Source organism: Chitinophaga filiformis (genome assembly GCF_021646545.1).
Classification (GTDB): domain Bacteria; phylum Bacteroidota; class Bacteroidia; order Chitinophagales; family Chitinophagaceae; genus Chitinophaga; species Chitinophaga filiformis_A.
This window is the reverse complement of sequence record NZ_JAKIRP010000026.1, coordinates 1-57,671: the sequence shown is the minus strand read 5'-3', so window position 1 is coordinate 57,671 and position 57,671 is coordinate 1. Positions and strand designations below refer to the sequence as shown.

Genomic DNA, 57,671 nt, shown 5'->3' with positions numbered 1-57,671 from the left:
TCCCAGCTCCTGCAATGTCATCTGGAAACAACCATCTCCGATCACTGCTACTACTTCTTTTTCTGGTGTACCTACTTTTGCCCCCATCGCTGCCGGCAATGCAAAACCCATGGTTCCCATACCACCGGAAGTGATATTGGTGTTAGGATCTTTAAAGCGATAGTAGCGGGAAGCGATCATCTGGTGCTGTCCTACGTCTGTTACAAGTACAGCTTTACCTTCTGTTCTTTCTGAGATGAGACGTACTACTTCAGCCATTTTTAAACCGCCTTCAGTAGGATACAATTCTTTCTGGCTTACCTTCTCTTCTTCTTTCTTATCTGCTTCACGGAAGCCCTTTACCCACTCGTCATGCTTCATAGGTTCTACCAGCTTTATCAAAGCCTCCAGCGTTGTTTTCGCATCTGCATGTACAGCTACATCAGCTTTGATGATCTTGTTGATCTCAGCTGCATCAATTTCGATGTGGATCACCTTTGCCTGCTTCACAAATTGAGAAACATCTCCGGTGATACGGTCGTCGAAACGCATGCCCACAGCTATCAGCACATCACATTCATTTGTCATGATGTTCGGTGCGTAGTTACCGTGCATACCCAGATATCCTACATACAACGGATGATCTACAGGTACTGCTGACAGACCAAGCAAGGTAGAAGCGATTGGTATACCTGCCTTTTCTGCCAGTGCGATCAGTTCTTTTTCGGCACCTGCCAACAATACGCCATGACCACAGAAGATATATGGTTTCTTTGCGCTGTTGATCAAAGCCGCTGCGGCTTTCACCGCTTCCGGATCCATTTCCGGTACAGGGCGGTAACTGCGGATATAATCACATTTCTTGTATTCAAAATCGAATTTCGCTACCTGCGCATTCCTGGTGATATCTACCAGTACAGGTCCCGGACGACCGCTACCTGCTATATAAAATGCTTTTGCGATAGCTCCCGGAATGTCTTCCGGACGTGTTACCTGGATGTTCCATTTTGTAATCGGCATGGTGATACCAATTACATCCGTTTCCTGGAAAGCATCTGTTCCCAGCAGGTGTGCTGCCACCTGACCGGTGATGCAGACCATCGGCGTAGAATCCATGTAAGCATCTGCCAGCCCTGTTACCAGGTTGGTAGCACCGGGACCGGATGTAGCGAAGACCACACCGGTTTTACCGGAAGTGCGAGCATAGCCCTGTGCGGCATGCGTAGCACCTTGTTCATGACGGACCAATATATGATGGACTTTATCCTGAAAATCGTACAGGGCATCATAAATGGGCATAATAGCGCCTCCCGGATAGCCGAAAATGGTTTCTACACCTTCTGCAATCAGCGAGCGGATCACTGCCTCAGAGCCAGTGATATTGAGCGGAGCAGCTGTTGCTGCCCTCTTTTCAGCCGGCTCAGGCTTCATCGGTAACACATCCTTCTGTTGCATTTGAAACGAGTTTTGCGTATTTTAATAATATACCGTTGTTAACCTTCAATGCAGGCCTTACCCACTGTGCCCTGCGGGCCGCCAGTTCTTCCGCACTCAGTTCCACATTGATCGTGTTCTTTTCGGCATCTATTTCAATAATATCATTGTCTTTTACCAGTGCGATGGTACCGCCTTCATAGGCTTCCGGCGTGATATGCCCTACCACAAAACCGTGCGTACCACCGGAAAAACGTCCGTCTGTGATCAGTGCTACGCTTTTACCGAGTCCCACACCCATGATAGCGGATGTTGGCTTCAGCATTTCAGGCATACCAGGCGCTCCTTTAGGACCTACCTGCCTGATCACCACCACATCTCCTTTCTGCACGCGGCCGCTCTGGATACCTGCTATCAGTTCAAACTCACCGTCAAACACACGTGCAGGTCCACGGAAGCTAAGGCCTTCCTTACCGGTTATTTTCGCTACAGAACCCTGTTCTGCCAGGTTACCATACAGCATCTGTATGTGACCGGTAGCTTTCAGCGGCTTGTCTGTAGGAACGATGATGTTCTGTGAATCGAAATCCAGATCGGGAACACTTTCCAGGTTCTCTGCCAGGGTCTTGCCGGTTACGGTCAGGCAATGTCCGTGCAGATAACCTTTCTTCAGTAAATACTTCATTACCAGTGGAACACCGCCAATGTTGTGCAGGTCTTCCATCAGGTATTTACCACTTGGTTTCAGGTCAGCGATCAGCGGTGTTTTGTCACTGATACGCTGGAAATCCTGCAAAGTGAATTTCACACCTACTGATTTTGCTATGGCGATGAAGTGCAATACCGCATTGGTACTACCGCCCAGCGCCATCACAACCGTAGCGGCATTTTCAAACGCCTCGAAGGTCATGATATCGGTAGGTTTAATATCTTTTTCCAGCAGCAGGCGGATATATTTACCTGCTTCCAGACATTCTTTTTGTTTTTCCTTGCTCAAAGCAGGGCTGGAAGAACTGTAGGGAAGGCTCATTCCCAGTGCCTCAATGGCTGAGGACATGGTATTAGCCGTATACATACCGCCACAGGCGCCGGCGCCAGGGCAGGAATGCTGTACAATTCCTTTAAAATCCTCTTCATTCAGCTGGCCTGCCATCTTCTGGCCCAGTGCTTCAAAAGCGGAGATAATGTTGAGGTCCTGTCCTTTGTACTTACCGGGAGCAATTGTACCACCGTATACCATGATAGAAGGGCGATTCAGACGGCCCATCGCCATCAGGGAGCCAGGCATGTTCTTATCGCAGCCTGGTACAGTGATCAGCGCATCATAATATTGTGCACCACAAACAGTTTCGATGGAATCAGCGATCAGATCGCGGCTGACCAGCGAATAACGCATACCTGGCGTACCATTACTCATACCGTCGCTGACGCCGATGGTATGGAAAGTGAGTCCGACGAGATCATTAGCCCAGACGCCTTTTTTGACCTGCTGAGCGAGATCATTGAGGTGCATGTTGCAGGTATTGCCATCGTAGCCCATACTGGCCACGCCTACCTGTGCTTTTTTCAGGTCTTCTTCTGTCAAACCTATTCCATACAGCTGCGCCTGCGCTGCTGGCTGTGTAGGGTCCTGGGTGAGCGTCTTGCTATATTTATTTAATTCCATCTGTTTGTTAATATTTCCGGTTGCTATTTAAAGTAGGTACAAAATAGCAGTGATAAAAGCCAAGTTCCAAACCAATTACTGCCCGGTTAGCCGGTATTCAAATCTCTTCGTTTTATGTCCAAACCCGCTATGGTACTGGATATCGTACCGCTAAAAATCCAAATTCCAACTTATTAAAAATACCTGGCGGGAGGAAACGGGAAGCCTGTACGAAGTGTTTATAAAGAGCATCCCGCTTTGTTTATGTGGTACAAAGCGGGATGCTTTGCGTAGCTATCTGATTGAGTCAGACACAATACTATCAGTTTAGAATAATAATGTATCATTCCAGGTATCATGATATGGGAAAATACCTGAATCAGCACGAGTTTTCATGAATATCTGTACACTGAGTTCAGGCGCTTAGGCGACTGGCACAGCGGCGCGATCGAATTGTTTTTCCAGTACTCTGGCTTTATAGGCCTGTTGCAGCAGTTTACCCAGGGATGAAGCCCATGGTTTTGCAAAGCCCTGGCCATCAAGAGAATCCCATCCTACTACTTCTGCAGCGGTACCGCAATAGAATACGCAATCAGCAGTTTTCAGTTCATCTACTGTGAAAAGCTTCTCTTCCAGCGGAATTCCCAGTTCATGGCATAGTTCAATAACTGTAGCACGGGTAATTCCTGGCAGAATGTTGCCTGGCGGCGGTGTGAAGATCTTACCATTTTTCTCGAAGAACAGGTTGGCGCCCGGACCTTCGGCTACATTGCCGTTCATGTCCAGCAACAGCGCTTCGTCGTAACCGTTTTCCTTTGCTTCCTGTGAAGCCAGGATCGAGTTTACATACAGACCTGCAGTCTTTGATTCGATCTTGAATGCTTTTGGATTTGGACGCTGGTATGATGAGGTCATTACACGCAGCAGTTTTTCACCTAAATAAGCACCCCACTCCCATGCACAGATCAGTACATGTGTTTCGCTGGCTGCTTTCAGGGTCATGTTCGGAGGGCAGAAAGCGAGCGGACGAATGTACGCCTCTTCCATATTGTTCAGTTCCAGCACCTTATAACACGCTGCGATCAACTCATCGTTGTTGAACGGATAAGGCATGTGAATCAGTTCGCAGGAACGTTTGAATCTGTCAAAGTGTTCTTTCGCTTTGAATATCTTCACTTTTCCATCAGCTGTTTTGTAAGCACGGATACCTTCAAATACTGCATATCCGTAATGCAAAGACTGACCATAAAGGTCGATAGTGGCCGCGGTGGCTTTCTTATACTCCCCGTTAACGTAAAGAATGGTGTTCTCGTTGTAATAGCTATACATAATTCAGATATTAGAAATCGATTTTGGATACTTCTTTTATGGGCGTAAAAAAACGCCTTCCTCTTGTGGAGGAAGGCGTTGTTATTTTTAGTGATTGTGCACGATTACCTATCCTCCATATTGGTGGCTAATAATGACAACGACAACCACGACTAGCGTGATAGCCCAGTTCAGCTGAGCTACGATGTGATTGATCTTATTGTTGTCTTTATTTACCCACATGGAGGTACCTTTTTTATTTTGCTTCTACAAATGTATTGGTCGTTAAACTAAAAAACAATACAATCCAAAAGATTTAGTCATTTCGCAAACAAACCCTTACTTTTTGAAGATATTTAAATGAAAGGCTGTTTGTTTAGTTAAAATCCACACAAATAGCAAAAATATTATAATTCTTCAGGCCTATTTCCAGAGGTTGTCCGGATATTCCCCACTTTCTACCAGTGCGGAGAGGCTTTCCTGTACGCCCGGAGCATCTTCCTTATAGGTTACGCCAAACCACTGAGCGGCGGTTGGAATGACATTTACCACGCCCAGTTTGTTTTTGATGAAGTGATCCACCACGATAGGAATAAAGAATTCTGATTTCGGCTTGTCACCATCTTTCTTTAAGAAATCTTTGAAGAGGTTCTGACTCAGGTCGAATACTGACGGATGGAAACCCCAGAAGTTCATAGAAACCGGCGTTTCAGGAGCCATCGCATGTTTGCTGCCATCGGCTTCTTCATACACGATCTGAGCTCCGTCTTTGTAAACCTTGGTCCTTTCGTTGATGGCAGCCAGGTTGCTCTTGTCGTCAGCAGCACATACACCGCGCGAAACGGAACCATGCTCACTGATAGTTTTGCTCAACTGGTAGCCGATCACGCTGTACACATCAGGCTTTGCGTCATTCTTCAGGAAAGCGGCTGCTTTCTCAAAAGAATCCCGACCATAGAAATCATCCGCATTGATTACTGCAAAAGGCTCCTTGATGGCATCTTTCGCACATAATACTGCATGCGCTGTTCCCCATGGCTTGGCGCGGTCAGCCGGCATCGGATAACCGTTCAGATATGCACCCATTTCCTGGTATACATAATCCGTAGCTACGCGTCCCTTCAGTTTTGGTTCAAAGATCTCTTTGAATTCTTTTTCAAAATCCTTGCGGATAATGAACACTATCTTGCCGAAACCAGCACGGATAGCATCGTAGATGGAGTAATCAACAATTGTTTCACCGCTGGGGCCGAACTGCTGTATCTGTTTTAAGCTACCATAACGGCTAGCCATTCCTGCAGCAAGGATCAATAAAGTTGGTTGCATTTATAGACTTGTTTTTTGTGTTTTCATATATTGGATGAATTTCCTGGCGATAAATTTAATCATTAAAACTATTTTCACGCCTTCTTTTTGTTACCATACTGTTACGCCTAAAGGGCCATCATGATAACAAATCCCGTACCAATCGGGGAAACCAGCTTATTACTTATTTAATTCGTAAACATTTAATGAAACGATTCTTACTATCAGCCGTTCTGACACTTTCACTATTCCAGTCCACCAAGGCCCAGCAACACATTCAGCCAGCAGCTATTCAGGACAAAATGCAGTGGTTTGCCGACGCAAAACTGGGCATTTTCATCCATTGGGGTATCTATTCTGTACTTGGGGTGGATGAATCATGGTCATTTTACAACAAAAAGATCGCTTATCCCGACTACATGCAGCAGCTGAAAGGCTTTACAGCCAAACATTACCGTCCCGAAGAATGGGCTGCCCTGATCAAAGAATCCGGCGCCCGCTACGCTGTTGTCACTACCAAACACCACGATGGCGTAGCCTTATGGGATACTAAATTCAGTAAGCTCGATATGCCAGGCAGCACTCCCGCCAAACGCGATGTACTCACTCCCCTATATACGGCATTACGGCAACAAGGGATTAAATCCGGCGCTTATTTTTCTTTGATCGACTGGAGTTACCCCGATTATCCACAGTTTCTGAAAGATAGCAGCCGCTATAATGCTAAAAATGACCCTGCCCGCTGGCAGCGCTTCCTCCATTACTACCAGGGACAACTAAAAGAAGTAATGCAGCAGTATAATCCCGATCTGTGGTGGTTTGATGGCGACTGGGAGCATAGTGCGGAAGAATGGGAAGCCGTAAAAATAAGGAAAATGCTCACAGACCATAATCCCAACACCATCATCAATGGCCGCCTGCAGGGTTATGGCGACTACGATACCCCCGAACAGAACTTCCCTGTTTCCAGGCCGAACTTCAAATGGTGGGAGCTTTGTATGACCATCAACAACAACTGGGGCTACCATCCCGACGATACCAATTACAAGACGCCCTATGAAGTCATTACCATCTTTGCAGACGCTATCAGCAATGGCGGCAATATGCTGCTGGATATCGGTCCGGCAGAAGATGGAACAATTCCTGCAGAGCAGTTGACGGTATTGAAAGAACTGGGCGCCTGGAATAAAAAACATGCCCCTGCCGTCTTCAATACTGTGGCGGGTATTCCGGCAGGACATTTCTACGGGCCTACCACTTTATCAAAAGATTCTACTACCTTATATCTCTTCCTGTCCGGCAATGTAAGCGGCCAGGTAATGGTTAAAGGGCTGATCAATAACATTAAAAAGATCAGCGTAGTGGGTAACGGGCAGGCACTTACACACAAGATTGTGGGTAAAATATCCTGGAGTACAGTACCCGGACTGGTGTACATTGACGTTCCTGCTGCCGTGCAGGATAAATACATGACCGTACTGGCGGTAGAACTGGAAGGCCCGGTAAAATTGTATCGGGGAAAAGGTGGATTTCTGACGAATGAATAAGGATCAATCATACTAAGACTATGCATATGAAGAAATTATTCTTGTCAACTCTCGCAGCACTCTGCTTCCTTAATGGAATGGCACAGCTGAAAACAGGCGATATCACTATCATTCCTGAGCCCGTGCTGCTGCATTCCATGCCCGGAAGTTTTGTGCTGAACGAAAGAGCGGAAATACATTACAGCAGCCAGGCTGCCGGCAAAGTAGCTGGTTTCCTGAATGATTTCCTGCAACGCAATTATAATTTTAAACTGCCTGCAAGCGGGTATTCCCGGAAGCCCGCGGCGGCTGCTCATCCTATGATCGTACTGGTGGAAGCTAGCACTGGCAAACCAGATGGCTATATATTGGAAGTGAATACCGGTCGCGTGTACCTGCAGGGTGATGCCAATGGATTGTTGTATGGCTTACAGACCTTGCTGCAGCTATTTCCATTGAATAAGCTGATTGCATCATATCCTTCCCGCAACAAGACACAGGATTCCGTAAAATTGCGGCAGTCATATGCTTTTGATCAACATGCTGCTATCCACCTACCTGGTGTTAAGATCCAGGACTATCCACGTTTTGCCTATCGTGGTATGATGCTGGATGTGGGACGTCACTTCTTCCCTCCTGCTGCTGTTAAACAGTTCATCGATATGCTGATGCTGTATAAATTCAACCGCTTTCACTGGCACCTGACTGAAGACCAGGGCTGGCGTATCGAGATAAAAAAATATCCGCGCCTGCAGGAAATTGCCGCTGTCAGAAAGGAAACGATCGTAGGGCATCATCGCCGCAGTACTACTTATGATGGTAAGCGTTATGGTGGTTATTACACGCAGGATGAAGTACGCGACATTGTGAAATATGCAGCTGAAAGGAATATTACTATCATTCCTGAAATAGAAATGCCGGGGCATTCACAGGCGGTACTGGCGGCCTATCCGCAATTTGGTAATACCGGCGGTCCTTATGAAGTGCGCACTACCTGGGGTATTTCCAAAGATGTGTTAAATCCTGCGAATGACTCAGTGTTCACTTTCCTGCAGGATGTACTGACAGAAGTAATGGATCTTTTTCCTTCGCAATACATTCACATCGGCGGTGATGAATGTCTGAAAGACCGCTGGAAAGAATCTGCCGAAGTGCAGCAGCTTATTAAGAAACTTGGATTGAAAGATGAACATGCATTGCAGAGTTATTTCATCAATCGCATGGAGAAATTTGTAAATAGCAAAGGCAGGAGTATCATTGGCTGGGATGAGATACTGGAAGGTGGTCTTGCGCCGAATGCGACGGTCATGAGCTGGCGTGGTGAAGAAGGTGGTATTGCTGCGGCTAAGCAAAATCATGATGTTATCATGACGCCGAATACCTATCTCTACTTCGATTATACACAGGGGCAACCTGCTACCGAGCCACTCAACGCTGCGGCGTATCTTCCGCTCAAAACTGTCTACAACTACGAGCCTTTACCGGGCTCACTCACTCCTGCTGAAAGGCAATATATTAAAGGCGTACAGGGAAATATCTGGACAGAGTTCATTCCCGATCAACAGATGCTGGACTACATGGTGTGGCCGCGGGCATTAGCTTTGTCGGAAATTGCATGGTCGCAGCCAGGAAAGAAGAACTACCTTCGCTTTATGCGGAAGCTACCGTTAGAGCTGGCGCGACTAAATAATGCCGGGGTTAACTTCCGTATTCCGGAGCCGGTAGGATTAGAGAGTAAAGTCGTAACAACTCCTACTGTGACGGTAACTTTGAAGCCGCCGGTGAAGGGTAGTTTCATTTATTATACTACTGATGGGAGTCAGCCGGGCAAACAGAGCAAGCCTTATACACAGCCATTTGTACTTGCTGTTCCTGCAAATGGTAGTGCACTTGTGCAGTGCATCGTAGTTTTACCTTCAGGGCGTATCAGTCCTTTGTATAGCGCTACTTACGTGCGCAAGCCTTATCTTCCTGCGTTGGCTGTAAATCCGGGGAAGAAAGGTGTGCGGTTCTCTCTTGTTAATAACAGTTTTGATAATGCACGACAGTTGCCGGTTTCTGGTGATAGTGCTGGTGTATTACCTGCGATAGATATTCGTCCTTTGGCGCTTAAAAATGGCGGGGTTACATTTAGCGGGTATGTGAAAGTACCTGCGGATGATTTATATGAGTTTCATTTGAATAGTGATGATGGGGCGGTGTTTTATGTGGATGATCAGCTTGTTGTGGATAATGATGGTCAGCATGATTTGCAGGACAGGAGCGGGTTCTTACCTCTGCGGAAAGGGTTGCATAAGATTAAGGTGCAGTATTTTAATGTGGGGACTGGTGCGTGGCTGGATGCGGGGATATATAGGGATAGGGAGAAATTAAATGCGGCGGAGGTCTTTTATATAGGGCAGTGACGATGTTATGCTGCAATGTTTTGTTGTTTTGAGTGTGTTGGTATTTTGCGGAAGATACAAGCGGTTTCAGGAAGGGATGGCGGTCGGCGCCTCTTTGGTTGGAATGCTATTGAGCGCTGTCAGGCGTACGAGCTGTTAGATCTCTATGAACTTCATCAAGCGTGCGTCAAAGAGCCGAAGGCCCGCCATCTCCTCCTGAAACCGTTCTCCTTCGGGGTTGCTATTGGAGGTAAGGTTGCCTGGTTTATGTTGTTGTCCTTATATGTCAGGGCCTCATCTTATTGTTAATTCATTCCTTTGCGCCTTTGTTCTTTTGTTTTTGTTATCCTTATTTTTTCTTTGTTATTTGTTCCGTTCTTTACTTTGTTTTTCTTGCCTTTACACTAAATGAACATACAACTCGATTATAACAACATTACTCTTCAAACCATCTCTCCTTCATGGTTGCCTGACAACATAAAGGCATCTGTGCTACGCTTGGATTTGTTGCATCCGGACGTATCGGGGAATAAATGGTTTAAACTGCGTTATAATCTTGAGGCGGCCTTTGCTCAGGGAAAAACAAGGATACTCACTTTCGGTGGTGCCTACTCCAATCATATTGCTGCTACTGCGGCTGCATGCAGGCTTGCAGGTATTGCTTGTACCGGTGTTATCAGAGGGGAACGACCTTCAGTTTTAAGTCATACATTGCAGGAGGCTTCATTAAAAGGAATGGAGTTACACTTCATTAGCAGGGAGGCCTACCGCCTTAAAAATGAGACGGACTGGAACGCGCTTTATCCCGATGCTTACATAGTACCAGAAGGTGGTAATAATGCCCTGGGAGCAAAAGGTTGTGAGGAAATACTTTCTTTGGTGAATGATACATCCTTTACACATATCGCGTGTGCTGTAGGTACTGGTACTACTTTGGCAGGGCTTATCAACAGCGCTGCTCTTCATCAGGAAATACGTGGTTATGTCGTCCTCAAAGGTGCTGCTTACCTGGAAGAGGAGATACTATCATTATTAGCGCCCTCTCCCCTGCCCCATTGGCAATTGCTGCATGAGCATCATGGAGGAGGATATGCAAAGGTGTCGCCCACATTGAGGGAATTTATCCGGCTGTTTTATGAAGAGACACACATCCCGCTGGATATTGTGTATACCGGGAAATTATTGATGGGCTTCAGGCAGGATGTGATGGATGGTAGGTACCCGGCAGGTAGTGATGTGCTGCTCATCCATACGGGAGGTTTGCAGGGGAATCCTCCAACCGGTTCAGTGATCTGATATCAGTATGCGACCAATCTTGTGCTGAGTAATCACGATAACAATAAACGATAAACAATAAACAACTACAATCCCAACCTATGAAACCATTTGTATCAGGCAAATCTCTTTTAGCATTTTTCCCTTTATTACTGTTCGCATGCTGTTTGTGTGCATGCAATTCCGATCAGCCCAAAAAGCAAAAGACCAGAACTCCCATCGTATGTAAAGACACCAGCAAACATGATTTTGCGCTGGATACTGTAAAGGGATATCAGCTGAAACCTGAAGTGAATCTTAATCTGCTGTTGAATATTGAATCGTTTAATACCAAAGAGGAGTTTGATAAGTACTTTATGAGGCCCCCTATTCCGGCAGATAGCACTCCCCCATCCTTAAACTTCAAAGACAACTGGCTGGTAGCTATTATAACAGACAACAGGACTCCAGACGTACATGATCTCAACCGCTGGGTGGATGTAGATGTGCAAACCATCATTGGGAATGTTTTCACCAAAAATTGCCAGCTTACCATCCCTTTTATGGTTGTAAGGAATCCGTTCGATCCTTTCCACACGCCGGAAAGGAAATTCTACCTCTTTCGCGTTCCAAGATCGGCACCGTTCAACGGGATATATGTAATGAACCAGGGAGGCGGTCTGTCACGCAGCTTAGACGTTCCTGCTGCTGAAGAATAGGATGGCTGAGGAAACCTTCCGGACTCGTCCTTCTATTCTTAAAAGCTTGTTAATGGTCTCCTGTGAAACTATCTCCATATGGCAGATTTGTTTATATTTACGCCGTTCACTATTTTCAATCGTCTATTCATTATTTTTGCCAACTTAAGAGGAAAACCAGTGTTTTTTTTGTGAAAACTGAAAGCATTGGGCAGTATGGTTACAGGAATTAGCATCTATGAAGCAGTTGTCGCGTACTATTCTATTCGCAGTATTTTTAGTCTTTATAACGTCAGGATTTTCAGTTAAGGCACAGACTACCACAACACCGCCAGTATTTCCAGACTTCTCTGCGCTGATCAAGACAGGCAAGATCCAGCTCGATGTGCTGTCAGGGTTCAGAGATGTAAAATATATCGGGGTACAACGCTCACTGGATAGTGTGCTGAACTTCAGTACGATTGGTCTTATCAACAATCCGAACGAGCTCAGACTGAGCTACCAGGATGGTAGGCCTTTACCCGGTTCCAACTACTACCGCCTGTTCGTTCAGTTTAACAACGGACGCTACCTCTATTCAAAGATCGTACTGGCTGTTCCGGACAGCACGATAGACGGCAGTAAAAAACTGCAGCTGGCTGATGTAAAAGAGGCGATTGCAGCCGCTAAAGAGGCTGGTGTAAATACTACATCCAACGGAACGGGAAAAGAGAAAAATGGGGTTCCTAAAGAGGAAAAAATAGTATGGCATCCGTCCAACTATGTTTATACCACCGCCGATGGGAATGTGAACATAAAACTGCCGGACGCCCCGACTAAGAAATACAGTGTTAAATTCTTTGAACCCGACGGGTCCTTCCTGTTTGAGATCGGGGAAGTGAAAGAACCATTCCTGATACTGGAAAAGGCTATTTTCCTGCATGCAGGCTGGTTCAATTTTGAGATCTATCAGGATGGTAAACCTTATGAGAAGTGGAACCTGTTCATTCCGCTGAACTACAGGAATTAAATTGCCAATCCACCAATAACGTATTCATTAACATCTTTTTATACAAACGGGGCTGACCACAGATAATGGTCAGCCCCGTTTTATTTATTTATTGTGCGGAAGTTGATACTTTACATGTAAGCCTTTAAATGTCTTTTGATCAGCCCGTTTTATTCGGCACCTATTGAAGTCCCACTCTACATTATGAATGCCTTTAGATGACTTTTGGTCAGCCCCCGTTTTATCGGGTACGTATGGAAGACGCTTTATGTACACTAAGTGCCCGCACCTGGCTTTTACGCAGCTCTTTGGACTCAATCCATAACCATCTCTGCCTCAAATACTTCCGCAAAGTATTTACTTATTTTAGCCTTTATTTCAGCTTCTGATACTTCCCGCCCCAGCTCTTCATGCAAGGAGGCAACCTTCTTATCAGAAATGCCACAGGGAACAATATTGCCAAAATAGTTCAGATCGGTATTTACATTCAGCGCAAAGCCGTGCATAGTTACCCAGCGACTGCAGCGCACCCCCATGGCACAGATCTTACGGGCGCGGGCAGGGTCCTGAGGGTCCAGCCACACCCCGGTCTCACCTGGTGAACGGTCGCCTTTAATGCCGTAATCCGCCAGCGTACGGATGATCACTTCCTCCAGGAAACGCAGGTATTTGCCAATATCAGTAAAGAAATGCTCCAGGTCCAATATAGGATATCCTACTACCTGCCCGGGACCATGATAGGTAATGTCGCCTCCCCGGTTTGTATTTGCAAAGCTGATGCCTTTATCCTGCAACTGATGGTCATCCAGCAACAGGTTCTCCATATGACCGCTCTTGCCCAGCGTGTAAATGTGCGGATGCCCGCAGAATAACAGGTAATGGGTCGTCTCCTTTGCCTGGCCGGCCGGGATTTCTCCTTTTGCCAATGCCTGCTTTATACGTACATTCTCCTGTAACAGCTGCTCCTGATAATCCCAGGCCTTCTGATAATCAATGATTCCCAGGTCGTTCGTGTGGATCTTCTTGTTCATATTGCAGGCACAAAAGTACGGAATTAGTTCGTCACCGCTTGCGTCCGACCGGTGACGTTCCGACCTGTTCCCCATATCCTTGCCACAAACCGTGGACATGCGCCATGCAATCCTTACCTTTGCAAAAATTTTGAATCCTCATGGCGGAAGAACTGATTGAACTTGACGATGAACTGGAAAACGGCGAAGGCAGCGAGGAGCTGTACGAACGGGTCAACATTGTAGCGGACAAAGGACAAGAACCACTTCGGGTGGACAAGTTCCTGATGAACCGGGTGGAAGGGGCTACCCGTAACAAAATCCAGCAGGCCTGCGACAATGGCATGGTCATCGTTAACGATAAACCAGTGAAATCCAACTATAAAGTAAAGGCACATGACCGTATCGTGGTTTTCTCTAATAAGAACCCTGAGAATACGGAAGTGATCCCTGAAGAGATCCCGCTCGACATCGTTTATGAGGATGAAGATTTAATGGTAATCAATAAGTTACCAGGCATGGTAGTCCATCCCGGTTGTGGGAATTATACCGGTACCCTGGTGAACGGACTGGCCTGGTACCTGGGCGACCGTACTACGACACCGGTACCTGAACCTGCAATTCCGCGCTTTGGACTCGTTCACCGTATTGACAAGAATACCAGTGGATTACTCGTTGTTGCCAAGTCAGATAAAGCCATGAATGACCTCGCCAAACAGTTCTTCGATCATACCGTTCAACGTCGTTATATGGCCCTCGTATGGGGCGATTTTGAGGAGGATGAAGGTACTGTTGAAGCGCATGTAGGACGCCACCAGCGCTTCCGCAAGATCATGGATGCCTATCCGGATGGAGAATATGGCAAGGAAGCCATCACACATTACAAGGTGCTGGAACGCTATAACTATGTGACACTCATTGAATGCCGCCTGGAAACAGGACGTACACACCAGATCAGGGTGCACATGCAACATATAGGGCACTCCCTCTTCAATGACGATACTTATGGTGGTAACCGCATTCTGAAGGGGACGATCTTTGCCAAATACAAGCAGTTTGTGGAAAACTGCTTCGAAATTATGCCACGTCATGCCCTGCACGCAAAAACACTGGGCTTCATACACCCGCGTACAAGGAAACCTATGCATTTTGAAAGTCCTTTACCTGAGGACTTTAAGGCCGTTCTGGAGAAATGGAGGAGATATGTAAGTGCCAGGCCACTGGAAGATTAAATCTCATTAAAAAATAAAAACATATCACTTTTTCGTTTAATTTAGCAACTTACCCATGTCCCTCCATGAGAAGCCTATATCTATTAATCGCGGTTTTAATAACCATGCTGGGTGCATATAACGCCCAGGCACAGACACAATTTACGTATTCAACAACCTGCCAGAATGATAGTGTTAGATTCGAAATTGCTCCAGCGGACCTTGCAGGGATTGATTCCGTTCATTGGTACTTTGGTGATCCTGCTTCAGGTTCTGCGGATACTTCCCGGAGAATAAAAGGCGCACACCTTTACAATACTGTTGCCACCTATACGGTACAACTGATCGCCTTCAGAAACGGCGTTCAGGAGATCTCTACTACCAACCTGACAATAGTAGCTCCTGTCATTTATGACTTTGGCCCTACAGACCAGACCATCTGCGACAGTACTACCATTACCCTCACGGCGCCCACCGTGCCCGGAGCGACTTATGAGTGGCAGGACGGATCTACTAACCAGAGTATCCTGGTAGATACCATGGGGACCTATAAGGTGAAGATCAATGGCTGTCTGGTGCCGGACTCTGTGAACGTGTTCTATACACCTGTGCCGGAACTTGACCTGGGCGACAGCAGCCTGATACTCTGTATAGGTGAAACCCTGGAACTGGACGCTACCGCCCAGAACTGTACTTATCTCTGGAGCACCGGCGATACTACACCAAACATCATTGTGCACAGCGATGTGGCAATGCCTTCCACTCAATACATTGTGACCGCTGACGCAAAAGGTTGTGGTCTGTACCGTGATACGATCTACATCGCATTTGCGGGTCAGGAACATCCGTTCTCATTGGGAAAAGACACGATCTTATGTCCGGGGGAATCAATCACACTCGATGCAACCACACCGGGAGCTACCGCCTACCGCTGGAGTAACAGAGCCACGACGCCGACGACGACCATCCGAAGTCGATGGGACCTTTGGGTCTTTGTGAATATCAACAATACCTGCGAGGTCCTCGATACGATCCTGATCCGTTTCAAACCGGAAGAGAATCTTAATCTTGGTAATGACACAGTGGTATGTAAAGGTGAAACGCTGGTATTAAAAGCCGACTTCGGAACTGCGTCCTACCGCTGGCAGGATACTTCCAAACAGGCCACCTACTATGTACGGGAAACAGGTTACTACTGGGTAGAGGCGAAAGTAGGACGTTGTATTGATAGCGACACCATCCACGTACAGTTTGAGGATACGTTGCGAACTAATTTAGGACCAGATACGCTGCTATGTATAGGCGAGGTGTACAACCTTCATCCGGACGGCGCAGGTATGCAATATAAATGGCAGGACAGTTCTTCACTTCCACTATTCCCGGTCACACAGGCAGGGCATTATGCCATTGTAGCAACGAACACTTGCGGGCAGTCAATAGACGAGGTGGATATTACCTTCCAGGAATGTGGCTGCCAGGTGTATTTGCCGACAGCTTTTACTCCGAATGCGGATGGACTGAACGATTACTTCCGACCGAAATTCAGGTGTGCTATTTCTGACTTTGAGCTGGTGCTTTTCAACAGGTGGGGACAAAGGATCTACTACACAACAGACCCCGGCGTCGGATGGAAAGGCACCTGGGACAAAGGAAGGGTACCGGTCGGAACATATGTGTGGGTGATGGATTATAAGATAGTAGCAACAGGAGAAAAGGTAAAGAAGACGGGGTCTGTAACAGTGATCTACTAAATAATTAACATAAAAAAGAGAGGCTGTCGATTGGCAGCCTCTCTTTTTTTATAGCTATTTGCTGATAAATTTTCTGTACTGTTTATTCGGTAAAGCTGTGGAACTTCGCGATAAACTTTGCCGTCTCCCGCTTCTTGAAGGGTACATCCCAGGTGCCGTCGTAAGTAACCAGTGCCGGTATGAGCAGGCCCTGTTGTTTGGTCATCTGGACATTCATCTTTACGTTGAAATCGAAGACCATTGTTTTATACGAGAGGGAATAAATGCGGCCTACGATCTCGAAATTATCCTTATTAAAATAAGTGATCAGTTCATTGATCACCACGTCTCCCCTGTCCAGGCTATTGAGGTTGGGCCTGGCCTTTGCCGTAAATACATAACAAGGCACGTTGGCATAACTTTCAGACGTAATGGAGAAATTGTACAACCTCATTACTTCCGGGTCAAAAATAGCCACTTTCCCTCCTACGATAGGTACACCTCTCACAGGCTTTCCCGGATTAAAGATCAGCTGTTTCAGCTGGTTCTTATGTCTGGCCATACTACCTTTCGCTCTTTCCGGCTCTTCGCCACTGGCATCCACACATACGGTGCCCTGGGTGAAAAAAAGGTTACCGTACAATTCAGCTGTGTAATAATTGTACTGGCCTTTCTTATCATAGAAATCACCGGTAACGTCCTGGCTGAGCACTTTCATGCTGCGGCATCTGCCTTCCATGGTTTGCAGTGTCTGACTTTTGAGAGAAGCCTGTACTTCGTTTTGCTTGTTGTAAATGCGGATATCATTGTCAGCAGTATATCCCAGCAGGCGCAGGTTTTTGAACGCGCGGTAAAAGGTGGTATCGTCTTCCACTCTTTTAATGAAGCTGTTGACATCAAAGCCAATACGTTTGGCCTCAACGATCACTTCATCCAGGTTAATGGTCATCCCTTTATATCTGGCGGTATCCTGCGCGTAGGTTTGCTGAAAGAAAAACAGTGTGATAGTATAGAACCAGAGTTTTCGCATCCTGCGAAATTATATATTTTACGCGTTTCAGCTGGCTTTTCCTGCCACATACATCTGATCCATGGTAGGAACGGCGCTTCCGCCTTTCTTCTCAAGAGTAATGGCAAACATTTCAGCGTTATCTATAGACTTCATTTGTTGCAGGAGCTCATGCGGATTGTTCATTTCAAATACCCCCATATCAACCGGCTTACCATTGACGATGGCCCAGAGCTGATATTGTTTGTCGGCAGCAGGTTCCGGTAGATTGTTCACCATGATGAACACTTCCTTTGACTGCTGGTTCCAGTAAACGGTGGCCAATGCAGAGGGGAAAGGTTTAGTGCCGGGCATCTTTACAGCCTTCATAGCGGGGTTCTTCATGAGATCAATAGCATGCTCCATGTGCTCGATGCGGCTCTTGTAGCCATTGGACTCTGAAGCCAGTGAATGCTGTGTGGAGAGCGATGCTTCGTAACGGCCTTTATAATCATCGACTTGCCCTGAGAATACATAGTTAAACCACAGGCTGCCCAGCAATAATACAATCGCGGCAGCTGCTATCCAGCGCCAGGCGCTGCTTACATATGTTTTTGTTTCGGGAAATTCATCGGTCACCGGTTGTTCCAGGCTGCCGCTTTCACGGGCTGCCTCTTCGTTAATAATAATATGGAAGATACGTTGTTTGAGGTCGGGTGGTGGTGTTTTGGACTGCAGGGTAACATACTGTTCCATATCCAACTGGCAGTCATCTACTGCAGCTGCTACTTCCGGATATTGTCTCATGCCGCGTTCCAGCTCCTGAATTTCGTTGGAGGTAGCCAGTCCACTTACATAAGCTTCTATCAACCCGGACGATATGAAACGTGATGCGTCCACTCTTATACTAATTTTAACAAGTTCCTTAATTGAATTATAGCGTTCCTCATTCTTGTTTTCACTGTACCCAACGGAATCTCCAGCACCTTGGATATCTCTTCCTGGGTGCATCCTTTATAGTACGCTAAGTCAATGATGATTCGTTGTTCCTTGGTTAATTTTTCAAGAACTTTTGAAAGTCCAAGATGGTCAACGGATGGGAGTACAGTTAAATTACCTGTATATAAATGTACGTCATCTCCAATGTCTTGGATTTTCTGATCCATTTTATGTGCCTTGGAACGGAGTGTATCAATTGCGGAATTGCGGGTAATATTGAGCATCCAGGTAAACAGACGTCCTTTGCTTTCGTCGTACCTGTCTATGTTTCGCCATATTTTGAGAAATACTTCCTGCAGCACATCATTCGCATTACTTTCGTCGTTGAGCACCTTCAGCGCTACGCCGTACAAAGCGGGGGAATAACGGTCATAAAGGTAGCCGAATACCTTCTGGTCTTTGGCCTTAAGCCCCTGCACCAGCTCAGATTCCGTATATGTAAACGCGGATTCCAAAACAGTTAAAAATTTTGTTAAAAATACTTTTCAGTGTGCTCGATAATTTAGCTGCAGGTGCTACAGTATTGATTGGAACTGTTACCGGTACAACTTGTTGTTACAATCCTAATAAGTCCTGATAGATGGTTAATGGGAATGCAATATTAAAGGAAAGATAGCAATTATTACGGAATAATTGATAATGAGCGATCTAGTGTGAGGAAGGGTAAAAAAAGGGACATCAGCCAGCTACTTTTCCGGCTACAAACATTTGTTCCAACGTTGGTGAGGGGCTACCACCTTTCTTTTCGAGCGTCACGGCAAAAACCTGGGCATTATCCACCGCCTTTACTTTCTGTACGGTATGGGCTTTACTGCCCAGCTCAAATACGCCGGCATCGATCGGTTTACCATTTACGATGGCCCACAGCTGGTATTGTTTATCGGCAGGGGGTTCGGGTAATGCCTGCGCGAGAATAAATGTTTCTTTCGATTGCGGGTTCCAGCAGATCGTAGCTACTACGCCGGTATGTTTACCAACGCCTGGCATACGTATCCATTTGAAGGAAGGGTCTTTCATAACACCGTTCTCCTTTTGCGCGAACTCCAGCTGTTCCTTCAGGGCGTCTCTCTCTGCCTGTAGGGAAGATTGCTCTGCCTGCAGGGAAGAAAGTTGCTGTTTATAATTACCGGAGCTGCTGTACGAAACGATGTTCATCACCACACTGCCCAGTAGCAGCACAATGGCTGCGGCAGCGCTGTATTGCCAGATCTGGAGCTGGGATAAATTAAGTCCCAGACCTGATCCTGTATCTTCTGAAAATGTATCGTCGTTAGTGGCTGCTGAGAAGGCTTCAGGTACCGCGGTAATGGGGTCTTCCACTTCGTTTTTATGCAGGCGGTCCATTAACTGGCGCTTGATGCCAGCTGGCGGCTTGGCAGCCCATAACTGTATATAGCGCTCCATATCCACCTGTATAGCATCTGCAAGCGCTTTCACTTCAGGATATTGCTGAATGGCGCCGAGCGCCTCACGTGATTCTGATTCTGAAAGTAACCCCGTGATATGGTTCTCAATTAAACCGGACGATATGTAACGTTGAACATCCACTTGCTTACATCTGTTTTAAAATATTCCGCAATTGTATGATCGCATTACGCATCCTGGTCTTCACTGTTCCCAAAGGGATATCCAGTATCTTCGCAATTTCTTCCTGCGTACACCCTTTATAATAAGCCAGGTCTATAATAACACGTTGTTCCCTGCTCAGCTGTTCCACTACTTTTACCAGACCAAGATGGTCTACAGAAGGATGGATGGCCAACTGATCTGACGCAAGTCCGTTGCTCCCTAATTCACTAGCTTTCTGCCCCATTTTATGGGCCTTTGAGCGAAGAGTATCAATGGCTGTATTCCGCGCAATGTTCACCATCCAGGTGAAAAGGCGGCCTTTGTCGGAATCATAGCGCTCAATGCTGCGCCAGATCTTGAGAAAGATTTCCTGCAGCACATCACCCGCAATTGTTTCGTCATTGACCACTTTAAGGGCAATACCGTATAATGCCGGTGAATAATGATCATATAAGTACCCGAAATGTTTTTCGTTCCTCGCCTTCAGGCCAAGTACTAATTCGGATTCTGTATATGTGACTGCTGCTCCCAATGTATTGTATTAGTTTGCAGGCACTAAAGTAATAGGGATTTTTAACATTACAAAATTTTCACTTATTTTATTTGTGAAATATCATTTTGTAATCAACACTGATCTTACCCTTTGTGATATCTTCCAGTTTGCCTTTCAGCATTCTTCTCTTTAATGGCTTCAGGTAATCAATGAACAGTTTACCATCAATATGGTCGTACTCATGAAATATTACGCGGGCAGTCACGCCTGTGAAAGTCTTTTCCTGTGGCTGGAATTTCTCATTTACGTAACGGATAGTTACAGTCTCCGGACGGTAAACGTCCTCACGGATCTTCGGAATGCTCAGGCATCCTTCGTTGTAAGGCCATTCCTCACCGCCGGTGCTTACAATATGTGCATTGATAAATACTTCTTTCACACCATTATCACCAGGATATTCGTTCTTCTCATCCTCTTCCAGGTTATTAATGATCTGCTCACTATCTACTACAAAAAGACGGATCGGCCTGTTGATCTGTGGTGCTGCCAGCCCTACGCCATTAGAAGCGTACATGGTTTCCCACATATTAGCAATAAGTTGCTCTAACTGAGGGTAATCAGGAGTAATATCTTCACACATTTTCCGTAATACCGGATGACCGTAAGCAACTATAGGTAGAATCATTTTAAAAAAATTTTCAAAAATGCAAAGGTAAGTATCAATCGGGAAATAGGGATCAGGAATTCAAATGTAGCGGTAACACCACTACAACACACCTAAGTCCCGAATAGTCAATTATTTATATTGCAGATATTCCTGGAGGATGATCGTGGCACTGATCTCGTCCACCAGGCCCTTATTCTGCCGGTCCTTCTTTTTGAGGCCGCTGTCTACCATCGACCGGAAGGCCAGTTTAGACGTAAAGCGTTCGTCCACTTTCTTCACCGGGATCTGGGGAAAATTCTTCTGGAGGATGCGCACACATTCCGTTACGAGGGCGGTAGCATCAGTAGCTTCTCCATCGAGGTTCTTTGGCTCCCCTATCAATATCAGTTCTACTGATTCCTGGGCCAGATACTTCTTGAGATAAGGAATCAGGTCGTGAGTGGCCACAGTGGTTAGCCCGGTGGCAATCATCTGCAGCGGGTCTGTTACTGCCAGCCCTGTTCTCTTTTTTCCGTAGTCTATTGCAAGGATGCGCGCCATATGAATAAATTAACCGATGATGAACATATCGGCGATGGCGAATACGGCAAATACCACGCTGGCAATACCATTTGTTGTCATGAAGGCGATGTTGACACGGCTCAGATCATTGGGTTTTACCAGCAGATGCTGGGAGATCAGCATGATAATAAATATCACTGCGCCTATTGCATATAACCAGTGGAAGCCACCATACAGACCGATAATGATCGCCAGTATGCCCGCCACCATATGCAGGCCCTCGGAGAAGTGCAGTGCCCCTGCCTTTCCCAGCCAGGTGGGAATTGAGTTCAGGGAGAGGGAACGGTCGAAATCTTCATCCTGTAAAGAATAAATAATATCGAAACCGGCCACCCAGCACAATACCAGGCAGGATAACAATACAGGCAATACCGCGAACTGGCCTGTCACCGCCAGGTAAGCACCTACCGGCGCCAGAGATAAACCCAGTCCCAGCACCATATGACACAGGGCCGTGAAACGCTTGGTATAGCTATATCCCAGCACCACCAGCAAGGCTACCGGCGACAGGATAAAACATAATAAGTTGATAAACCAGGTGCAGCCGATGAACAACAGGCAGTTCACAACGACAAAGGTCAGCGCGTTCTTTTCTGTGATCACTCCCCGGGGGATCTCCCTGTTCACTGTACGGGGGTTCTTCCGGTCAATATCCGCATCCAGGTAACGGTTAAACGCCATCGCCGCACTACGGGCAAATACCATACACAACACTACCAGCAGGAAGGACTGCCAGCTGAAAGAGTGATCTGTTTTGGTGGTAGCGATAAAAAAGCCTGTGAATGCGAAAGGCATCGCGAATATGGTGTGGCTGAATTTTACCAGCGAGAGGTATTTATTAACCGTTACGATCATTGTGCCTGTTTTTTCAGTTTTGCAAATATATCCCAAACCACAATACCAGTGCTCACAGAGATATTTAAGGAATGTTTCATGCCGGACTGCGGTATTTCGATACAGCCATCCACCAGTTTCATCACATCAGCGTCCACACCTGTCACCTCGTTACCGAATACCAGCGCCAGTGGCTTACCGGCTGCCGGCTCAAAAGTATCGAGCATCACACTGTTCTCCGCCTGCTCTATCGCCATAATAGTATACCCTGCTTCCCGGAGCGCCGTTACCGCTTCCACCGTCGTGGAAAAGTACTGCCATTCTACAGTTTCTGTTGCGCCCAGCGCTGTTTTCTGAATATCGCGGTGAGGGGGAACGGGGGTATAGCCACATAAAACGATGCCCTGTAACAGGAAACCATCTGCCGTACGGAATACCGATCCTACATTATGCATGCTGCGCACATTGTCCAGTACCAGCACCAAAGGAGTTTTATCTGCCGCCTTGAACTGGTCCACCGTTTTGCGGCCAAGTTCATCCATGCTTAATTTTCGCATTTTGCAAAAGTACGATAAAATGAACAGTGTACCGGTATGTGCACATCTGCCCTTCAGCACGTCCCGACATTATTATATATTTGCCGAATGGCAAAAAGCAAATCAGTAGAAACCCCTCTCATGCAACAGCATAAGGCTATTAAAGCCCGTTACCCGGACGCCGTGCTGCTGTTCCGTGTGGGAGATTTTTATGAAACTTTTAATGAGGATGCGATCATTGCATCCAAAGTATTAGGTATAGTGCTCACCAAAAGAGCAAATGGTTCTGCATCCCAGCAGGACCTGGCAGGTTTTCCACATCATTCCCTGGATACCTATCTCCATAAGCTGGTGAAAGCGGGCTACCGTGTGGCCGTGTGCGACCAGCTGGAAGATCCAAAAGTAGCAAAAGGTATTGTTAAACGCGGGGTGACCGAAATGGTAACGCCGGGTGTGGCCGTCAACGACAAGATCCTCGAAAACGCCAGCAACAACTTCCTGGCGGCGGTCCATTTTGGTAAAGACCAGACAGGGGTCTCCTTCCTCGATATCTCCACAGGAGAGTTCTTCGTTGCCCAGGGCAGCCTGGAATATGTGGATAAACTCCTCCAGAGCTTCAAACCCGCGGAAGTCATCTTCGCCCGTCAGCAGCAGAAACATTTTAAGGAACAATTCGGTTCCAAATTTTATACATATACACTGGAAGAGTGGATCTTCACGACAAACTACGCACAGGAAATCCTGCTCAAACAGTTTGAAACACACAGCCTCAAAGGGTTTGGCGTAGAAAGTCTTTCAGACGCCATCATTGCCGCCGGCGCTGCCCTGCATTACCTGCGCGATACCGAACATCCGCATCTGCAGCACATTACCGGCATTCAACGGATAGAACAGGACGACTTCCTCTGGATGGACCGCTTCACTATCCGTAACCTGGAACTGCTGGGCAGCAGTGTAGAAAACGGCAATACCCTGCTGGCTACCCTCGACAGCACCGTAACGCCTATGGGCGCAAGGCTGCTGAAACGCTGGCTGATACTTCCCCTGCGGGACATCAACCAGATCAACGAGCGACTGGATGTAACCGAATACTTTATTAAACAGTCAGACCTCTCCAGGGACCTGCTGGCCCATCTCAGACAGACCGGTGACCTGGAACGCCTTGTATCCAAAATACCGCTGCGGAAGATCAATCCGCGGGAAGTAATGACCCTGGCCAAAGCACTGCAACAGGTGGAGGGCGTTAAGCAACTGCTGGCGCAGACAGATCATCCTTACTTAAAACAACTCAGTGAAAAGCTGGACCACTGCCCGGGCATCCTTTGCCGCATCCTGGAACAAGTGATGGAAACACCACCGGTACTTGTCAGCAAAGGCGGTGTGATACAGAACGGTGTGCATCCGGAATTGGACAGCCTACGTACCATCGCACATTCCGGCAAAGAATACCTGCTGCGTATCCAGCAGACAGAATCTGACGCTACCGGCATTCCAAGCCTGAAAGTAGCGTTCAATAACGTATTCGGTTACTACCTGGAAGTAACGAACGCCCATAAGAATAAAGTACCGGACACCTGGATCCGTAAACAAACACTGGCTAATGCAGAACGCTACATTACGCCGGAACTGAAAGAGTATGAAGAGAAGATAGTCGGCGCTGAAGAAAAGATCCTGACACTGGAAGCACAGCTGTTCGACGATCTGCTGCTGGCCCTGCAACCTTATATCCAGGCTATCCAGCAGAATGCACAAGTGCTGGCGCGCATAGACTGTCTGCTGAGTTTTGCTCATAACGCTATTCATTATAAATACCGTCGCCCGAATGTTACTGAGGGCTATCACCTCGATATTCGCGAAGGCAGACATCCGGTGATCGAGCGTGGCCTACCTCCGGGGGAAAGTTATGTGGCCAACGATATCTTGCTGGATAAAGATGAGCAACAGATCATCATCCTGACAGGACCTAACATGAGCGGTAAATCCGCCCTGCTGCGCCAGACGGCGCTGATCACACTGATGGCGCACATGGGTAGTTTTGTACCTGCGGCAGCGGCAGAAATAGGATTAACAGATAAGATCTTTACCCGTGTTGGTGCTTCTGATAACCTCAGTGGTGGTGAATCTACCTTCATGGTTGAAATGAATGAAACCGCCAGCATTATCAACAATATCACACCGCGCAGTCTTGTTATACTCGATGAAATCGGCCGTGGTACCAGTACGTATGATGGTATCTCCATTGCCTGGAGCATCGTGGAATACCTGCACGATATGACGCCACACAAACCGAAAACGCTTTTCGCCACGCACTATCATGAACTGAATGAGCTTGAGAACAAGCATGGCCGTATCAAGAACTTCCATATCACCAACAAGGAATCCGGCAACAAAGTGATCTTCCTCCGCAAGCTGGCACCAGGAGGCAGCCGTCACAGTTTCGGTATCCATGTGGCCCGTATGGCAGGCATGCCACCACAACTGCTACAACGCGCCAACGAAGTACTGGCACACCTGGAAGAGAAACACATCGATGCCCCGCTGGAGAAACATATGAAAGATATTGCAGGTCCGGCACAGAAGGTACAGCTCAGTATCTTCGATGCGCATAGCGATACGTTTAAGCAGATCAGGGATATGCTGGGAGATGTGGATATTAACAGGCTGACGCCGGTGGAGGCTTTGTTGAAGTTGAATGAGATAAAGAATCTGATATAAACAAAAAGGGCTCGTTTTAAGCGAGCCCTTTTTGTTTACTGTCTTTTTATCTCCCTCTCCTCATCCCCTTTTTCATAAGGTATCGTCATCATGATCATCGTCATCATTTCATCTTTCGTTCGCATAGCACCATATACCAGCTGAGGCGGGAAAGATGGATTGGATGCGTTATTCACCGTATTATCGTATGTACCTTCAATAGTGAGCACTGTCCCTTTAGGGATCTTGATCAACTTAGGAAACCAGTATATTTCCTGCCAGTTAAAATCCCATTGCGGAATAGATACTAACCGTATAGTATCCTTTTCCGGCGTTACTGCATAGGCTTTAAATGTTTTGCCCAACAGGTGCATATGCGGCCATACATACATGAGCGACTGTGTCTCTGTTATCTTCACGTTCAGTTTAAAACTCTTCTCCACATTGGCAGGAATATAAAAGAAAGGCTCAATGTCCTTCTCTCCTACTCCACCCGAGCCATACGTGGTTGCTTTTATCTGCCGCTTAACCGGTTTCTTTTTGAAAAAGAACTGTACGCCGCTGATCACTTCTTCATCTTTCCCTACAGGTGCATAATGCACTGTCAGCAGCACGACACCCCGCTTAGGCATGATCCAACCCATATCTTCGGGGTAAGACTCATAGCTGCTGCCAGGGATCCATCCTCCGAAGTACTTCATCTTTTTACGGTAGTTGACATATTGCTGGTAGTAGTCAAGGTGTGACTCTGTATTGTCAACATAGTCCGAAGTATTATACAGGTCAGCATCCGGTACATCATCTATCTCATAGTTGGCGTGATGAATGACCTTCTTATTATTCGAAGTAAATTCGATCGCTTCAACAGCGATGGAATCCGGCAATTCAAAAGGTATTTTGTATACGATGAAACGTTCTACATTATCTCCTTTCAGCACGTAAGATGATTTCATTTTTAGCACCAGGTCGGGCTCACGGTTGAACTGTGTTCCTTTTATCCAGGCGTTTGCTGTTTCCTCTCCGGAACCTTCGCCTTTATGCATACCATGTTCAGCCCATTCACTGATCAACCTGATCTCTTCCTCTGTAAGTTTTCTTTCGTTGGCGAAGGCTACATAATGCGGATCAGGCTTCCATGGTGGCATATAACGGCTCTCCGTTACACGTTTAATAAAGGAGGCTCTTTTGGCCACTTCTTCATAAGTGACAAGTGGAAAAGGCGCTGCTTCACCTTGCCGGTGACAGGGAGTGCAGTTGCGGTGGATAATAGGTGCAATATGTTGCGACCAGGTGATCTGCTGTGCGGAAACGTCTTTCAGGCAGGTGATAAGGAATAAAAATAATAAGGTAATGGAACTTCGCATGTTCATACGCTCGGCTTATTAATTTACATGTCAGGGAAGCGCCCTTCGTTCTTCATAATACGTGGTTCAAGATACAAAAAGTAGCCGCATAAAAAAACCGTCCGGCTTAACGCCGGACGGTCTGTTATTCTCAGTGTAATGAGCAGATTAGTTTACTGCATGTCCCACCAAACACGACCAGTTAAGTCGTTTGGTTGTCCGTACTCACCTGTAGTCTGCATATCTTTAATTGCAGCTTCATAGTTAGGTACGTTTTCCTGTGTTCCTGATGGAATAGGCAGCTGCCAACGACGAGGTATTGTATTTTTTACACCATTGGTAAAGAACGGTTCCAATGGCAAGATACCACCTTCCTTAGGATAACCGGTACGCTTCCAGGCGCCCCATGCTTCGTGTGGTGCTTTGAAATGGTTGATGTAGTTCTGCACACCGATCTTTTCCAGTTTTTGCTCCTGTGTTCCGGTATAAGCGATATCAGCTGACGCAAGGTAAGTTTCAACCTCCTCATTTTCTACTGCGCTAAACTCAAGTACTTTTGCCAGGGAAGCCATAGCATTGTAGTCCTTAATAGAGGCTCTTACACCTTTCAGATACCACTCTTCAGCCGACTGGGCAATGATGCCTTTTTCAGATAACTCAGCCAGAATGAAGCACTGCTCAGCATAAGTCATCAGCGGCATAGAATAAGCACCTCCACTGGTAGCTCCGTCGCTCTGATCCAGATCGAACAGACGTGTCTGTACCAATGATACTGTATCCAGCGTCATTTGAGAGACCTTACCACCGATGTTAACGTTATAGGTCTTTACACCAAACAGTTTAACATATGCTGGATTAGTCCGCGCGTCCTGGCTACAAGGAGCCCCAACATAACGACGTGGATTATAGGTAGTACCTGATGATAAAGCGCCACCGCGTACAAGGCTGTCTATAGCTGTCTCCCTATAACTATTGCGTCTGAAGAAGAGACGGATACGGGGATCGCTGTTTTTATACATGAAGTCTACCATTCCCATTGGAGCAGCAAACGGACTACCGGTATCAGGGTTCCAGTTAGTACCGCGTGCAAAACCTGTAGTGGCAGAGATAAATTTGAATTCTTCTTCAACACTTGTGAACAGACCTGCAGAGCTGGCGAGTACATCAGTGATGATCTGCCGTGCAGCGGCTTCGGACCTTTTCAGTTGACGCATAGCCAATTTCAGACGCAGCACATTTGCAGCTTTAGCCCACTTAGCAATATCGCCACTGTAGAATATGTCTGAGTTGCCATAAGATACCTGGTTAGCCGCACCGGAAGTCAATGTTGCTATCGCCGCTTTCAGTTCATTCTCCCAAATCGGGAAAAGCGTCGCCTGGTTATCGTATTTTGGTGTAAATAAAGAACTATCACGTCCTCTCAGTGCCTCAGTATAAGGAATGCTACCGTTCACATCGGACACTCTCCAGGCAGCATACACCTGTATGATCTGAGCTATAGCCTGAGCATTCTGGTAAGTAGCCTGCTGTTCAGCCGGCATTTTACTGATTACGCTCTTGATCTCAGAAGTATATCTTCCTATAGTCTTATAGAAATCACCGTATATGCTATTAGTTCTGTCAGAAACAGTAAACAGCGATGGGAAGTTGGTAGAAGTTGGCAATGTGGATCCAAACTGCATCCATCTCATGATATAAGTATAGTTATCATAGAACCAGTCAAGGTCTCTGTCCACTATCTTATATTCAGCTGCCACGATCAGGTCCTGCGGCGTTGCTACCGGCGATACTACCGGATTTCTATTCAGGTCTTCAAAATTTTTGGTGCAGGATGACAGCAATAAAGAAACCGCTGCAGCTCCCAACCCAAATTTATTTATAAGTTTCATGTTTGCTAACAATTTAAGATTAAGTGTCTCAATTAGAATCCTACCTGTACTGTAACCGCCATATTACGGGTATAAGGAGTACTACCATATTCAGAGAATGCAGAAGCACTGTTATTACGTACAGCCTCAGGATTGATACCAATTGGCATGTGGTTATACAAATAACCCAGGTTACGACCTACCAGGTTAATACGAACACTGTTCAGTTTCACACGCTCCAGTACATTGGCCGGAATAGAATAACCTACTGATACCTCACGCAGTGATACGTAGGATGCATCAAATACAGAGTATTCACGGATACCGATACCCCAGTCGCCCTGCATGCTGTAATACTGATATGCAGTCAACGGTCTGAGATAACCTGCATCATAAGCCTGTTTATAAGTCTGTCCGCTCAGATCTACAGTTTGTCCGGCAACAGATACTCTGGTACCATCCTGGAATACACCGTCTGGTATGATACCATCGTTACGCTGAATACCTGCTGCATCTGTAAAGGCAATACCGCCACTGGCAACATCACGGCCAGGTAATGTGTTAGCTGTTGTACCGCGACCAGTACCATACTGGTGAGATGCAGAGAACATATCACCACCTATACGTGCCTGTACGAGGAAGCTCAGATTCCAGTTCTTGTAAGTGAAGTTGTTGCTGAAACCAAGATTCAGATCTGGTGTGATATTACCCAGGTTGTTGTTTGTACCACGGATGTACTGAGCTGGCAAATCACCACTGGACAAAGCAATGAGAGGCTTTCCTGCAGCGTTTCTTGTATAAGCAAGAGAGCTCGCCAGTACGCCATAGGCCTGTCCGGGAGAAGCCATTACTCTGATACCCTGATCTTCGTTCAGCTGATAACTTGTGATACCAGGAGCCAGTTCAATAACCCTGTTCTTGTTATGGCTACCATTCAATGTCAGATCCCATGTAAAGCCTTTCTTCTGTATAGGAGTTGCATTGATAGCTACTTCTATACCAGTGTTCTCCATGTTACCGGCGTTGATATAACGTCTTTCAATACCTGATTCAAATGCAGCAGGCAGCTGAATGATCTGGTTTTTGATATTTGTTTTATACCAGGCAACATCCACACCCAAACGATTATTGAAGAACCGAACATCAGCTCCGAGCTCAATACTGTGAGAGATAGAAGGTTTCAGGTTCGGGTTAGGTTTAACCTCCTGGTTGAATATTTCTACACGTGGCAGGTTGCTATTGCTACCCGCACCTGTAAAGTATCCGGAAGTCTGATAACCGCTGTTGGTCTGATATGCATCCAGGTCACCACCTACCATTGCATAAGATGCACGTACTTTACCGAAGCTGATTACTGAAGGCAGTTTACCTTTCAGGCTTTCAGTGAATTCCCATGCACCACTAAAGGAAGGATAGAAATAAGAATTATTGCTGGTTCCAGTCAGATAAGTAAGTGCTGATGACCAATCATTACGGCCGGTAACATCCAGGAAGAATGCATTCTTATAAGCCAGACTGGCTGCGAAGAATACTGAGTTGATACGTTTACGCAGCAATGGCTGGTTGTTTATCTGGGCAGCATTCACACTGTTGGAGATCACGTATAACTGAGGAGTACGGAGACCACCGTTGGTCCTGTTCTCATACTGGCTACCGATACCACTGTTCCAGGTTTCAGCACCGAGGTTCAGGGTTGCTTCCAGATCCTTGCCTAATTTAGGAGTGATCATGGCCATACCGGTAAATGTGTGCTGTAATCTGTCAAGGCCAGACTCAACATACAAACCTGCACCACCGGAGAAGTTAGGACCCTGACCGGATTCCTTACGTTGCTCAAAGTTTGTCTCCTTACTGAAGTTTCCTTTCAGGAGGAATTTCAGCCAGTCAGTAGCAGTAGCGTTTAAGTTCACATAACCAGTGGTTAATGCTTCTTTTCTTCTCCAGCTATTGTAAGCCATTGCGAACCAATAGTCAGCACCAGCATATTGACCTGTAGGTCTCATGGAATTATCAGGACCTACATAATTTTCTTTCCTGCTCCAGTAGGCTGGGTCATAGTTACGAGGGAATACATACACATACTTACGTCCCAGGTTCAGTGAGGTGTAGTCTCCACCCTGACGGTCAGGGTTGTCAGTCTTACTCTGGGAATATGTAACACCCGCATCAGCAGTCAGATATTTTGAGATAGTCTGAGAAACTTTCAGGGAGATGTTATTTCTGTTGAACTCGTTGTTCTTAACAACGCCAAGGTTCTGCAGGCGGGAGTAAGACAAGCGGAAAGTTCCTTTGTCGCTACCACCTTCCATTGATACGTTCGTATTATAGTACTGACCTGTACGATACATATCTTTGTAGTTGTCCGGTCTTGCAGCATATGGCTGAATATCTCCATTAGGGAGTTTAGCCATCTGACCTTCCATCTTCGGACCAAAACTTACTGCGCTCCAGTTAATTACGTTGTTACCATTAGCGTCTTTGTCGAATACAGGGTTACGTCCTGCACCATACACGTTCTGCAGTTCAATAGGTGTTCTGTATACCTGCTCCAGCTGAACGGTCTGACTAACGTTAACGCCTATTCCCTTACGTACAAGACCTTTTTTGGTAGTGATCAGTACCGCGCCGTTCAACGCTCTTGAACCATACAATGCAGTTGCAGCAGCACCTTTTAGTACTGTTACAGACTCATAATCATCAGGGTTCAGATTCTTCAATACGTTACCGAAGTTTACCGCGTTATCACTCACAGAGTTTTCAAAGATCACACCATCAATGATAAAGATAGGCTGGTCTTTGTCATTCAGTGATTTAGCACCACGCAGGATGATACGACCTGCAGCCTGAGGACCACCCACAGCACCGGAGATGTCCACACCTGCTACTTTACCTTGCAATGCAGCAACAGGGTTGATAGAATTGGTTTTAGAGATCTCATCACCTTTCAGCTCAGTGATCGCATAACCCAGTTTACGTTGCTCGCGCTTCATACCCAAAGCGGTTACAACTACTTCATTCAGATTTTTGTTGTCTTCACTCAGGACAACATCCAATGGACCGCTTGCCGGCGCTTCCTTGGTAGCATATCCCATGTAGGAGAAAACAAGAACCGCATTAGCAGGAACAGACAGTTTAAATCCGCCTTCTGCGTTGGACATTGTACCATTAGAAGTGCCTTTTTCCTTAACGGTAACACCCGGCAGAAAAGCGCCGTTGCTATCTTTAATGGTTCCGGACACTACCTTCTTATCCTGTGCAAACGCTGTTATACAGCAGCATAAGAAGAGCAATGTGCATACAAGAAATGATCTTCGCATAGCTTTCTCTAGGTTTTAGTTATTATTTGTTGTTTAGTCTCAAAGTGAACATAGATTTCCCAGGTCGCCTGATCGGCAACAAAAGGGGAGCTTGAATTTTAAACATAGATGTAAAAGCAGGTTACAGTATACCGCTAAGCATAGCCCGTTTAAATCGTATTTCTCGATTTCCGTTTTTCTTTAAAAAACACAATAAGGCATAGGCGTCATCCAGTCCGCACAAAAATTTATTAATAGTTACTCGTTACGCTTGTTTACTCTAATGCATGTCCCGTAATTACGCATAGTCTCTTTCACATTAAACAAAATCTTACTTTTTGTTAATGGATGCCAAACTATAAAAAATAAAATGAAGAACAAAAAACATTTAACAGTTTTTTGCCTTTTTGTTAACAATGCATTAAAAACGAGAAGATTACATGTTTAATTAACAAAATACTACCATGTGTCTTCTTTCAAAATCTTTCATTTTTCTTCAAAATGACGCGTTCATCGCCATTCTCATAAGGTAAATAAACCATAACCAATGTTAACATTTCATCTGTGGACTTCATGTCTCCATTAGAGTAAACTAATTGCGGTGGGTTAGATGGGTTATTCGGGTTGTTAGCGGTGTTGTCGTAAGTACCCTCTATGGTGAGGATAGTACCTTTAGGGATTTTTTTCAATGTTGGAAACCAGTATATCTCCTGCCAGTTGAAGTTCCAGTCAGGGATGTGTACCAGTTTGATTGTGTCTTTCTCCGGAGTTACACCGTAAGCCTTAAAGATCTTGCCCACATAGTGCATGTGTGGCCACACATACAACAGGGACTGATCTTCCGGGGTGGTCACTTTTAGTTTGAAGGTCTTGACAGCATTAGCCGGGATGTAAAAGAAAGGGTCAATCTCTTTTTCACCAACGCCGCCGGAACCAAGGCTGATCGCCCTTATATGACGTTTTACTGGTGTCTTAGTGAAATAAATTTCCACGCCGCTCACATTATCCTCCTCCTTTCCTACCGGTGCATAGTGCATCGTCAGCAATATCACTCCCCTCTTCGGCATTATCCAACCAACATTTTCAGGATAGGATTCTCCGAAAGAACCTGGTATCCATCCGCCGTAATAGATCATGTGTTTCCTGAAAGGAACATACTGATCATACTTGAAGCGGTTATCTTCGGTCAGATTGATGTAGTCGTCTGTATTGTAAATATCCAGATCAGGGACTGCATCAACTTCATAATTGGCGTGGTGTATGATCTTGTGATTTGTTGTTGTGAACCGGATAGCTTCCACATTGGCGGAGTCAGGCAGTTCAAACGGTATCTTGTATACAATAAATCTTTCCAGGTTATCTCCTTTCACATGAAAGGGTTTCTTCATCTTCAGCACCAGATCTGGCTTGCGGTTGCCGTGTGTACCTGCAACCACAACCTCTTCATCTTTTACAGCCGTCTTCTTTCCTTTCGGCATCCCGTTATCGGCCCATTCTGCGATCATCGCGATCTCTTCGTCTGTCAGCTTCCTTTCATTCGCAAAAGTAGAATAGTGTGTGTCCGGCTTCCATGGCGGCATATACCTGCTCTGCGTTACCTTCTTAATAAAGGCCGCTCTTTTGGCAACATCCTCATACGTCACCAGCGGAAACGGCGCAGCATCTCCATTCTGATGACATGGTGTACAGTTACGATGTACCAACGGAGCAATATGTTCACTCCAGGTGATACGCTGTGCTGTTACACGTGATATATTGAAGACAAAGAATACAATTGCTACTGCAATGCTGTATCGCATACGCGCCACTTAATATAAACTCAATAATTACTGATCAGACAACCAATTGGCGTTGTTCGCGATACCAGTTCATTTCCTGTTAACAAATTGCTGATCGCCAGTTCCAGATACTTCCTGGTAGCTTTTACCCTCTTGGTACCCAGTCCTGTTACCCAGTCATCGATCAGACCTCTGTAATACTCTTTTCCATTATTGCCGATCAGGAGGGCTTCGGGGGTAACGGTAGCATTGAGATAATTAGCGACCTTCTTATCGGTGTCCATCAGTATAGGGAAAGTGATGTTATAATCCTTTGCATATTCAGCCACTTCGCTCTTTGTAAATGTCTGACCACTGATGATACCATAGAACTGTATATCCTTATACTTGTTCTGCAGACTCTGCAACACAGGTGCATAGTTCTTGCATAAAGGACATTCAGGAGAAAGAAATATATATACCACAGGCTTGCCTGTGGGTTTTACAGTAAATGTTTTTCCATTATAATCTTTTAAACGGCCGGCAGACATTACATTGGCGCTGGCTATAAATTGTGCGCTTAATGTATGTACCGACAAGATCCCCGACAACAGGGCACAAAAAAATAGTCTCGACATAACGAAATTAGTTTATCATAACACTTATATCCGATCTGGTTGATATTAAGGCAGTGGTGTGTCTGCCTTGTTCTTCATAACTTCTTAAACAATCCGGTTGATAAAATCTTCTTCTTCTTTCCTGTTTACCTGTACATTAAAACGGTAAACCGGCTGTTGTTTCTTCCTGTATTCTTACGACTGTAAGATATACAAATAAATAAAAATATCGTATAAAGAAATACACTTTTTTACATTCTACCACACTACTCAGTCCACAATAACATATCGTTCAGGATAATATATATGGTTTACATAAAAGTGCCCCGTCAGATAACGGGGCACTTTTTTATTTTCACTCTTCTATTTCTTATCCCACCATACACGGCCAAAGATATCAGAAGGACCTTCTCCGAAATCAGGGTTCTGTGCCATTTCGGTTAATGCCGCCCTGTTGTTGGCAACGTTCAGATTAGTTTCGTCCGCTACATTCAGGGAAGCCCTTCTTGGGATCACCTGTGTAACACCACTTGCTTTCATCACTTCCAGCGCTAGCGGTGTGGTAGCGTTCGGCATACCTAATCTTTTCAGGATAGCCCATGCTTCGTTCGGGTTCTTATAATAGTTCAGGAATGCCTGTGAAGCGATCAGCTCTACTGCCTTAGCGGCATCGTATTTCACACCTGCACTGTTCTTATAGTTTGCTATTTCATCTTCTGTCAGAGCAACATAGTCAGGCAGTTTTGCATTAGCCGCCATTACATCATAGTTTCTGATGGAAGCTTCTACCCCTTTGTAGTACCAGCCTTCAGCATCTGAACCAGCGATGCCTTTCGCAGCCAGCTCGGCACGCAGGAAGCAGATGTCAGCATAAGACAGCAGCGGGAAAGTAACGTGACCGGTACCCACCACAGCATTGTATGTGTATTCAGGCTGGAACAGACGGTACTGGATAAGAGAAACAGTATCCAGGTTCTGATCGTTACCCTGTGCATTCTTGATCTTTCTTGTTCTGAAATAACCAGGATTAGCACTTACCGCATCAGGGCTGGAAAAAGCACCTACGTAACGGTTTGTAGGGAATACTGAGTTAGCAGGTAATGCACCCTGCGCTACAGCAAGATCAAAGTTTTCTTTTGAATAATCGTTCTTCTGATAGAATACTCTCAGACGAGGATCTGCATTTGCGAGCATGAAATCAACCAGCGATTTGGACGAATGGAAGCCAAGCGGGTTCCAGTTACCACCCTCTGTGAATTTATCACCAGCTATCAGTTGCAGATCATCTGAATTGTCTTCAAACAAACCACCAGCAGCCAGTACTTCAGTAGCAATGCTCTTCAGTTTCTCAGGCGCTACTTTAGACAGGCGTGAAGCTATCTTCAGACGCAGGGAGTTAGCACATTTCAGCCATTTTGAAGACGAACCCTGGTAGTAAAGGTCGTTTGATCCGAAGGTAGTCTGCGCTACAGAATTGTCGGCCAGTGTAGCAGCAATTGCTTTCAGCTCTGTGTCCCACAGGTCATACAGTGCTGCCTGTGTATCATACTTCGGAGTGATAGTACCACCGTAACGTGCCTGGAAAGCTTCTGAGTAAGGAATGCTACCGTTGATGTCAGATACGTACCATGCGTAGTAGATGTTCAGCAGTTTTGCGATCGCCTTTTCATGTGCTCTCTTAGCCTGCTCTTCTGCCGGCATTGCCTCGATAAGCTTCATTACGTTCACCAGGTTGTTACCTACCCTTGTGTAGTAATAACCATAACGGTTGTTAGCGTTACCGGTATTATCACTGATGAAGCTTGCCGTGTTACCACCGTTTGCTGTTGTCATTTCGGTGAATGGCATGATAGTGCGGTAGAAGTCGTAAAAATATTCGAAGTCGCCGCTATGTATCTGTACAACAGCATTCAGGAATTGCCCTTCAGGACTTACAATAGGCAGCTTCTCCGGATCTGTATTGATTTCTGCAAACTTGCTTTTCTGACAAGCTGCGAATGTGCCGAGCATCATCGCATAAATGCCATACTTTTTAAACTTGCTATATATAGTTGTCATCTGTTTTCTTTTTTCTTCTTGAATTATATGTCTCTTTATTAGAAGGAAGCCTGCAGGTTAAAGCCCATGCTTCTTACGAAAGGAATACCACCATAGTCTGCCGCTGAAGCAGATGAGTTGTTGTACAGTCCTTCCGGATTCAGGCCGGCAGGCAGGCTGCTGTAAATATAAAAGAGGTTTCTTCCTACCAGGTTCACACGCAGGTTGTTCAGCTTCAGTTTAGAATAAACAGAAGAAGGAACATTGTAACCTACTGTTACTTCACGCAATGCTACCCATGAATTTGTAAAGATGGCATTTTCGCGTATACCATTTCCCCATGACCCAAGACGATAGTAATAGTTCCATGCATGCAGGGGTCTCATCAAGCCTTGCTCATACGCTTCCTGGTAGCTCATGCCACTTACATCAACCTCTGCACCACCGTTGATCGGAGTCAACCTTACGCCTTTTGCAAACACACCGTCAGGGATGATACCATCGTTGTAAGAGCCACTCGCATCACTCCATGCCAGACCACCACTCTCCGTATCACGTCCTGCCAGTGTATTTTTCAATTGTCCCAGTGCATAAGCATAGTTATAAGTAGCGGAAGAGTATTTGCCACCTACTTTCGCATCCACCAGCACATTCAGGTTAAAGTTTTTGTATCTGAAACCGTTAGTCCAGGAAGACTGGAATTTAGGCTGGATAGTACCGATATCAACATAACCAAGACCTGCATCGCTTGAACGTACATAACGACCGAGCCTATTCAGTACTTTCTTACCGTTAGCAGAAGGTTTCGCAGGATCATCATAGTATGTATATGCATATTTAGTCTGCATGACACCATACTCTGCACCTTTACGTGCAATTACTAGTACATCACTTCCCTGAGAATAACCGTTAGGCAGTTCCATTGCGTTTACACCTTCAGCGATTTCTTTTACGATGTTCTTATTGCGGGTGAATGAGATAGTAGAGTTCCAGTCAAAGTTCTTTGTCTTAATAGGAACAGTGTTCAGCAATACTTCAATACCTGTGTTCTGTACATTACCTGCGTTGATCAGACGGCTGGTTACACCACTTTCCTGTGGCATAGCAATAGGTACGATCTGGTTAAAGGTGTTCTTTCTGTAAGCAGCGATATCAATGCCCAGTCTGTTATTCAGGAAACGGATATCAGCACCTACTTCAAAGTTGCGGGTATATTCGTTTTTCAGGTCGTTATTACCCAGGGTGTTACCATCAAAGCCGTAACGTGGGGTAGTTCCACCGCCAACACCAATATAGTTACCGATGAAAGAGTAAGTACCAATACCTGTTTTGTACGCTTCAGTACCTGCACCAGTACCTGCATAGGAAGCTCTTACCTTACCGAAAGTAAAGAAGGCGGGCAGGTGGAAGGTTTCGGAGAACAACCATGAAAGGCTCGCTGATGGATAGAAGTAGTTGTTTACACCATGACCATCAGAATACATCAGTGTAGAGTTCCAGTCATTCCTACCTGTCAGGTCAAGGTATAACTGATCTTTAAAGGCAAAGTTTGCGAAAGCGTAGATAGCGTCTGTTCTAACACCTTTGATGATCCTTGCAGTAGCCAGCGGGTCCTGTACAGAGTTGCTGATATAGAACTGACCGGGAGCTTTCAGACCACCGCGTGTTTCCGCCTTGTTGTATTTACCATAACCCCATCTGTAAGTCTCTGCACCAACGGACAGGTCCATTTCCAGGTCGGCCGCCAGTTTACGGTGTCCGGACAATATAGCCTGCAGTTTACGCTGCATCTGTGTAGTAGAAGTCAGGTTGTAATAACCACCGGTGAAACCTTCGCCCTGACCCAGTTCTCTACGTTCATACTGAGCGATATTGGTCTGCATATCACCGTTCAGTGACAGGTTTAACCAGCTGAGGAGGTCTATTTTCAAACCTAGACGACCCTGGAAGTTATCTTCATCCTGTGTAGTATTGTAGTTATTCAGGGCGAAGAATGAGGAAGACATTCCATATGGATCATTCTGCAGCACACCGCCTTTAGGATCGATATACCTGTCTCTCCAATATTTGGTATCAAAGTTACGGGACATCTTGTATACACTGCTGAACACCAGGTTTTCGTTGCCACCATTGATAGCAGGATTTTCCACGTTTGTCTTACCGTAGTTTGCAGTAATATCTGCAGAAACTTTGGAAGACAGTTTATGTGTTGCACGCAGGTTGAAGTTATTACGCTTGAAATTGTTGTTTGGCGCAATACCATTTGTATAGTTGTTGGAATAAGATAAACGGAAGGTTGTTTTATCGTTACCACCATCTATTGCCACGTTTGTATTGTAGTATTTACCTGTACGATAGAGGTCCAGCAGGTTGTTGGGCTGTGGGGAAAAAGTTGTCCAGTTACCCTGCCAGTCTTTTACACGCTGTCCCAGCATTTTTGGACCGAAGCTGAACCCTGCCCAGCTGTTTTCTTCGATATAAGGATCACCGTTGTTGTCAACCGGAAAATCTGCCGCGATGATACCAACACCATAGGCATTCTGGAAGTCGATTGATTTGTATGCCTTATCATACATCTGCGCATGTGTAACGGTTACCCCTAAACCTTTACGTGCAGAACCTTTCTTGGTTGTGATGATGATCACACCATTCTGACCACGGGAGCCATACAGCGCAGTAGCAGCACCACCTTTCAGTACGGAAACGCTTTCGAAGTCGTCCGGGTTCAGGTTCTTCATCATGTTACCGAAGTCCTGAGAGTTGCCCCACTGGTCACCACCGGTGATGCTATTCTCGATGAACACACCATCCACCACAAAGAGCGGCTGGTTATTCAGACTGAGTGAGTTGTTACCTCTGATCAGGATACGTGCACTGGACTGTGGTCCACCACCACCTAAGGAGATGTTCACACCAGCTACTTTACCCTGTAAAGATGTAACAGGGTTTACCTGTCCGGAGAGAGCAATGTCTTCACCTTTTACTTCTGTCATGGAGTAACCCAGCGCTTTGGTTGATCTCTTCACGTTCAACGCTGTTACTACAACCTCCTGTAAGCCTTTCTGGTCTTCTTCCAGAGAGATATTCAGGTTACCGCTGTTACCAACAGCTGCTTCCTTTTTCAAATAACCGATGAACGAAAATACAAGCGTGCCGGAAGGGTTGGCATTGATCTTATAAGTTCCATTCATGTCTGTCACACCGCCATTGGTAGTTCCTTTCTCAGAAACACTAACACCGGGGATCGGGTAGCCCTTCGGATCTTTAACAACGCCGGTTACTGTTACCTTCTGCTGTGCCCAGGCAAACTGAAAACACAAAACAGAAAGAACCGCAAATAAAAAAAGCGATCTCTTCATTGTTTATTCTTTTTGATTGATACTAGTGGTGGTTTAGGTATAAAGTTTAGCAATAATCATCGTGAGCCTGGTTAACAGGCATAGTTTCCCTGTTTGCCACCTGCGGTGGCATCATTTAGCTTGTCATCATTAGCGAAATATGTTCAGATCATGTCGTCAGAGACATAGGTATCCTGTTTCGAAATACATTATTATGTAAATCCGATCATTGATTGATGTTGTTGGTGGAAAAAGTTACGTTTACTGACAAATCTCTTCCTGGCGCAATCGCTTGGACAACTAAACACCCTGAAGAAGCTACCTTTTACTTCTTTTGCTCTAAAAATTAAACCGTGAAAATTTGTTTTTGTCTCTCTCTCTTCCTGCTGTCCGATCTAAAAATTGGTTGAATTTACTATTCCTCTTTGTCTCTCTCACGAGTTCAATCTCATACGTTCTTCACAATGCCGAATTGTTTCGCTGCTTAATGCTCATTTACACTGAAGGCTTAGATATTAAACGTTTTAGCCTTTCACTCAAAAAAAAATAAATACGCTGATTTTTTCTATTGTTCCCCTTTATAACTATGATTGTAATTGTCTCAAACTTAGATAAAGTTTTAATCCCGTGCAAATAATTTTCGCAATAATTTAACAATCTCAACGTTTATCAAACTCGATTTGCTGAATTATAACATCTTCGTTGTATTACTGGACTGTAAAAGGTTACACGGGATTGGAGTTGTAATTATCTACTCACCTTTTTTACGCATTTACATGAGGCTCAGCATGCATAGACGATTCTCTTTTGCGTAGTTCAAGGGAGAGCACTACCTGTTGAGGAGTGGTGGAACTATGTTCAAGTTCTGCTATCAGCAGGTGAATAAGCCTGCGCCCGATCTCTTCCACCGGCTGCGCCACACAGGTAATAGAAGGGCTGTGCAGGCGGAAAATATCATGATCATCAAAGCTGACCATTCCTATATCAGTACCGATATGCAGGCCGATAGCGCGGATACTTTCTATACCGCAGATACCGAGGTAATTGGTGGCAAAGAAGAGTGCATCAAGGTCTTTATTTGCCTGCAGATATTGCGTGATCTCCTGAATAAAACCTGCCCGGTCAAGATCGAATGGCAGGCGTTTAATGACGTTCTTGCCTGCCGGCAGACCGTGTTTCTTCAGCGCATCTACAAAACCATCCAGACGTTGCTGCATTTGTATCTGTGAGGAAGTGGTAGTGATAATACCGATCTTCTTATACCCTTGTTCCACCAGGTGACTGACAGCCACATAGGCGCCCTGGAAGTTATCTACCACAACATAATGGGAGTCTGCGATATTCGGAAAATAACGGTCCATCAGCACTACCGGCTTCTGTAGGGATACGATCTCCTTGTCAAGATTTGCTGTCGGTGTAATGATATATCCGTCTACCTGGCGGTAACGTAATACTTCCAGCAACCCTTTTGCTTTCTCCTCGTTATCCTCCGTACTGCCGAAAAGTACTTTATAACCAAATTTATCCGCCTCATCCTCTACAACCTTCGCTACATTGGCAAAGAAACTGTTTGCTATATCCTCTACTATTAACCCGATAGTCTTTGTTTTGCCGGTGCGTAACCCTCTCGCGAGCTGATTGGGCTTGTATTTCAACTTCCCGGCTATTTTAAGTATCCGTTTGCTGACCTGTTCGCTGATCCTTTTTTCCTTTCCTTTACCATTCAATACAAAAGAAACTGTTGTAGGAGAAAACCCTGCCTCTTGGGCAATATCTTTAATGGATATTCCTTTCACGAAATTCAGATTTGGTTTGATATTCATCAGAAAATTAGAACCTTAACCGCACATAGCCAAATATAATAATATTCTCTTTCTGTTTCCCCGGCTTGATTATTACGAATAAATGATGTTTTTTTAACCAAAATTCTCTAATTTGGCATTTTACAAGAAAAAGTTCTGTCAGGGGGATTTGCAATAAGCTGCAATAATTGCTGCACCAGTATGCAGCAGGACCGTATACCAGGATAGTTTGCATAAACACTGTTTCGAGAGTCACACAGGGTTAAAGGGAAGATTTAAACTATAATTACATGAAACCCATTCTTATTAAAGTGGGGGCATTTGCCGACAATCAGATCACTATAATTGAACGATGTGATCCTTATTTCAATACACCTTTTCACTTCCATCCGGAGTGTGAACTTGTGTTTGTAATGGAAAGTAATGGGAAGAGAATCGTGGGAGACAGCATTGAGAGTTTTGATGTTGGCGACATGGTATTTCTGGGGCCGCACATACCCCACGTATGGTACAATGATGAAAGTTACCATAAGAACAACGACCAGCTAAAAGCCCGGTCAGTTGTGATCTATTTCCCTAAAGACATTTTCGGGGATAAGTTTTACGGGCTGCCGGAAACAAAATCGCTTACAGACCTTTTCCACAGGGCACAGCGGGGTATGAAGATCCTCGGGCCAACCTACGATATGCTGAAAGAACAGATACTGACCCTGCCCAAAAAAGAAGGGCTGGAAAGGATCATCTCCCTGCTTAGCATACTAAAGGTGCTGGCAGAAACAAAAGATGTACAATACCTGGCCAGTACAGGTTATTCGCATGCTTTCAATGCGAAGGATAACCACAAGATCGATGAGGTATTCAAGTATGTAATGGGCAACTTCTCCAAAGAGATCTCCCTCCAGGATGTAGCCAGTATTACCAACCTTTCTCCGCAATCTTTCTGCCGCTTCTTTAAGAACCGTACCAAGAAATCATTTGTGCAGTTCCTCAATGAAGTACGTATTGGTCATGCCTGCAAGCGGCTGACGGAAGAAGACTGGTCGATCGCGGAAATTGCCTATTCCTGTGGCTTCAAGAACCTGTCTAACTTCAATCGCTTTTTTAAAGAGATCGTCGGAAAAACACCGAAAGAATACAAGAACGAACTAAGACTGAAAGAAGCGTGATAACTACGCTTATTAAATCAGTACAAAGCCCTGCCGGCAGTACCGGCAGGGCTTTGTACTGATGTTCAGCCACGTAATGCGCAGCGCCTATGCTCCCTCATTGTAAATAGTTTGGTAATTGGGCAAAATGTATTAATTTCCTTTCGGCTGATGATTAAAGACGCCAGCATAAATGGAATTATCTGCTGATAATAAACCATTTATCAACCAAACTCTATTTCTGTAATCCATGTACAGTAATTATACTGATCAAGAGTTACTATCGCTGCTGCAAGAAGACAGTGTAAATGCTTTTAACGTTATTTACGAGCGTTACAGCCACCCTTTATACCTTTTTATTCTCAGCAAGATAGACGGTGCCGATGCCGGTAAAGACGTTCTCCAGGACCTCTTTACCTCACTGTGGGAAAGAAGACAATCTATTAATGTAAATGAATCCCTCAAATCTTACCTGTACCAATCTGCCAGGCACAAGATTATAGACATCTACCGCAAGAACTCCACCTACCGGAAATATCTGCAACAGCTGATAGAACACTTTGATGTGCAACCCGGCGGCATTGCCGAGCTGGTAGACAGCAAAACCAGGACACAGGACGTTTTTGAAACCATCAATCACCTGCCGGAAAGAATGAGAGAGATCTTTATGCTCAGCCGTGTTGAGCATCAGACAGTTGAGCAGATCGCCCTCCGGCTCGGATTATCACAGCAGACCGTTAAAAACCAGATTACCAAAGCCCTTAAGATATTACGTGCGAACCATGCCAGGACAGACCTCGTGCTGTTCCTGCTCACCACACAGGCCATGTACTCATTTTTCGCCAACTAATGGTACCTGTACCTCACTGGTACGACATAGCTTTATCATTGGGACATTTCAAATTTGCAATCAGTGGAGCAAGAAACGATAAGGAAATTACTCGAGCGTTATAACGAAGGCCAATGCACCCCGGAAGAAGCAGTTATCATCGAAGAGTGGTTTGACAGCATTGGCGATCAATATACATCGCCTAAAAGTGAGCAGGAGGTCCAGGCAGACCTCAGCGCGGTACAGCGTGCGCTCATGAAACAGATACAACCGGCCCCCAGACGCCTTATGCGTTCCTGGTATTATGCGGCCGCCGCTATAACCGTGCTGGTAGCAGCCGGCGCATGGTTCTTCCAGCAACGGCAGCAGTCCGCTACGCCTGCCCTGCCCGGACAGCAACCCCTTGCCGGTAACCTGGCAAAGCCCACCCGCACTGTCGATGACGGCTTTGTTACCGTCAACACGCCTAAAGGTAACCAGGAGCGCATCGTACTGGAAGACGGCAGCAAAATAGTGCTGAATGCCGCCAGCAGGATCCGCTACGCTGAACACTTCAGCGGCAACCACCGCGATATTTACCTCGAGGAAGGTGAAGCCTGGTTTGATGCCGCCCCCGGCGCAGAGAACTCCTTTACCGTACATGCCGGTAATGTCACTACTACCGCATTAGGCACTACTTTTAATATCCGCGCATACGCACACGAACAACAGATCACTGTTGCCCTGCTCACAGGCAAGGTAAGAGTGACCACCGCGTCACAGCCATCCCTTATATTACAGCCAAGCGAACAGGTCAGCTATGACCTGCGCTCCCTGCAGCTCGTGAAAACCGCTTTCGATGCAGAAGTAGTTACAGGCTGGCAGAAAGGCTACCTGATATTCAAAGATGCCTCCTATGAGCAGGTACGCACCGGCATCGAGAACAGGTACGGCGTGACCATCATCAACCAAAGCGACAAGAAAGATTGGACCTATACCGGAAATTTCAGAGAGGAAACACTGGCAAACGTTATTGAAACCATATGCCTGACAGAATCACTTTCCTATACCATCGGAAAGGACACAGTAATACTAAAGAACAAGAAATAATGCTGGAAGATCTTTTGTCTGTCAGCGAACAGACGCTTTTTCATTGAAGCTGCTTTTGAACTTAAATGTAAATGAGGCTATATGAGGGGAAAATCATACTTCTGTAAAGTATGTATTATTGCCGGCTTCCTGTTAATGCCTTCATTGACAGGCAACAGGCCTCTTCATGCCCAACAGCCGCTACCTGCCTGCAGGGAATGCATTACGCTTGCCGCCGGTAACAGCAGCCTCTCTGATATCATGGCCGAAATAGCGAAACAGAGCCATCTTAACTTCCACTACGACAAAACTGCGATTGATCTCAATAAGAAGATCTCCCTCCACTGTAAAGACCTCCCCATCAGGGAAGTGCTGGACAAGCTTTCTATCCGCACCGGGCTTACCTTCCTCATCAAAGATGATAAGATCATTGTATCCGCTTCCGCAATGGAGGATACCAGTGGGAATGCCAGTACTGCCAACTGTGACAAGCTGCTACAGATAACAGGGCGTGTACAGGACATCCAGGGCCGCCCGCTACCGGGCGCCACTATCCTCATCAAAGGCACACACAAAGGTGTAAACACCGACGATGAAGGCTACTACAGCATCCAGGCAACACCCGCAGATATGCTCATCTTCCGCTCCGTAGGTTTCCTCAATAAAGAGATCATCCCCGGAGAACAACACACCCTGGACATAACATTGACCGAAAGCGTTTTCGGACTGAATGAACAGGTAGTAACCGCATTAGGTATTCCCAAGAGTAATAAAGAGCTCTCCTACTCCACCGGCCACCTGGTCAACGACGATATATCAACTGTAAAAGATGCCAATGTGATCAACAGCCTGGCGGGCAAAGTAGCCGGGGTAATGATCAACAGAAGCGCTTCAGGCATAGGTGGATCTGCCAGGGTAATACTGCGGGGGAATAAATCCACCCGCGAAAATCAACCGCTGTACATCATTGACGGCGTGCCAATGGCCAACTTCACGCCTTCACAGCCTACCGACATCTGGGGGCAATCATCCGGTATTGTAGGTACCGCCGGCAGAGATGGTGGCGATGGGATCTCTAATATCAATCCCGACGATATTGAAAGCATTAGTGTGCTGAAAAGCGCCTCTGCAGCGGCTTTGTATGGCAGTCAGGCTGCCAATGGCGTGATCATGATCACCACGAAAAAAGGTAATGCCGGCAAAGGACGTATCAATGTGGCGTCAGACCTGATGGTAGATGCTCCCCTACTGCTGCCAAAGCTGCAATTCCGCTACGGACAAACCACACGCCCCTACAAGGATGACAAAGACAAACTGCAGCCCGGTTCTGCAGACAGCTGGGGCGATAAGATACAGGCCTCTGATCATATCAAAGATTTCTTCCGTACCGGCCTGACCTCCACCAATGGCCTTTCCTACAGCGGCGGAGCAGAGAATACACAATATTACCTCTCGTATGCCAACACCATGAGCAGAGGTATTTTACCTGCCAACCATTTCCAGCGACATACTTTCAACACCCGTATCACCAGCAATTTGCTGAAGAAGAAACTGGCCGTAGATGTCAATATCTCCTACGTGATACAGGATGTGCTCAACCGTCCCTCCTCCGGCTTGTATTACAATGCGCTGACAGGCTTATACAACATGCCGCGGGGACTGGATTTCAATACATACAAGCAATATGAATATTATGATGCCGCCAGCAACCTGTCATTGCAGAACTGGTGGAATATCCGCCGGGATCACGACTGGACAGGAAGGGATGATCAGCAGAATCCTTACTGGGTACAATACCGCGATCAACGCAGGGAAGCCCGGTACAGAGGTATGGCCTCGTTATCCCTGAAATACCGGCTGGCCAGCTGGTTATGGCTGCAGGCAAGAGGCAACATCGATAAAAGTTACGACCGCTACGAGATGTCGGCCCATGCCGGTACACAACAGGTGTTAAGTCCGCCGAACGGCCGGTTTACGAAAGAAGTCGAAAACAACACACAGCTCTATGCCGATATGATGCTGACCGCCAGCAAACAGTTGTCACCCCAGATAAAGCTGCAGACAATGCTGGGCGTCAGCATCACCGATGTAAAAGCGCACGACAGAACACTGACCAGCACGAATCCTACTGCTGCAGACGGACTGATAGTACCGAATGTATTTACTGTATACAATATCTCTCCCAGGGCATTGGACGGGCAAAGAAGCATCGACAAAAAACAGTTACAGGCACTTTTCGGTAGTGCACAACTGAACTGGAAACAGCGCGTGTTCCTCGACCTGACGGGACGCAATGACTGGTCCAGTACCTTTGCCTTTACGCCGATCAAAGACAAAGGTTATTTCTATTACTCAGCCGGTATCAGCTCTGTATTGAGTGAATGGTTCAATTTACCGGCAGCAGTCAGCTTTGCGAAGGTCCGTGTATCGTATGCCAAAGCCGGTAATGACATTGCGCCTTATGCCTCCAGGCCGGCCCGTTTCCTGATCATGACCACGGCAGGCGTTACCCGTATCAATTTCAATACACGGGCACCGTATCCCGGCATCTACCTGAAACCGGAAGATAACCGCTCACTGGAAGCAGGCGCCGAGTTCCGCTTTCTGAAAGACCGTGTTGGCATTGACGTGACCTGGTATAAGAACAACAACTATCAGCAATACATGGAAGTACGCGCCCCTTCCGGCTCCGGTTTCCTGTATTACTATCTGAACCTGGGCAATATCCAGAACAAAGGATGGGAAGCAACACTGAACATTGTACCCATACAGGAAAAGCAATGGAGATGGAATACTAATTTTAATCTGACGATCAACAACAATAAAGTAGTAAAACTCAGCAATAACAGCATACCTGGCGCAGGGCCAGACAACTACTACGTACTCACCGACTTCCTGACCAACATGTATGGTTCTTTTATTAAGGAAGGCGGTTCCTGGGGAGACATTTATACGAACAAGGAATTATACAGGAATGACAAAGGACAGCTTGTTATTGATAACCAGGGCAATCTGATGACCCGAAACGTACTCAAGAAAGTAGGTAATCCCAATCCACGTTTTATGTTAGGCTGGAATAACTCCATCACGTACAAAAACTACGCGCTCAGTTTCCAGGTAGACGGCCGTTTTGGCGGTAAGGTCATGAGTGTGACCAACTCTGTGCTTGACAGCTATGGCGTTAGCGAGGCCAGCGCCAAAGCCAGAGATGCAGGAGGCGTGACCATCGATGCTGTATATCAGGATGGCACCCCGCTGACAGGCACCTACGATGAGCGCAGGTTTTTCGCCACCATCGGCAGCAGGGCCGGCATCGGTGAAATGTATATGTACGATGCCACAAATATCCGGCTCAGGGAGATATCACTTACCTGTAAATTACCGTTAAAGAGCAAATTGATCAACATGATGCAGGTCGGACTGATTGGCAGGAATCTCTGCTTTTTCAAACTGGATGCTCCATTTGATCCCGAAGTATCCATGAGCAGCGGTAATGGATTACAGGGAATAGACGTATTCGGCGTATCGGCTTTAAGAAGTATCGGCGCTAATATTAAACTCGTCTTGTAAAAAGAGCTTATGAATAATGAATAAAGGAAGATCAGTAATTAACGTAATCATTGTTTTACTCTCGGGATTGACGCTTCCGGTTGCCTGTACCCGCAACTTTGAAAGCATCAATACCAATCCCTACGACCTGTATGATGATGAACTGCAGGGCAACTTCAAGCTGATCGGCGATCCGCTGGTACAATCCATGCTGAACATCTATGTCAGCAACGACGTATCGGTCACACAGCTGCAACAGAACCTGATGGGCGACGTGTTTTCCGGTTATATGATGACGCCCAGCCCCTTCCAGGACAACCGTAACAATATTACCTATGACCTGCTGGACAACTGGAATGACGATGCATGGCTGACGGCTTATGGCAATGTCATGCCCAATTGCAGGTTCGTTATGGACAAATGCAGGGGAAAATACCCGGATTTTTACGCCTGGGCGCAGATTATCAGGGTATTGGCGATGCACAGGATAAGTGACATTTATGGCCCTGTTATCTATACCCGTTATGCCATTATCAATGCCGACCGCAGTATTGATTACGACTCACAGGAAGCTGCCTACAATGCATTTTTCAATGACCTTGATTCCGCTGTTACCACACTGAGTAATTATGCACCGACAGCCCCGTCTGACAGGTTTAAGAATTTTGATCTTTCCTATAATGGCGATTATATTAAATGGATAAAACTGGCCAATACCTTACGCTTACGGCTGGCGTTGCGCATTTCTAACGTCTCTCCTGCCAGGGCGAGGAAGGAAGGAGAAGCCGCCCTGAATCGGGAATACGGCATTCTCAGCAACATAGAAGAAGACTTTACCATCAATATTGCACCACTTACACATCCCCTGAATGTCATCTGTAACTCATGGAACGATATCAGGATGGGTGCATCCATGGAATCCATCCTTTGCGGTTATCACGATCCGCGTATAGCCAGTTACTTTATTCCGGCAGATGACAGGAATGATATTTATCGTGGTATCAGGAACGGTATTAATATCACCAGTAAAGATGCCTATTCAGGCTTTTCGAAACTGGCCCTGCAACCATCGCGTATTCAGCTGTGTACAGCAGCAGAAGCCTGGTTCCTGAAGGCTGAAGCGGCGCTTTATTCATGGAAAGGCGCCGGTGACCCAAAAGACAATTATGAAAAAGGGATCTATACGTCCTTTAAACAATACAATCTTACCTCCTCCTACAATAAATATATAAGTGATGATACCGCTACCCCTAAACCATATAGTGACCCCAACAATCCAATGAATAATGTTTCGTCGGGAAGTCCTTATCTGAGCAAGTGTACTATTAAATGGGTACATAATGCACCGGTACATGAAAAGCTGGAACGCATCATCACACAGAAATGGATTGCCATGTTCCCCGACGGACAGGAAGCCTGGTCCGAATTCCGCAGAACGGGTTATCCTAAACTGTTCCCCGTAGTAGTCAATAACAGTGGCGGCAAAATTCCCTCCGCTACCTTCATCCGCCGCATTCCCTTTATTCAATTCGAATATGCCACCAATCTGGCTGGTGTACAAAGAGCTGTTGCTACCCTCAAAGGAGAGGATAATGGCGGCACAAGATTATGGTGGGACAAGCCATAAAAAAATTTTTTTGCGGTACATGGTACCATTTTATTTTCCGCACGACACCTTTTTATGCGCTCATGGTACTTGTAAAGACACAAAGGGACACAGTAGCGTAACACGTATTGAACATGTAACTAATAATATCAACTAAAACAAATCGCAACATTTCACGTGCGCGAAAAACGCACCGGTATGCATTGTTATGCCGTTCATCAACCAAAGGGAATAAGTATCACAACAGACATAGTATAGATGGCTTCTGAGAAAGATTGCAATGGATGCATCCGCACCCAGCTGCCCTTGCTATGTCACCATGGGTTTAAACTATTCTAATCATCCAAAAGGAGTATCTATGACAAGTAAACTACGCTTTAACAAAGCTTGCATTACTGCCGGGGTAATGCTCGGTCTTATGCTTGCAGACAGCGCGCAGATGGCCTTCGCTGCCCCTATGCCTTTATCCAGCATGAGGCAGCAGAAGCAGATCAGGGGAGTCGTTAGGGACAAGAGCGGCAATCCCATTCCAGGTGTTAACGTATTGATCAAAAACAGCAATGTAGGTACCACAACCGGCACAGACGGCAAGTTCGTTATTACTGTTAAATCCCCATCAGACATTCTGGTATTCAGATTCATTGGTTTTCTCACACAGGAAGTGGCAGCGGGCGATCAGTCATCCATCGATGTAACCCTTCAGGACGATGTAGCCAATATCAATGAAGTAGTGGTAACGGCGCTGGGCATACGTAAAGAAGCCCGTAGCAATGGTTATGCCGTGTCAAAAGTACAGGGTGCAGATATGACCAAAGCCAGGGAGATCAGTGTGGCCAATGCCCTGGAAGGCCGTGTGGCCGGTGTGAACAGTACACCTCCATCCACAGGCCCGGGCGGTTCTTCCCGTGTCACTATCAGGGGTAACTCTTCCCTGAGTGGCGCGAATCAGCCATTATATGTTGTGAATGGTATTCCCATGAACAACGCTAACCTCGGTTCTGCCGGTAAATGGGGTGGTACCGATCTTGGTGACGGTATCTCCAGCATCAACCCGGACGATATCGAAGATATGACCATCCTGAAAGGTGCGGCTGCTTCCGCCCTGTACGGACAACGTGGCGTGAACGGCGTGATCCTCATCACTACCAAGTCAGGTAAAGCCGGACAGATGCAGGTAGAGCTGAACAGCAACGTCACTATCGATAAGGCCAATAATTTCCTGGACTTCCAGGAGGTATACGGACAGGGTCTTAAAGGTGCAAAACCTACTACGGTAGAATCTGCGCTGAACAGCGGCCTGTCAAGCTGGGGCAGCAAATTGGACGGATCTAACACGATCATGTTCGATGGTGTGTCCCGCCCCTATTCCAAACAGGGTGATCACATCAAGGACTTCTACAAAACCGGGTCCACTTTCAGCAACACGCTCTCAATAGCAGGTGGTAGCGATAAAACAACTTACCGCATTGCTTTGGGCGATCTGCGCAGCAATGGTATATATCCTAATACAGAGTATATCCGCAACAACGTAAATATTGATCTCAATTATAAATTGTCAGACAAATTCAGCGGACAGACAAACGTTATCTATGCAAAGGAAGTAACTAACAACCGTTCCAACCTGAGTGATGCTCCCGGTAACGGTAACTATGCTATTGCCTTCCTGCCTGCCAACGTAGGTGCCGCAAGCCTGGCTCCTGGCTATGATGCGCAGATGAACGAAATAGTCTACAGCGCTGATAAGTTCAGTACGAACCCATTCTTCGCTGCCAACCGCTTTATGAACAACACAAAGAAAGACCGTGTACTCGGCGTAACAAGCCTGCGCTATACGCCTGTACCATGGTTGTTCATCCAGGCGCGCGTAGCGAATGACTACTTTGGCTTCAACGCTACTTCTATTACGCCTACAGGTACCGCTTACCGTCCGAAGGGCAGCCTGGACCTGGAACGTAACCGCCAGTTCAATGAAACGAACGTGGACGCGTTACTGGGTATCAACAGGGAAATTACCAGCAAGCTGAATCTGAACTTCACGGCCGGCGCCAACCTGCTGAAAAAGACAGATAAGGTAAACGACGTTACTGCATCCAACTTTGCTTTCCCATTCGTTTACAACCCGGCTACTGCAGCTACCAAAAACAGTACGCTTATACAATATAATAAGGAAGTACAGTCTGTATACGGTTCATTGGAACTGGCATGGAACAGCACTTTATATCTGACCGTGACCGACCGTAATGACTGGAGCAGTACCCTGCCGAAGCAGAACAACTCCTACAATTACCCTTCTGTGAGCGGTTCTTATGTATTCTCCGAAACTTTCAAAAGCAAGTGGCTGAGCTTTGGTAAGATCAGAGCTGGTTATGCGGAAGTGGGCGGTGATGCGGAAGAATATAAAACTGCCCTTTATTACAGCACCCTGGGTAGCAATATCAATGGCGTACCTATTGGCGACATCGACAACAAGATCCCTAACAAGGCACTTAAACCACTGAAGGTAACAGAACTGGAGATCGGTGCTGAACTGAAATTGTTCAACAACCGCGTATTCGGTGACTTCAGCTGGTACAACAAACAGGCATCCAACGATATCGTAACTGCTACAGTATCTGCAGGATCCGGTTACAACAGTGCGCTGGTGAATGTGGGTAAACTGGAAAACAAAGGTATAGAACTGATGATCGGTGGTACACCTGTAAAAACCGCCAACTTCGGATGGACCACTACTTTCAACTTTGCACACAACAAGAACAAAGTAGTTGCACTGGCAGAAGGACAGGGCTCCATGCTGGTAGAAGGTGGTGAGTCGCGTACAGAAGATGGTTTCATCAACCACGTAGTGGGACTGCCTTACTCCCAGATCATGGCGTACGATTTCAAACGCAATGCAAAAGGAGAACTGATCGTAGATGCATCCGGCGTACCACAGCGTACAGATGCACTGATCGCGCAGGGTAGCGGCGTAGCGCCTTATACAGGTGGATGGAGCAACGACATCTCTTACGGAAGATTCCACCTGAACTTCCTGATCGACTTCAAAGCAGGAGGAAAGATCTATTCAGGTACCAATGCCAATGCATACAGCTATGGTCTGCATAAAGAAACACTCGCCGGACGTGAAGGTGGTGTAGTAGTAACAGGTGTAACAGAAGCAGGTGAAGCAAAAACCACTACTGTTACTCCGGACGATTATTACAACAGGCTGGCTACTATATCTGTGCTGCAGGTTTACAAATCAGACTTCATCAAGTTCCGCTCTTTGAGCCTCACTTATGATTTCACCAAAAAAGCATTGGGTAACAAGTTGAATGGTATCAGCGTATCACTGGTAGGACGTAACCTCTTCTATTTTAAGAAATCTACGCCCAACATTGATCCTGAGTCCAACTACAGCAATGCCAATGCACAGGGTCTGGAGTATGCAGGTCTGCCTACCACCCGCTCTTTCGGTGTTAACCTGAATGTTAAATTCTAAAAACTGGTATCATGAAATCTCTTCATAAATTATTACTTGTACTATGCCTGCCAGCTATGCTGATGATGCCGGCATGTACAAAGGACTTCGAAGATCTGAATACAGACAAGAACAAATCCGGCGAATTGAGTGGCGTTCCTGAATACAACTTCACCCGCGCGCTCCTGGAATTTACCGGCAACAGCGACTACAGCTATGACACATGGCGCGTGAACATCATCTACTGTTCCATGATGATGCAACAGTTATCCAACGCAACCTGGTATGCAGGTGATAAATATTTACAGAATGACGGATGGGCCAGCGCTTATTTTGAACGCGCCTATCCAGATCAGATCAAGTACATCACTGACGTAGTAAGGGTGACCAAAGACAATGCGTTCCTGTCTAACCAGTACAACATCGCCCGGATCGCCAAGGTGCTGATCTTCCATCGCCTGACGGATATTTACGGAGACATCCCTTATTCTGAAGCAGGTAAAGGTTACAGCGACCGCAACTTCGCTCCGAAGTATGATGCACAACAGGAGATCTACATGGATATGCTGAAAGAACTGGATGAAGCAGCGAAGGCACTGGATGCCAGCAAAGCGGTTCCGGGACAGGGTGATCTGATCTACAACAAAGGAGGTGCTATTCCCAATCCACAGGTGATCGCTAACTGGAAGAAGCTGGCTTATTCCCTGATGCTGCGTTTAGGTATGCGTCTGTCCAAAAGGGATGATGCAGTTGCCAAGACCTGGGTAGAAAAAGCATATGCCGGTGGCCTGATCTCGTCCAATGAAGAAAATGCTTTTATTGTACATGATGCATCAGGAGGCAGAACTACTGTGAACAGGGTGAGCAACATCCTTTCCGGTGAATGGAATGCCATCAACACTGCCGGTGAGGCCTCTATCAGCAAAACCTTCATGGATTTTCTGAAGAACAACGACGATCCGCGCCTGAAATACATTGCTGTGGTACCTGCCAGCAACAGTGAAGTACCGGCAGACCAACTGGGTATGCCAAATGGTTACGATTCCAATGGAGGCGCTACTGACATCACCAAAGCGCCTGGTTATCCCGGCGACCTGAAAAAATATTCTGTTCTGAATAAAAACGTATTACTGAAGCTCAACGGACCTACTTTCCTGGTAACCTATGCACAGGTGGAACTCCTGCTGGCAGAAGCAGCCAAAAGAGGATGGAGCGTTGGTGCTGATGCCGCCACGCACTATAACAATGGCGTGAAAGCTGCAATGGAACAACTCGCACAATACAGCAGTACTGCTTCTATCAGTGGTGCTGAAGTGCAGGCCTACCTGACAGCTCACCCATACGTTGATGCTGACGGTTACAACCAGATCAATACACAATATTGGGCAGCCTGTGTGCTGGACTGGTATGAAGCATGGGCCAACTGGCGCAGAAGCGGTTATCCGCAGCTGACACCGGTGAACTATGTTGGAAATGCCACCGGCGGAAAGATACCACGCAGAATGCTGTATCCTTCCTCAGAGCTTGCCTCTAATCCTACTCATTACCAGGAAGCCATTACAAGACAAGGCACTAATGCTATGACCACCCCTGTATGGTGGGATAAGCAGTAACAATTCTCGTATAGCCATCTATACCGCTATAAAAAAAGCAGCAATAACAAGCCGGACCTGTCCAGGTCCGGCTTTTACATTTAAGGCCACTGCGATGTTCCTACACCCGGCTGCTCCTATCTTTATCTTGTAAACGCAATTTATACTGCCCCACCACAATGCCCTGCCAATGATGTCCACAACATTTTCAGCTATATAACACGATATATTTTTTAAACCCCAAAATCAAACAAGGCATGTCAAGCAGACTGTTACCGGCAGGTTTAATCCTTGCCACTGTGTTCCTCCATGCATGCGAGGAAAGTAAAAAGAAGACAACCGCGCAGAACGCGGCCAATGCAGCAACTGTCAATACAGCATTTGAACGCAATCCTCCCATTGCCACCAGCATTAAAGTGAAAGCATTGAAAGAAACGGTAAATGGCAACAACGTTCTGCTTACCGCCACCTTTCCGGCCGGCGTGATCAGGGAGAATGTTCACTCCATTGTCGTGAACGACGAAACGCTCACCCTCCATGATGATGGAAACGAAGGTGATGAAAAAGCAGGCGACGGTGTTTTCTCCATTGCCATCAATGAAAATCTCGATGCGCTGAAAGAAGACCTGATCGCTATCCAGCGTGCCAACCTGGATAAGCTGAACAAGCGCGAACATCTGTTCAGGTGGAGTGGCAGGTCTGCCACCCTGAACGACAATCTGGTGAGAGAGAGCAATGTCAGGGAACTGGATTTCGACAAAGGAGCTGGCATCAACCCAGACCTGTTCAAGCTGATCCCCGATCCGGAATTAAGAACCCGTTCCCTGATGATCACCGACCTGGGAGTGATTGAAGATCCGGACCGTACTTTTAACCCCTGCACGAAGAAAGGCAACCCTAACGGTGTGTGGACCTTCGGTCACCTGATCACCCAGATGGCGAATACCCCGGCCAGCGGCATCAGTGTCAACACCTTCATTCAGTCCTGGCTTGAAAAATGGATGGAAACGCAGATCATCAATGCGGATAACGTACCCGCCCGTACCAACATCTTCAACCAGGTGATCCTCCCCTGGTTACAGGCAAGCAATCCCGGCGCCATCATCAATACCGGCAACTGGAAAACATTCAATTTTGATCCATCGCTGGCTCCTTTCCGCCTGCTGGCGATAGTCAACCGTCTTGACCTGCGCGGTAACAGCGGTTATAAGATCAGCAATGCTGGAGAAGGCCGTTTTGTGTTCAGCGTGCTGACTGCCAATTGTACCCTCCTGCGGTTTACCGCCATCCTGGAATATGGCATTCCCAAAAGCAGCTGTAAGGAGTTGCACGATTTTGCACAGCAATGGTGGGACCTGAAGGCATTGGTACCAGGTACAGTTGCTTATAATGACGCTTTACAGAAGATTACAGACCAGTTTACGGCCGCGGGGACTAGTCCATCCAAACCGAACGGAAGTAGCTTAAATCAGCTTAGAACGAACGAAATTGCGCTTGCCCGCCCCTGGGAACTGAGAGAGTTTGTGATCGGGAAGAAAGGTGTTTTCGAAGAAGTGACCGTCAAACAGGAACCGGCATTGAAATTCAACAGGTTATCCGGCGCTACCCTTGCCAACCAGCAGATACTGGCAAAATACGCCAACGACAGCACGGCTGAAATTCTGGCCCAGACCTACCAGGTGCCGGAAATTGAAGCTGCTTCCGGTGTGAACTTCCTGGGAGGCAAGTCACACACCCCTGCTCCCGTTCACTTCTGGGATGCCGCAACCTCCCCCGGCCCAGCCTTTATCACCAACGATACGGTACGTCATCTTCTCTCGATAAATACCTGCAGCGGCTGTCACGGCGGGGAAGCCAGAACCTCCGTAGGTAATCTCATCGACGATCCTGCAGGTGTTCCCCATTCCTCTTTCCTGCAGATAGCACCACAACCTTTCGGTACCAAACCAACGCTGGCCGCCTTCCTCACCGGCGATCCGTCTCAGGCGGACGGTTTATTCCGGGTTACTGATCCGGCAGGCAGACCAACAGGTTCGCCCATTCAATGGACATTCAATGACCTGGCCAGAAGGGCGGAAGACCTCGAGTTACTGTTGAAAACAGAATGCGGAAAGTCACGACTGGCAGGGATAGTGAGGGCTTTGTCATTTAAGCCGTTGAATTTTACTCACTAATTTCTACGTACAGGCATCAGAAAATTACCCTGTCAGTTACAGAAAAAGCTGCTCCGTTAGATTTCTGACTGCTGTAGCAAAAGTTCAGTATTCCCGTTTAGTATGCAGGTATGTGGATCACCTCCAACAGTAACGAAATACATGTTTATCTGGACGCGTTGATAACGCGGATTTTTCTACCCAATACTAAAATTAACCCAGGAAGAGTGGCAGGACGATTATGATTACATCACAAAGTTAAGTGGAAAAGCTATGTATTAATTCAGGATTGGCTTTACATATTTGGTAAGAAGCGTAAGCTAAATTAAATTACTAATTATGAAAAAGAAAGCCATGGGCCGCCCAGCGGTGTATGAAGCGAGTTTTAAGGTAAGTATTGC

At 46.3% G+C, this 57,671-nt stretch carries 38 protein-coding genes (1 of these 38 running past the window's edge); 16 read left to right on the top strand and 22 right to left on the bottom strand.

Going from position 1 to position 57,671, the window contains the following annotated elements; translation table 11 throughout:
• The 4 genes from ilvB to L3C95_RS34145 form a co-directional block, all read right to left on the bottom strand.
• Positions 1–1,434: the 5' portion of a biosynthetic-type acetolactate synthase large subunit gene (gene ilvB, locus L3C95_RS34160; protein WP_317207731.1), read on the bottom strand. Its footprint begins 321 nt before the window's first position; only the first 1,434 of its 1,755 coding nucleotides appear in the window; it begins with the start codon at positions 1,432–1,434; its stop codon lies beyond the left edge, outside the window.
• Entirely contained in the window at positions 1,400–3,079 is a 1,680-nt protein-coding gene (ilvD, locus tag L3C95_RS34155; protein ID WP_236395158.1) for a dihydroxy-acid dehydratase, read from the bottom strand. The genes ilvB and ilvD overlap by 35 nt, the downstream gene beginning before the upstream one ends.
• A gap of 402 nt (positions 3,080–3,481) precedes the next feature.
• The gene (locus L3C95_RS34150) at positions 3,482–4,387 is read right to left on the bottom strand and encodes a branched-chain amino acid transaminase (protein WP_236395157.1); all 906 of its coding nucleotides are present in this window, start codon (positions 4,385–4,387) and stop codon (positions 3,482–3,484) included.
• A gap of 402 nt (positions 4,388–4,789) precedes the next feature.
• The gene (locus L3C95_RS34145) at positions 4,790–5,692 is read right to left on the bottom strand and encodes a sugar phosphate nucleotidyltransferase (protein WP_236395156.1); all 903 of its coding nucleotides are present in this window, start codon (positions 5,690–5,692) and stop codon (positions 4,790–4,792) included.
• A gap of 185 nt (positions 5,693–5,877) precedes the next feature.
• Between L3C95_RS34145 and L3C95_RS34140 the strand changes: the two genes are divergently transcribed.
• From L3C95_RS34140 to L3C95_RS34120, 5 genes are all read left to right on the top strand, one after another.
• The gene (locus tag L3C95_RS34140) at positions 5,878–7,218 is read left to right on the top strand and encodes an alpha-L-fucosidase (protein WP_236395155.1); all 1,341 of its coding nucleotides are present in this window, start codon (positions 5,878–5,880) and stop codon (positions 7,216–7,218) included.
• A gap of 26 nt (positions 7,219–7,244) precedes the next feature.
• A complete protein-coding gene (locus L3C95_RS34135; protein ID WP_236395154.1) occupies positions 7,245–9,602 on the top strand; it encodes a family 20 glycosylhydrolase in 2,358 nt (785 codons plus the stop codon).
• Between the two features lie 387 nt (positions 9,603–9,989).
• On the top strand, positions 9,990–10,877 hold the full coding sequence (locus L3C95_RS34130) for a 1-aminocyclopropane-1-carboxylate deaminase/D-cysteine desulfhydrase (protein WP_236395153.1): 888 nt from the start codon (positions 9,990–9,992) through the stop codon (positions 10,875–10,877).
• An 80-nt stretch (positions 10,878–10,957) separates the two neighbouring features.
• Complete coding sequence (locus L3C95_RS34125) at positions 10,958–11,554, top strand: hypothetical protein (protein ID WP_236395152.1); 597 nt, start codon at positions 10,958–10,960, stop codon at positions 11,552–11,554.
• Between the two features lie 217 nt (positions 11,555–11,771).
• A complete protein-coding gene (locus L3C95_RS34120) occupies positions 11,772–12,542 on the top strand; it encodes a hypothetical protein (protein ID WP_236395151.1) in 771 nt (256 codons plus the stop codon).
• A gap of 293 nt (positions 12,543–12,835) precedes the next feature.
• Here L3C95_RS34120 and lipB read toward each other — a convergent pair whose 3' ends face one another.
• A complete protein-coding gene (gene lipB / locus L3C95_RS34115; protein ID WP_236395150.1) occupies positions 12,836–13,552 on the bottom strand; it encodes a lipoyl(octanoyl) transferase LipB in 717 nt (238 codons plus the stop codon).
• 140 nt (positions 13,553–13,692) lie between these two features.
• Between lipB and L3C95_RS34110 the strand changes: the two genes are divergently transcribed.
• Both L3C95_RS34110 and L3C95_RS34105 read left to right on the top strand, forming a co-directional pair.
• A complete protein-coding gene (locus L3C95_RS34110; protein ID WP_236395149.1) occupies positions 13,693–14,763 on the top strand; it encodes an RluA family pseudouridine synthase in 1,071 nt (356 codons plus the stop codon).
• Between the two features lie 65 nt (positions 14,764–14,828).
• Positions 14,829–16,493 carry a gliding motility-associated C-terminal domain-containing protein gene (locus L3C95_RS34105; RefSeq protein ID WP_236395148.1) on the top strand — a complete coding sequence of 555 codons (1,665 nt, stop codon included), beginning with the start codon at positions 14,829–14,831 and terminating at the stop codon, positions 16,491–16,493.
• Between the two features lie 82 nt (positions 16,494–16,575).
• Here the strand turns inward: L3C95_RS34105 and L3C95_RS34100 are convergent, their stop codons facing one another.
• The 9 genes from L3C95_RS34100 to L3C95_RS34060 all read right to left on the bottom strand — a co-directional run bounded on the left by L3C95_RS34100 (position 16,576) and on the right by L3C95_RS34060 (position 23,140).
• Positions 16,576–17,502, bottom strand: coding sequence for a hypothetical protein (locus tag L3C95_RS34100; RefSeq protein WP_236395147.1), 927 nt, complete (start codon positions 17,500–17,502; stop codon positions 16,576–16,578).
• 27 nt (positions 17,503–17,529) lie between these two features.
• Positions 17,530–18,360 (bottom strand): anti-sigma factor domain-containing protein, encoded by an 831-nt coding sequence (locus L3C95_RS34095; RefSeq protein ID WP_236395146.1) that lies wholly within the window; start codon positions 18,358–18,360, stop codon positions 17,530–17,532.
• Positions 18,361–18,362: 2 nt separating this feature from the next.
• Positions 18,363–18,914, bottom strand: coding sequence for an RNA polymerase sigma factor (locus L3C95_RS34090; RefSeq protein ID WP_089832245.1), 552 nt, complete (start codon positions 18,912–18,914; stop codon positions 18,363–18,365).
• 223 nt (positions 18,915–19,137) lie between these two features.
• Entirely contained in the window at positions 19,138–20,007 is an 870-nt protein-coding gene (locus L3C95_RS34085) for an anti-sigma factor domain-containing protein (protein ID WP_236395145.1), read from the bottom strand.
• A 4-nt stretch (positions 20,008–20,011) separates the two neighbouring features.
• A complete protein-coding gene (locus L3C95_RS34080; protein ID WP_236395144.1) occupies positions 20,012–20,560 on the bottom strand; it encodes an RNA polymerase sigma factor in 549 nt (182 codons plus the stop codon).
• Between the two features lie 67 nt (positions 20,561–20,627).
• On the bottom strand, positions 20,628–21,206 hold the full coding sequence (def, locus tag L3C95_RS34075; RefSeq protein WP_236395143.1) for a peptide deformylase: 579 nt from the start codon (positions 21,204–21,206) through the stop codon (positions 20,628–20,630).
• Positions 21,207–21,317: 111 nt separating this feature from the next.
• A complete protein-coding gene (ruvX, locus tag L3C95_RS34070; RefSeq protein WP_236395142.1) occupies positions 21,318–21,728 on the bottom strand; it encodes a Holliday junction resolvase RuvX in 411 nt (136 codons plus the stop codon).
• Positions 21,729–21,737: 9 nt separating this feature from the next.
• Positions 21,738–22,604, bottom strand: coding sequence for a UbiA-like polyprenyltransferase (locus tag L3C95_RS34065; RefSeq protein ID WP_236395141.1), 867 nt, complete (start codon positions 22,602–22,604; stop codon positions 21,738–21,740).
• Positions 22,601–23,140, bottom strand: a complete 540-nt coding sequence (locus L3C95_RS34060; protein WP_236395140.1) for an RNA methyltransferase — start codon at positions 23,138–23,140, stop codon at positions 22,601–22,603. The genes L3C95_RS34065 and L3C95_RS34060 overlap by 4 nt, the downstream gene beginning before the upstream one ends.
• Positions 23,141–23,227: 87 nt before the next feature.
• Between L3C95_RS34060 and mutS the strand changes: the two genes are divergently transcribed.
• The gene (gene mutS, locus L3C95_RS34055) at positions 23,228–25,834 is read left to right on the top strand and encodes a DNA mismatch repair protein MutS (RefSeq protein ID WP_236395139.1); all 2,607 of its coding nucleotides are present in this window, start codon (positions 23,228–23,230) and stop codon (positions 25,832–25,834) included.
• A gap of 35 nt (positions 25,835–25,869) precedes the next feature.
• Here the strand turns inward: mutS and L3C95_RS34050 are convergent, their stop codons facing one another.
• The 8 genes from L3C95_RS34050 to L3C95_RS34015 all read right to left on the bottom strand — a co-directional run bounded on the left by L3C95_RS34050 (position 25,870) and on the right by L3C95_RS34015 (position 41,892).
• Positions 25,870–27,183, bottom strand: coding sequence for a cytochrome c (locus tag L3C95_RS34050; RefSeq protein WP_236395138.1), 1,314 nt, complete (start codon positions 27,181–27,183; stop codon positions 25,870–25,872).
• A gap of 146 nt (positions 27,184–27,329) precedes the next feature.
• Complete coding sequence (locus L3C95_RS34045) at positions 27,330–29,045, bottom strand: SusD/RagB family nutrient-binding outer membrane lipoprotein (RefSeq protein ID WP_236395137.1); 1,716 nt, start codon at positions 29,043–29,045, stop codon at positions 27,330–27,332.
• A gap of 32 nt (positions 29,046–29,077) precedes the next feature.
• Positions 29,078–32,341 (bottom strand): SusC/RagA family TonB-linked outer membrane protein, encoded by a 3,264-nt coding sequence (locus L3C95_RS34040; protein WP_236395136.1) that lies wholly within the window; start codon positions 32,339–32,341, stop codon positions 29,078–29,080.
• A gap of 455 nt (positions 32,342–32,796) precedes the next feature.
• Positions 32,797–34,119, bottom strand: a complete 1,323-nt coding sequence (locus tag L3C95_RS34035) for a cytochrome c (RefSeq protein ID WP_236395135.1) — start codon at positions 34,117–34,119, stop codon at positions 32,797–32,799.
• A 20-nt stretch (positions 34,120–34,139) separates the two neighbouring features.
• On the bottom strand, positions 34,140–34,715 hold the full coding sequence (locus L3C95_RS34030; RefSeq protein ID WP_236395134.1) for a redoxin domain-containing protein: 576 nt from the start codon (positions 34,713–34,715) through the stop codon (positions 34,140–34,142).
• Positions 34,716–35,057: 342 nt separating this feature from the next.
• Positions 35,058–36,752 carry a SusD/RagB family nutrient-binding outer membrane lipoprotein gene (locus L3C95_RS34025; RefSeq protein ID WP_236395133.1) on the bottom strand — a complete coding sequence of 565 codons (1,695 nt, stop codon included), beginning with the start codon at positions 36,750–36,752 and terminating at the stop codon, positions 35,058–35,060.
• Positions 36,753–36,790: 38 nt separating this feature from the next.
• The gene (locus L3C95_RS34020; RefSeq protein WP_236395132.1) at positions 36,791–40,090 is read right to left on the bottom strand and encodes a SusC/RagA family TonB-linked outer membrane protein; all 3,300 of its coding nucleotides are present in this window, start codon (positions 40,088–40,090) and stop codon (positions 36,791–36,793) included.
• Between the two features lie 743 nt (positions 40,091–40,833).
• Positions 40,834–41,892, bottom strand: a complete 1,059-nt coding sequence (locus L3C95_RS34015) for a LacI family DNA-binding transcriptional regulator (RefSeq protein WP_236395131.1) — start codon at positions 41,890–41,892, stop codon at positions 40,834–40,836.
• Positions 41,893–42,161: 269 nt separating this feature from the next.
• On the opposite strand from L3C95_RS34015, the gene L3C95_RS34010 reads away from it, so the two are divergent.
• The 8 genes from L3C95_RS34010 (at position 42,162) to L3C95_RS33975 (ending at position 57,291) form a co-directional block, all read left to right on the top strand.
• Complete coding sequence (locus tag L3C95_RS34010; RefSeq protein ID WP_236395130.1) at positions 42,162–43,037, top strand: AraC family transcriptional regulator; 876 nt, start codon at positions 42,162–42,164, stop codon at positions 43,035–43,037.
• Between the two features lie 229 nt (positions 43,038–43,266).
• Entirely contained in the window at positions 43,267–43,866 is a 600-nt protein-coding gene (locus L3C95_RS34005) for an RNA polymerase sigma factor (RefSeq protein WP_236395129.1), read from the top strand.
• A gap of 63 nt (positions 43,867–43,929) precedes the next feature.
• Complete coding sequence (locus tag L3C95_RS34000; protein WP_236395128.1) at positions 43,930–44,934, top strand: FecR family protein; 1,005 nt, start codon at positions 43,930–43,932, stop codon at positions 44,932–44,934.
• 81 nt (positions 44,935–45,015) lie between these two features.
• A complete protein-coding gene (locus L3C95_RS33995; RefSeq protein ID WP_236395127.1) occupies positions 45,016–48,483 on the top strand; it encodes a SusC/RagA family TonB-linked outer membrane protein in 3,468 nt (1,155 codons plus the stop codon).
• Positions 48,484–48,499: 16 nt separating this feature from the next.
• Positions 48,500–50,089, top strand: a complete 1,590-nt coding sequence (locus tag L3C95_RS33990) for a SusD/RagB family nutrient-binding outer membrane lipoprotein (protein WP_236395126.1) — start codon at positions 48,500–48,502, stop codon at positions 50,087–50,089.
• 337 nt (positions 50,090–50,426) lie between these two features.
• Positions 50,427–53,546 (top strand): SusC/RagA family TonB-linked outer membrane protein, encoded by a 3,120-nt coding sequence (locus tag L3C95_RS33985; protein WP_236395125.1) that lies wholly within the window; start codon positions 50,427–50,429, stop codon positions 53,544–53,546.
• A gap of 11 nt (positions 53,547–53,557) precedes the next feature.
• Positions 53,558–55,138 carry a SusD/RagB family nutrient-binding outer membrane lipoprotein gene (locus L3C95_RS33980; protein ID WP_236395124.1) on the top strand — a complete coding sequence of 527 codons (1,581 nt, stop codon included), beginning with the start codon at positions 53,558–53,560 and terminating at the stop codon, positions 55,136–55,138.
• Between the two features lie 236 nt (positions 55,139–55,374).
• Positions 55,375–57,291, top strand: coding sequence for a choice-of-anchor X domain-containing protein (locus L3C95_RS33975; protein WP_236395123.1), 1,917 nt, complete (start codon positions 55,375–55,377; stop codon positions 57,289–57,291).
• The last annotated feature ends 380 nt before the right edge of the window (positions 57,292–57,671 follow it).

Coding starts and splice junctions, on each gene's coding strand:
- L3C95_RS34030 (WP_236395134.1), bottom strand. CDS start 34,715: ATGTCGAGACTATTTTTTTGTGCCCTGTTGTCGGGGATCTTGTCGGTA.
- L3C95_RS34065 (WP_236395141.1), bottom strand. CDS start 22,604: ATGATCGTAACGGTTAATAAATACCTCTCGCTGGTAAAATTCAGCCAC.
- L3C95_RS34005 (WP_236395129.1), top strand. CDS start 43,267: ATGTACAGTAATTATACTGATCAAGAGTTACTATCGCTGCTGCAAGAA.
- L3C95_RS34150 (WP_236395157.1), bottom strand. CDS start 4,387: ATGTATAGCTATTACAACGAGAACACCATTCTTTACGTTAACGGGGAG.
- L3C95_RS34035 (WP_236395135.1), bottom strand. CDS start 34,119: ATGCGATACAGCATTGCAGTAGCAATTGTATTCTTTGTCTTCAATATA.
- L3C95_RS33985 (WP_236395125.1), top strand. CDS start 50,427: ATGACAAGTAAACTACGCTTTAACAAAGCTTGCATTACTGCCGGGGTA.
- L3C95_RS34110 (WP_236395149.1), top strand. CDS start 13,693: ATGGCGGAAGAACTGATTGAACTTGACGATGAACTGGAAAACGGCGAA.
- L3C95_RS33995 (WP_236395127.1), top strand. CDS start 45,016: ATGAGGGGAAAATCATACTTCTGTAAAGTATGTATTATTGCCGGCTTC.
- L3C95_RS34100 (WP_236395147.1), bottom strand. CDS start 17,502: ATGCGAAAACTCTGGTTCTATACTATCACACTGTTTTTCTTTCAGCAA.
- L3C95_RS33975 (WP_236395123.1), top strand. CDS start 55,375: ATGTCAAGCAGACTGTTACCGGCAGGTTTAATCCTTGCCACTGTGTTC.
- L3C95_RS34105 (WP_236395148.1), top strand. CDS start 14,829: ATGAGAAGCCTATATCTATTAATCGCGGTTTTAATAACCATGCTGGGT.
- L3C95_RS34050 (WP_236395138.1), bottom strand. CDS start 27,183: ATGAACATGCGAAGTTCCATTACCTTATTATTTTTATTCCTTATCACC.
- L3C95_RS34040 (WP_236395136.1), bottom strand. CDS start 32,341: ATGCGAAGATCATTTCTTGTATGCACATTGCTCTTCTTATGCTGCTGT.
- ruvX (WP_236395142.1), bottom strand. CDS start 21,728: ATGGCGCGCATCCTTGCAATAGACTACGGAAAAAAGAGAACAGGGCTG.
- L3C95_RS34145 (WP_236395156.1), bottom strand. CDS start 5,692: ATGCAACCAACTTTATTGATCCTTGCTGCAGGAATGGCTAGCCGTTAT.
- L3C95_RS34135 (WP_236395154.1), top strand. CDS start 7,245: ATGAAGAAATTATTCTTGTCAACTCTCGCAGCACTCTGCTTCCTTAAT.
- L3C95_RS34060 (WP_236395140.1), bottom strand. CDS start 23,140: ATGCGAAAATTAAGCATGGATGAACTTGGCCGCAAAACGGTGGACCAG.
- def (WP_236395143.1), bottom strand. CDS start 21,206: ATGATTCTACCTATAGTTGCTTACGGTCATCCGGTATTACGGAAAATG.
- L3C95_RS34020 (WP_236395132.1), bottom strand. CDS start 40,090: ATGAAGAGATCGCTTTTTTTATTTGCGGTTCTTTCTGTTTTGTGTTTT.
- L3C95_RS34015 (WP_236395131.1), bottom strand. CDS start 41,892: ATGAATATCAAACCAAATCTGAATTTCGTGAAAGGAATATCCATTAAA.
- L3C95_RS34125 (WP_236395152.1), top strand. CDS start 10,958: ATGAAACCATTTGTATCAGGCAAATCTCTTTTAGCATTTTTCCCTTTA.
- L3C95_RS34140 (WP_236395155.1), top strand. CDS start 5,878: ATGAAACGATTCTTACTATCAGCCGTTCTGACACTTTCACTATTCCAG.
- ilvD (WP_236395158.1), bottom strand. CDS start 3,079: ATGGAATTAAATAAATATAGCAAGACGCTCACCCAGGACCCTACACAG.
- L3C95_RS33990 (WP_236395126.1), top strand. CDS start 48,500: ATGAATAAAGGAAGATCAGTAATTAACGTAATCATTGTTTTACTCTCG.
- L3C95_RS34025 (WP_236395133.1), bottom strand. CDS start 36,752: ATGACAACTATATATAGCAAGTTTAAAAAGTATGGCATTTATGCGATG.
- mutS (WP_236395139.1), top strand. CDS start 23,228: ATGGCAAAAAGCAAATCAGTAGAAACCCCTCTCATGCAACAGCATAAG.
- L3C95_RS34010 (WP_236395130.1), top strand. CDS start 42,162: ATGAAACCCATTCTTATTAAAGTGGGGGCATTTGCCGACAATCAGATC.
- L3C95_RS34045 (WP_236395137.1), bottom strand. CDS start 29,045: ATGAAACTTATAAATAAATTTGGGTTGGGAGCTGCAGCGGTTTCTTTA.
- L3C95_RS33980 (WP_236395124.1), top strand. CDS start 53,558: ATGAAATCTCTTCATAAATTATTACTTGTACTATGCCTGCCAGCTATG.
- L3C95_RS34130 (WP_236395153.1), top strand. CDS start 9,990: ATGAACATACAACTCGATTATAACAACATTACTCTTCAAACCATCTCT.
- lipB (WP_236395150.1), bottom strand. CDS start 13,552: ATGAACAAGAAGATCCACACGAACGACCTGGGAATCATTGATTATCAG.
- L3C95_RS34120 (WP_236395151.1), top strand. CDS start 11,772: ATGAAGCAGTTGTCGCGTACTATTCTATTCGCAGTATTTTTAGTCTTT.